At 69.1% G+C, this 41,542-nt stretch carries 35 protein-coding genes, 1 tRNA gene, 1 other RNA gene and 3 pseudogenes; 29 read left to right on the top strand and 11 right to left on the bottom strand.

Annotated elements, in window-relative coordinates; genetic code table 11:
- From EAO75_RS41715 to EAO75_RS41700, 4 genes are all read left to right on the top strand, one after another.
- Positions 1–1,147: penicillin acylase family protein (locus tag EAO75_RS41715; protein WP_148000594.1), on the top strand; the 1,147-nt coding region annotated here is incomplete at its 5' end.
- Positions 1,140–1,724 (top strand): GNAT family N-acetyltransferase, encoded by a 585-nt coding sequence (locus tag EAO75_RS41710; protein ID WP_148000222.1) that lies wholly within the window; start codon positions 1,140–1,142, stop codon positions 1,722–1,724. The genes EAO75_RS41715 and EAO75_RS41710, both read left to right, overlap by 8 nt.
- A gap of 10 nt (positions 1,725–1,734) precedes the next feature.
- Positions 1,735–2,208, top strand: coding sequence for a cupin domain-containing protein (locus EAO75_RS41705; RefSeq protein WP_148000221.1), 474 nt, complete (start codon positions 1,735–1,737; stop codon positions 2,206–2,208).
- Positions 2,205–2,981 carry an SDR family NAD(P)-dependent oxidoreductase gene (locus tag EAO75_RS41700; RefSeq protein ID WP_148000220.1) on the top strand — a complete coding sequence of 259 codons (777 nt, stop codon included), beginning with the start codon at positions 2,205–2,207 and terminating at the stop codon, positions 2,979–2,981. Before EAO75_RS41705 ends, EAO75_RS41700 begins: the two co-directional genes overlap by 4 nt.
- A gap of 48 nt (positions 2,982–3,029) precedes the next feature.
- Here EAO75_RS41700 and EAO75_RS41695 read toward each other — a convergent pair whose 3' ends face one another.
- From EAO75_RS41695 to EAO75_RS41660, 7 genes are all read right to left on the bottom strand, one after another.
- Complete coding sequence (locus EAO75_RS41695) at positions 3,030–3,512, bottom strand: hypothetical protein (RefSeq protein WP_148000219.1); 483 nt, start codon at positions 3,510–3,512, stop codon at positions 3,030–3,032.
- Positions 3,513–3,592: 80 nt separating this feature from the next.
- Complete coding sequence (locus EAO75_RS41690) at positions 3,593–3,817, bottom strand: DUF397 domain-containing protein (protein ID WP_148000218.1); 225 nt, start codon at positions 3,815–3,817, stop codon at positions 3,593–3,595.
- Between the two features lie 427 nt (positions 3,818–4,244).
- Positions 4,245–5,096 carry a helix-turn-helix domain-containing protein gene (locus EAO75_RS41680; RefSeq protein WP_148000216.1) on the bottom strand — a complete coding sequence of 284 codons (852 nt, stop codon included), beginning with the start codon at positions 5,094–5,096 and terminating at the stop codon, positions 4,245–4,247.
- A 6-nt stretch (positions 5,097–5,102) separates the two neighbouring features.
- A complete protein-coding gene (locus EAO75_RS41675; protein ID WP_148000592.1) occupies positions 5,103–5,618 on the bottom strand; it encodes a DUF6879 family protein in 516 nt (171 codons plus the stop codon).
- Positions 5,605–5,832, bottom strand: a complete 228-nt coding sequence (locus EAO75_RS41670) for a hypothetical protein (RefSeq protein ID WP_148000215.1) — start codon at positions 5,830–5,832, stop codon at positions 5,605–5,607. Before EAO75_RS41670 ends, EAO75_RS41675 begins: the two co-directional genes overlap by 14 nt.
- 88 nt (positions 5,833–5,920) lie before the next feature.
- Positions 5,921–6,103 (bottom strand): DUF397 domain-containing protein, encoded by a 183-nt coding sequence (locus EAO75_RS41665; RefSeq protein WP_148000214.1) that lies wholly within the window; start codon positions 6,101–6,103, stop codon positions 5,921–5,923.
- A gap of 7 nt (positions 6,104–6,110) precedes the next feature.
- Positions 6,111–6,962: a helix-turn-helix domain-containing protein gene (locus EAO75_RS41660; RefSeq protein WP_148000213.1), complete on the bottom strand. Its 852-nt coding sequence runs from the start codon at positions 6,960–6,962 to the stop codon at positions 6,111–6,113.
- 231 nt (positions 6,963–7,193) lie between these two features.
- Here EAO75_RS41660 and EAO75_RS41655 point away from each other — a divergent pair, with 231 nt between their 5' ends.
- The 21 genes and pseudogenes from EAO75_RS41655 (at position 7,194) to EAO75_RS41550 (ending at position 34,973) form a co-directional block, all read left to right on the top strand.
- Positions 7,194–7,637 carry an ATP-binding protein gene (locus EAO75_RS41655; protein WP_148000212.1) on the top strand — a complete coding sequence of 148 codons (444 nt, stop codon included), beginning with the start codon at positions 7,194–7,196 and terminating at the stop codon, positions 7,635–7,637.
- A gap of 104 nt (positions 7,638–7,741) precedes the next feature.
- Positions 7,742–8,392: pseudogene (locus EAO75_RS41650) on the top strand (class I SAM-dependent methyltransferase); the annotation flags it as partial.
- A 179-nt stretch (positions 8,393–8,571) separates the two neighbouring features.
- Positions 8,572–10,299 carry a copper resistance CopC/CopD family protein gene (locus EAO75_RS41645; RefSeq protein WP_148000210.1) on the top strand — a complete coding sequence of 576 codons (1,728 nt, stop codon included), beginning with the start codon at positions 8,572–8,574 and terminating at the stop codon, positions 10,297–10,299.
- Between the two features lie 281 nt (positions 10,300–10,580).
- Entirely contained in the window at positions 10,581–11,894 is a 1,314-nt protein-coding gene (locus tag EAO75_RS41640) for an ABC transporter substrate-binding protein (protein ID WP_148000209.1), read from the top strand.
- Between the two features lie 5 nt (positions 11,895–11,899).
- The gene (locus EAO75_RS41635; protein WP_148000208.1) at positions 11,900–12,877 is read left to right on the top strand and encodes a carbohydrate ABC transporter permease; all 978 of its coding nucleotides are present in this window, start codon (positions 11,900–11,902) and stop codon (positions 12,875–12,877) included.
- Positions 12,874–13,758 (top strand): carbohydrate ABC transporter permease, encoded by an 885-nt coding sequence (locus EAO75_RS41630; protein ID WP_148000207.1) that lies wholly within the window; start codon positions 12,874–12,876, stop codon positions 13,756–13,758. Before EAO75_RS41635 ends, EAO75_RS41630 begins: the two co-directional genes overlap by 4 nt.
- A 26-nt stretch (positions 13,759–13,784) precedes the next feature.
- The gene (locus tag EAO75_RS41625) at positions 13,785–15,104 is read left to right on the top strand and encodes a glycoside hydrolase family 36 protein (protein WP_148000206.1); all 1,320 of its coding nucleotides are present in this window, start codon (positions 13,785–13,787) and stop codon (positions 15,102–15,104) included.
- Entirely contained in the window at positions 15,101–17,101 is a 2,001-nt protein-coding gene (locus EAO75_RS41620) for a beta-galactosidase (RefSeq protein ID WP_148000205.1), read from the top strand. The genes EAO75_RS41625 and EAO75_RS41620 overlap by 4 nt, the downstream gene beginning before the upstream one ends.
- A gap of 64 nt (positions 17,102–17,165) precedes the next feature.
- Complete coding sequence (locus tag EAO75_RS41615; RefSeq protein ID WP_148000204.1) at positions 17,166–18,452, top strand: TerD family protein; 1,287 nt, start codon at positions 17,166–17,168, stop codon at positions 18,450–18,452.
- Between the two features lie 186 nt (positions 18,453–18,638).
- Positions 18,639–19,928 (top strand): phosphatase PAP2 family protein, encoded by a 1,290-nt coding sequence (locus EAO75_RS41610; RefSeq protein ID WP_410092860.1) that lies wholly within the window; start codon positions 18,639–18,641, stop codon positions 19,926–19,928.
- A 348-nt stretch (positions 19,929–20,276) separates the two neighbouring features.
- On the top strand, positions 20,277–21,239 hold the full coding sequence (locus EAO75_RS41605) for an alpha/beta hydrolase (protein ID WP_148000203.1): 963 nt from the start codon (positions 20,277–20,279) through the stop codon (positions 21,237–21,239).
- 456 nt (positions 21,240–21,695) lie between these two features.
- A complete protein-coding gene (locus tag EAO75_RS41595) occupies positions 21,696–23,177 on the top strand; it encodes a xanthine dehydrogenase small subunit (RefSeq protein WP_148000202.1) in 1,482 nt (493 codons plus the stop codon).
- A complete protein-coding gene (xdhB, locus tag EAO75_RS41590) occupies positions 23,174–25,615 on the top strand; it encodes a xanthine dehydrogenase molybdopterin binding subunit (protein ID WP_148000201.1) in 2,442 nt (813 codons plus the stop codon). The genes EAO75_RS41595 and xdhB overlap by 4 nt, the downstream gene beginning before the upstream one ends.
- Position 25,616: 1 nt before the next feature.
- Positions 25,617–26,426, top strand: coding sequence for a xanthine dehydrogenase accessory protein XdhC (gene xdhC, locus EAO75_RS41585; RefSeq protein ID WP_148000200.1), 810 nt, complete (start codon positions 25,617–25,619; stop codon positions 26,424–26,426).
- A gap of 232 nt (positions 26,427–26,658) precedes the next feature.
- Positions 26,659–27,162, top strand: coding sequence for a nucleoside deaminase (locus tag EAO75_RS41580; protein WP_148000199.1), 504 nt, complete (start codon positions 26,659–26,661; stop codon positions 27,160–27,162).
- A gap of 312 nt (positions 27,163–27,474) precedes the next feature.
- On the top strand, positions 27,475–28,434 hold the full coding sequence (locus tag EAO75_RS41575) for a hypothetical protein (RefSeq protein ID WP_148000198.1): 960 nt from the start codon (positions 27,475–27,477) through the stop codon (positions 28,432–28,434).
- A gap of 2 nt (positions 28,435–28,436) precedes the next feature.
- A complete protein-coding gene (locus EAO75_RS41570) occupies positions 28,437–29,498 on the top strand; it encodes an NAD(P)/FAD-dependent oxidoreductase (protein ID WP_261989628.1) in 1,062 nt (353 codons plus the stop codon).
- Between the two features lie 42 nt (positions 29,499–29,540).
- Positions 29,541–31,370, top strand: a complete 1,830-nt coding sequence (locus EAO75_RS41565; protein ID WP_315987681.1) for a carbamoyltransferase — start codon at positions 29,541–29,543, stop codon at positions 31,368–31,370.
- A 15-nt stretch (positions 31,371–31,385) separates the two neighbouring features.
- Positions 31,386–31,868 carry an SRPBCC family protein gene (locus tag EAO75_RS41560; RefSeq protein ID WP_148000197.1) on the top strand — a complete coding sequence of 161 codons (483 nt, stop codon included), beginning with the start codon at positions 31,386–31,388 and terminating at the stop codon, positions 31,866–31,868.
- A gap of 10 nt (positions 31,869–31,878) precedes the next feature.
- Positions 31,879–32,496, top strand: a complete 618-nt coding sequence (locus tag EAO75_RS41555; protein WP_315987680.1) for a histidine phosphatase family protein — start codon at positions 31,879–31,881, stop codon at positions 32,494–32,496.
- 260 nt (positions 32,497–32,756) lie between these two features.
- On the top strand, positions 32,757–34,973 hold the full coding sequence (locus EAO75_RS41550) for a right-handed parallel beta-helix repeat-containing protein (protein WP_148000195.1): 2,217 nt from the start codon (positions 32,757–32,759) through the stop codon (positions 34,971–34,973).
- 854 nt (positions 34,974–35,827) lie between these two features.
- On the opposite strand, the gene EAO75_RS41535 is transcribed toward EAO75_RS41550, so the two are convergent.
- The 3 genes from EAO75_RS41535 to EAO75_RS41530 all read right to left on the bottom strand — a co-directional run bounded on the left by EAO75_RS41535 (position 35,828) and on the right by EAO75_RS41530 (position 37,094).
- Positions 35,828–36,124, bottom strand: coding sequence for a hypothetical protein (locus tag EAO75_RS41535; RefSeq protein ID WP_148000193.1), 297 nt, complete (start codon positions 36,122–36,124; stop codon positions 35,828–35,830).
- 410 nt (positions 36,125–36,534) lie between these two features.
- The gene (locus EAO75_RS47935; RefSeq protein WP_261989627.1) at positions 36,535–36,660 is read right to left on the bottom strand and encodes a hypothetical protein; all 126 of its coding nucleotides are present in this window, start codon (positions 36,658–36,660) and stop codon (positions 36,535–36,537) included.
- 101 nt (positions 36,661–36,761) lie between these two features.
- Positions 36,762–37,094 (bottom strand): hypothetical protein, encoded by a 333-nt coding sequence (locus EAO75_RS41530; RefSeq protein WP_148000192.1) that lies wholly within the window; start codon positions 37,092–37,094, stop codon positions 36,762–36,764.
- A 427-nt stretch (positions 37,095–37,521) separates the two neighbouring features.
- Between EAO75_RS41530 and EAO75_RS41525 the strand changes: the two are divergent.
- Positions 37,522–38,138: pseudogene (locus EAO75_RS41525) on the top strand (site-specific integrase); the annotation flags it as partial.
- A gap of 79 nt (positions 38,139–38,217) precedes the next feature.
- On the opposite strand, the gene EAO75_RS41520 reads toward EAO75_RS41525, so the two are convergent.
- Positions 38,218–38,305: transfer RNA gene (locus EAO75_RS41520), tRNA-Ser, on the bottom strand.
- A 73-nt stretch (positions 38,306–38,378) separates the two neighbouring features.
- On the opposite strand from EAO75_RS41520, the gene ffs reads away from it, so the two are divergent.
- From ffs to purD, 3 genes and pseudogenes are all read left to right on the top strand, one after another.
- Positions 38,379–38,475: signal recognition particle sRNA small type (gene ffs / locus EAO75_RS41515), an RNA gene on the top strand.
- A 19-nt stretch (positions 38,476–38,494) separates the two neighbouring features.
- Positions 38,495–40,102: pseudogene (locus EAO75_RS41510) on the top strand (DNA polymerase III subunit gamma and tau); the annotation flags it as partial.
- Between the two features lie 150 nt (positions 40,103–40,252).
- Positions 40,253–41,503: a phosphoribosylamine--glycine ligase gene (gene purD / locus EAO75_RS41505; protein ID WP_148000589.1), complete on the top strand. Its 1,251-nt coding sequence runs from the start codon at positions 40,253–40,255 to the stop codon at positions 41,501–41,503.
- Positions 41,504–41,542 lie beyond the last annotated feature (39 nt).

Raw genomic sequence — 41,542 nt, 5'->3', positions numbered from 1 at the left:
CGACCGGCTCCTCCCCCGCGACCTCCACGAACTCGGTGTGCCGGGCGGCCCGTCGCCACACCCCGTCCGGGTCCAGCGCCTCCACGCCCGCCGCGTCGCCGACGTCGACCGTGCCGTGGACCTGTGGGCCGAGCCCGTCAATGTCGTCCAGGCCGCCGACACCGAGGGGGGTCTGCTGCACCGTGTCGCCGGGAAGGTGCCGGTGCGGTCCGAGGCCAACGGCATTCGGCTGGTGCCCGCCTGGGAACCCGGCCACGACTGGAACGGCTGGCACGAGACGCCGCGCGGCGGGCTCACCGACGGCGTCGCCGCCATGGCCAACCAGCGCGGTGTCGCCGCCCCGCTCGGCATCGAGTTCGCCCCGCCGCACCGCGCCGACCGCATCACGGCCCTGCTGGGCGAGAAGGCCCGCTGGTCGGCCGCCGACATGCCGGCGATCCACATGGACACCCAACTGGCTTCCGCAGAACCCCTGTTGGAGCTGCTGGGCACCATCGACGTACGTACTCCCGAGGCCGCCCGCATCCGGCGGACCCTCCTGGACTGGGACCGCCGGATGGACGCCGACAGCGAGGCCGCGGCCGTGTACGCCGCGGTGCGCAGTGCCGTCGTACGCCGACTCGCCGCGCACCCGGCCTTCGCCGCGCTGACCGCGCCGCCCGCCTACCCGGAAGTCCTCCTCCCCTGGCTGGCCCTGCTCCCGCGCGTCGGCTTCGCCCTCGAACACCTCTTGCGTGCGGAGGAGTTGTACGGCATCGACCGCGCGGAGGCGGTGCGCGCGGCGGTGGAGGACGTGGCCGCGGAGCCGCCCTCCGGCAGTTGGGGCGACACCCACCGCCTCGCCCCCTGGCGGGCTCTGACCGACACGTCGTACGACGAACCCCGTCTCTCCGGCGACCACGACTGCGTGCTGTGCACCTCCGCCGTCCCCGGCTTCACCGACCTGAGCGCGCGCGGCCCCGCCGCCCGTTACGTCTGGGACCTGGCCGACCGCGAGGCCAGCCGCTGGGTGGTCCCGCTCGGGGCCTGGGGCATCCCCGGCTCGCCCCACCACCGCGACCAACTCCCCCTGTGGGTCAGGGGAGATCTGGTCCCGGTCGTCACCGATTTCACCAAGTTCGAGAGGGAATCCGCATCCGATGTCTGAGCTGTCCGCAACGGTCCACGAGCAGGCCGTCGACGCATTCGGCACCGTCCGCATCCGCCCCCTCGACCCGGAGGCCGACGCCGGGGTCGTCCATGGCTGGGTCAGCTCGGAGCGGGCCTCCTTCTGGGGCATGAACGGCCTGACCAGGGAGCAGGTGTCCGAGATCTACGCCCACATGGCCACCCTCGACACCCACCACGCCTTCCTGGTCGTACGGGACGCCGACCCGGTAGCCGTCCTCCAGACCTACGAGCCGGAGGCGGACCGCGTCGGCGAGGTCTACGACGTCCTTCCCGGCGACATCGGCGTCCACCTGCTGCTCGCTCCCGCCGGCGCCGAGGGCGCGCGGCCCGGCTGGACCTCGGCGTTGCTGACGGTCGTCGCGACGTACGTCTTCGGCACCCTGGACCGCCGGCGGGTGGTCGTCGACCCGGACGTAAGGAACGAGAAGGCCGTCTCCCGCTTCCTCAAGCAGGGATTCACGGCGGGGCCCGTGGTCGTGCTGCCGGAGGTGGACCTGCCGGACGTGTACATCCCGGAGAAGAAGGCCCAACTCGCGTTCCTGAGCCGGGGGTAGCCTTCCGGGCGTGACCCCGGAAGAGCTCGTCGCGCACTACTCCCTGGAACCGATCCCGCTGGAGGGCGGGCTGTTCCGGCAGACCTGGGCGGGGCCCGAGCGGTCCGACGGGCGGCCGCAGGGCACCGCGATAGTCGTCCTGCTCACCGCGGACGACTACTCGGCCCTGCACCGCCTGCCGTCCGACGAGGTCTGGCACTTCTACCTGGGCGACCCCCTGGAGATGCTGCTCCTCGCTCCCGACGGCACGTCCAGCACCGTCGTGCTCGGCCCCGACATACGGCGCGGCCAGCACATCCAGTTCACCGTCCCGGCCGGGACCTGGATGGGCGCGGCTGTGGCGGCGGGCGGGTCCTGGGCCTTCTTCGGCTGCACGATGGCGCCCGGTTTCACCTACGAGAGCTATGAGCACGGCGACCTGGCGCACCTGACGGCGCGCTATCCCGCCCAGGCGGCGCGGATCGCGGCACTGTGCCGCCCATGAGCGGACTCAGCGGACTCCTCGAAGGACAGGTCGCCCTGGTCACGGGCGCGGGCGGCGGCATCGGACGCGGGATCGCGACGCGCTTCGGGCAGGAGGGGGCCGCGGTCGCGCTGCATTGCCGTACGGCGGTGGAGGCGGCGGGGGAAGTGGCATCCCGCATCCGGGAGTCGGGCGGCCGGGCCGTCGTCCTGCGGGCCGACCTGACGGACGAGGACGCGTGCCGGCGGGTGGTCGGGGAGGCCGCCGAGTGGGCCGGCGGGCGGCTGACGGCGCTGGTCAACAACGCGGGCGTGCAGCCGACGCGGGAGCTGGCCGGGATGTCGGCGGGGGAATGGCGGACGGTCGTGGACGCCAACCTGACGAGCGTCTTCGCGTGTACGCAGGCGGCGGCGGAGGTCATGCGGGGTCAGGGCGGGGGCGGTTCGGTGACCCACATCGCGTCCATCGAGGCGACCCGCCCGGCGCCGGAGCACGCCCACTACGCCGCGTCGAAGGCGGCGGTCCGAATGCACGCCCGCTCGGCGGCGCTGGAGTACGGCCCCTTCGGCATCCGCGTCAACTCCGTCTCGCCCGGTCTGATCCACCGAGAGGGGCTGGAGGAGGCGTGGCCCGAGGGAGTGCGGAGGTGGGAGCGGGCGGTGCCGACGGGGAGGCTGGGGCGCGCGGAGGACGTGGGTGACGCGTGCGTGTTCCTGGCGTCGGGGCTCGCGTCATGGGTCACGGGCCACGATCTGGTGGTGGATGGCGGGGTGTCGGCGCGGCCGGGGTGGTGACCGGGGCCCGAATTTCAGGAGACCGCCGAGAGTAGATCTTCCCCGTGATCACTGGAGGGGACAGGACTGGTCGGGCATCGAGCGGTTCCGGGAGCATGTCACCACGGCCAGCGACAGGTACGCGGGGCGTTCGAGATAGAAGCCGTACGACACGTCGGCTCCCGTGGCGAGTCGTTCGGCGGCGGAATCGGCCAGTCGGCGCAGGCTGCTGGTGTCACGGTCATGCTCGTACGCGAATCGATGCGCGTGCTCGGCGAGCCGTTCCCCGAGCCAGGCCGCCGCTTCCTTCGCGTGGTCCCACGTGCCGCGAACGAGCGAGCGCGGCTTGAGGAGCCAGTACGCCGTCTCCAGCGGCGGCAGATCGGATGCCGGGAACTCTGCTGCCACTTCCCGGTAGCGCTGGAGCAGACGTTCTCCTGCGGAGTCGTTGGGGGCCGGTGGCCGTGGGGGCTCAGGGTGCGGAGGTCGCCGTAGGGCCTCGTTGTCGAAGCGCTCTTTGGGGCCGGTCCATAGGTAGCCGTGGTGGTGCACCAGTCGTTCCCGTTCGAGAGACGCCAGCCGGGCCGGACCCGAGGACGGGGGATGGATCCGGCCCGGCTGGTGGAGGGGGGTCAGACGTTCAGACCGAAGCGCGCCGGGTCGATGCCGGCCGCGTCCAGTTCCTCCGTGGTGAAGCGGAGCGGCTGTGCGTCGGGCTGCTTGCTGTCACCGAGGGCCCAGGCGTCGTAGCCGATTCGGGCCAGGGTCACGCATCCTTCGGTGCAGGGGCCTCCGCATGCCTTCACGAATGAGGCCCCGTCGATGTCGAGCGCGTACAGGTCGGTTCCGTTCAGCATTACTGCACCTTCCTGTTCAACTGATCTGATCGCGGCCATGGCTGACCGCCGCCGCCCCAAGGCGGGCGGGAGTTCATGGGAATGAGGCACGCCTGAGTGGTTGGAGCGCGTGCCGGCAAAGGGCTTGAGCCCGAATCCCCGGTTACGTTGTGTGGGCCGCAGCGTGGTGCCTGCGCAGCTCCACGTTCACGTCGGACACGGCGCTGTAGTCACCGCTGGAGCGGGCGTTCTGTCTGGCAACCACCAGTGGCAGACACGCGGCACAGCCAGGTGCGGCGGAGGGCTCGGCGGGTAGCTCGGTCAGGCCGTGATCCTGTGGCTCCAGTGTCTCCATGCGCTGCCTCCACGGCCGATCGGCTTCGGATACAGCGAAGGTAGGGAGACAGCGAGTTGTCTCTCCACGAACTTGCACTGGCTTGCGCAGCGATCACCCGAGGGCGTCGATGGCGGTGGTGATGAGTGACCTGGCCTGCGTGCCGTATACGGCGATCGCGGACAGCTCGGTGAACGCCCTGGCATACTCCGCGATCTCGCCGGGCTGGGTGACGGTCAGGTGCGCGGAGACAAGTTCCACGTTCACCTGTGCGTCGTCGTACATGGTGAACGACTCGACGGGCCATCCAGCACCGCGTGGTGTCCCGAGTGGGATGACGCCCAGGCTGACGGAGGGGAGTGAGGCGGCGGAGATCAGGTGACCGAGAGCTCCGGCCATGGTGTTGCGGTCGCCTATGACGGTGCGCAGTACCCATTCCTCGACGAGCATGGCGAACCGGTGGTCGCCGGTGTGCAGGATGCGCTGCCGCTCCATGCGGACGGCCACGGCGGCGTCGATGTCGTCGGGGACGTCCCGGAGGTGGGCCACGGTGCCCAGTACGGCGCGGGTGTAGGCGGGGGTCTGAAGCAGACCTGGGAGCACCCAGGACTGGTAGACGCGGAATCGGCGCGTGCGCTCGAAGAGCGGCGCCACGGATTGTTGGACGCGCCGAAGGCCCGCCCGCTCCATGCGCCGCCACTGGATGTAGGCGCCCTCTATTCCACGCGCCGTGGCGATCAGATCGGCGGTCTGGTCCTGGGCCCCGCAGAGCGTCGTATACGTCCGGAGGTCCGCGTCGGAGGGTGACGTATGTCCGTTCTCAAGTCGCGAACACTTCGACTCGTGCCAGTCGGCGCGCCTGGCCAGCTCTCGCGCCGTAAGGCCGGCGTCCACGCGGATCTCGCGTAGACGCCGGCCGAGGCCCTGCCGCGCCTGCTGAACACTGGATGAAGTCACACTGGGGATTGTGGATCAGGCGATCCCGTAGTCCTCGTGTGGCACTGCCAGGGCCCAGACGGCCTCGAAGGCATCGGCACACAGCTTCAGGACGCCCGGATCGTCAGTGAACTCCTCGTCGTCCGGAGCAAGTTCGCCATCACCGGCGAAGTGGTTGAAGACGACCGAGCTGTCGTCGAAGAGCCAGAAGTCGTTGCCGGGCAAGGCCAGTGCGGATGCGTGACGGCGCGGCAGCCAACGCACTTGCTCGCCTGCCTCCACGTTGGGGCCGGTCAGGTGGTGCTCGAACCGGATGTAGTCCGATACGGGTTCCGACACGATCCGGGCCCTGCGTACCTCGACCCCCTGGGCCACGAGGTCGGCGACGAGCCGCAGCCACGGCCGACGCGCTGGGTCGCTCTCTGCTGGATCATTACGGACGCCGCTCTGCCAGGCGGCGAATCGAGGGTCCGAGCGCATGTACCCGTCGCGCATCTCCAGATGGACGGCGGAGTGGGTACAGCGCCGCAGCCGGTCCTCAAGAGTCGGCACGGCCACCGTCTTTCACCTCCGGGAAGAACTGCACCATGCGCTTCGGGATCTCGATCACGTCCTCGTGGCCTGGAAGATCCAGCTGCGAACGCCGGGCCTCGTCGTCCACCTTCCAGCCCTGCACCAGGTAGGTGCCCCTCTCGTCGTCGAGGTAGATGGTGGGCGACTTGCCTTCCGGGCTGTCAGGATCCTGGCCGAGTTTGATCAGAGCCATCGCTGCCTCCGTCGTATTTGGGGGTCCGTGCCCGATCTTGTGCCCAACTACAAACAGGCGACAGGAACTTGCGAGAACTTGCGGCGGATTACCGCCTCGCGGCAATCGCGTGTGCGTGGAAGCTTGCCCACGTGGTGGACCGGAGGGTGAGGTAGGGGCCGTTCGGGTTCTTGGAGTCGCGGATGTGGATGGTGGTGGGGGTGGTGGCTATCTCGACGCAGTTGGAGGCGTCGGGGCTGTAACTGGACTTCGTCCAGCGAAGTTCGGACATGGTTCCTTCAGAGGGTCTGGGCGATGCGGTGGATCAGGTCACGGGACTCTGCGGGTTTCAGGGCGTTCGTCTCCATGCGGTCGAGTACGAGGCGGTACTTGTCCAACTGGGCCTCGGCATCCAGGAACTCGCACCCGTGATGGGTGTCCAGCTGAACAGTGTCCAGCTGGGGAACCGGCCCAACCAGATAGTCGACGGACTGTCCTGTGCCGGGAAACGAGCCCTTGCCGAACGGGATGACCCTCACTGTGACGTGGTCCAGCTCGCTCATGTCCAGAAGGTGCTGCAGCTGAGCGCGCACGGTCGCCGGGCCGCCGTACCCCATGTGCAGAGCGCACTCGTGGATCACTGCCGTGTATGGGGGAGGGTCCTCGCGGTGGAGGATTCCCTGCCGCTTGATCCGGTGACTCACACGGTGCTCGATCTCGTACTGCCTCAGTGCAGGCACCGCCTCCTTGAAGAGAGCGCGGGCATGGTCGGTCGTCTGGAGCAGGGCGGGGATGTGGATGACCAGGGCGACGCGCAGGGCTGCCGCGTGCTGTTCCAACTCGGCGAGGTCGATGAGGCCGACCGGCAGGTGTTCGCGGTAGCTGTCCCACCAGCCGCGCGTCTGGCGTTGCGCCATAGCGGCCAGGGCATCGACGAGGTGGGGGTCGCCGCAGTCGTAGGCGCGTGCGAGTGAGCGGACGCGGTCGGTGCTGAGGGGGCTGCGCCCTGTCTCGATCATGCTGACCCGGCCTTGGTTGACGCCGAGCCTCGTGGCCGCGCCGGTGGCCGTTAGTCCCGCTCGCTCGCGAAGCTTGCGCAGTTCAGCCCCCAGACGCCGTTGTCGCAGGGTGAGTGTGCTGGCGGGTGGCAAGGGGCCTCCTTTCCGGCCGCGGCGCGGCGCTCAGGTACCTCACACGAGGTAATTGCTGATTCACTTCTCAGGATCCACTGAGAAGTATCTCAACGCTGCGCTAGCGTAGCGCCACACCACTCAACTCCCCCCGCCCGTAAGCCGGAAGCGCACCATCCCAGGCACTGCCACCGGCCGGCGTAGTTGAGCGAGCTCAACCCCCACTTCTCTGCGGGACCTCTGGAGGTTTCCATGCGCACCGTATCCCCGCCCGACATCTGGGTGTACGCCCTCCGCCTGCCCCACGACCCCCGCGCAGCACGGGTCGCACATATGACCGTGCGGTCGGTGCTGGCCAGCCACGGCAGGTCCGAAGTCCTCGATACGGTGGAGCTGTTGACCTCGGAGATGGTGACGAACAGCTACCTGCACACCAACGGGCCGGCATCGCTCCGCCTGACCGCGCTCGCCGACGGACGTCTGCGCGTCGGGGTCTGGGACAACAACCCCCGCATCCCCGCACCCTTCGGCCGGCCACCCCGTGACCACGTCCCGCCCGCCCCGGCGCACGTCGACGGGGGACGCGGGCTCAGGCTCGTAGAGGAATACGCCGACTGCTGGGGCGGCGTGTCCCTCGGTTACGGCACCTTCGACCGTCGTGCCGGGAAGCTGCTCTGGTTCGAGACGCGCGGATGAGCAGCAGAATCCCCGATAGCCACTGAACGTCCTGCGCCGGGCCTGCCATCGATCCACCTCGGGCTGGGCCGCCCGTCCCGCGAACGCGAAGAGGAACACGCACCGTGCCCGTACCGCACGACATCCCCGCCGAGACCGACCTCTGGGACACCTTCGCCGAGTCCGCCTTCAAGGCCGACGCCCAGCCGGCGTTCTGCTGGACGCAGTACGCCGGCCACGGCCCTGGCCCCGAATTGCTCGGCGCTCCCCGCAGCGTGCTGGAGATCGGCTGTGGCACGGGCCGTGCACTCGCCTTCCTCGCCCGGCACGGCGTCACCGCGCACGGCGTCGACCTCTCCCCGGTCATGGTGAGGAAGAGCACCGAGCGGTGGGGCGACACCGGCGCCGTCATCGCTTGCGGCGAGGTGCTGGAGTGGCTGGCGGCCCCCGGCGAGACATACGACGCCGTCTACTCGATCTTCGGAGCCGCCTGGTTCGCCGACCCCGGCCGCCTCTTCCCGCTCGTGCGGGCACGGCTCACCCCGGGCGGCATGTTCGTGTTCTCCCAGCCGCCCGCCATCCCCGGCGCGTATGGCCCGCAGGGTATGTACAAGGGCGGGTTCGCGGGCAAGGCCGTGTTCACCTACCGCTACAGCTACCGCCCGGCCGTCTGGGAGCGCCTGCTCACCCGGGCCGGTTTCGCCTCGGTCGAAGCGCGTGTGCTGGACGCCCCGGAGCCTGGCCACATCGGCACATTGATCGTCCGCGCGGTCGCCCCCGGCCGCCCAGCCGGCATGCCGTCCCTGTCGAGCCACGCGTTGAGTCCGAAGGGCTCCGCGTCCGTACCTATCCCCGAGGCCTCAAGTCCGACGACGGAGATGTGACACACGTGGGGTGCGATGAGCGACGACGACCGCGCCGCCGATTTACCGAGCGACGGCGACTTCAACGGTTGGTGCTGCTGGGCACCCTGCTGGTCCTGTTCCTCCTCGGCGGTACGGGACCGGCGTCCGCGCACGCCGCCCTCCGTGCCACCGACCCCGAGGACGGAACCGTCCTCAAGTCGGCCCCCCGTGACATCACCCTGACCTTCACGGAGTCCGTCGGACTGCTGGAGGACTCCTTCCGCATCCTGGACCCCGACGGCCGCCGCCTGCGCACCGGCGAGCCGCAGCACGCCTCGGACGGCGCCGACACCGCCCGGGTCACGTTGCCCGCGAAGCTGGCCCAGGGGACGTACACCGTCGCCTGGCGGGTGGTGTCGGCCGACAGCCACCCGGTCTCCGGCGCGTTCACCTTCTCCGTCGGCAAACAGTCCCTCACCACGGCCAGTATCGACACCGGCCCCACCGAGGACCCGGCGACCAAGAGCCTCTACAACATCGCCCGCTACCTCGCGTACCTCGCCGTCGCCCTGCTCATCGGCACGGCGACGTTCATGGCGGTCTGCCGCCCACCGGACGCCCCCGTCCTGCGCAGGCTGCTCCGGGCCGGCTGGTGGACCCTCCTGACCGCCACCCTCGCCCTGCTGGTGCTGCGCGCCCCGTACGAGACCGGCGAGGGCCCCCTGGGCTCCCTGAGCGCCGACTCCTTCACCCGCACCCTGACCAGCCGCCCTGGTGAGGTCCTGCYGGCCCGGCTGGCCCTGCTGCTGGTGGCCGCCCTCTACCTCGTACGGCTGTCGCGGCGCGGTAAGCCCTACGGCTGGACCGGCGCCGCCCTCGCCGTGGGACTCGCCATGACCTGGGCCGCCGGCGAGCACGCCTCCGCGGGCATCCAGGTCCCGGTGGCGATGACCTCCTCGGCGCTGCATCTGCTCGCCACGGCGGTCTGGCTGGGCGGCCTCGCGGCCCTCCTCCTCACCCTGTACCGAGCCCACCTCACCCCCGCGGCCGTCACCCGCTTCTCGCGCCTCGCGTTCGCATCCGTGACGGTCCTCGTCGCCACCGGCGTCTACCAGTCCTGGCGCGGCCTCGGCTCCTGGGACGCCCTCACCGGCACGACGTACGGCAGGCTCCTGACCCTGAAGCTGGTCGCCGTGGTGCTGCTCCTCGGCGCGGCGGCCGCCTCCCGCCGCTGGACGGCACGCCTGGCCACGGTCGACGCGGCCGCGGAGACGGTCGTACGGGAGAAGGTGCCCGAGCCCGTCGGCGGCCCGCCGCTGCCCGAGCCGCCGCAGGCCGACGTGCCGCCGCCCACGGATCCGCACCGCCGCGCCCTGCGCCGCTCCGTCCTCGCCGAAGTCGCCGTCGGTGCGGTGGTCCTCGCGGTCACCACGCTCCTCACCAGCACCCTGCCCGGCCGGGCGGAGGCCGAGGCGGCGGCCGGTACGCCCGCGGTCGTCGGCGCCTCCGTCACCAACGTCCCCTTCGACGTCGGCACCCCCGGCGGCCACGGCAAGGTGCAGATCACGCTCGACCCGGGCCGGGTCGGCGACAACTCGATCGAGGCCCTCGTCTTCGGGCCCGACGGCGGCGTGTCCGTCGTCCCCGAACTGCGCGTCTCCTTCACGCTCCCGGCCAAGGACATCGGCCCCATCGACGCCGAACTCGCCGACAAGGGCGGTTACTGGGCCAACAGCTTCCTCAATCTCCCCATCGCCGGGAAGTGGGAGATGAAGGTGACCGTCCGGACGTCGGACGTCGACCAGGTGAGCGAGACCAGGACCGTGCTGGTCCGATAGCGGACCAGGCGACCGGCCAGGCGACCGGCCAGGCGACTGTGCGCGTCGTGCATCCGGGGCGGCAGCGCCGTGAACGTTCCCGGATTCGATCACCGCGACGGTGAGCGCTCGGTTCGAGATATCAGTCACGTTTCCGAAACGACGATCGTCATCTCTTGACGCATGACCAGACATACGGCTGTTATTGCGCCACCGTGTTCGGTCAAGTTGATTTCTGATCGATTACGACGGACTTCAACGCGTCCACCCTCATGATCGAACCCTGCCATCAGGAGCCGTAGATGCAGCACTTCTCCCCCTCCGGTCTCTCACTGCCCTCCCCGAGCCGCCGCACCCTGCTGCGCGGCATAGGCGGCGCCGCCGTACTCGGCGCGGGCATCCCCCTGCTCAGCGCCTGCGGCGGCAGCGGCACGGCCAGTGACCCGAAGACCGTCACGCTCGGCTCCAAGGCGTCCGACGCCGTGCCGAAGAAGGCGTTCGCCGACATCTACGCGGCCTACAAGAAGAAGTCCGGCATCACGGTCGACGTGAACACCAAGGACTCCAACACCTTCCAGGAGCAGATCAACTCCTACCTCCAGGGCACGCCGGACGACGTGTTCACCTGGTTCGCCGGCTACCGGATGCAGTTCTTCGCGGCCAAGGGGCTCGCGACGCCGATCGACGACGTGTGGAAGACCATCGGGGACAACTTCCCCGAGGCGATGCACAAGCTCAGCAAGGGCGAGGACGGCAAGTACTACTTCGTGCCGCTGTACACGTACCCGTGGGCGATCTTCTACCGGAAGAGCGTCTTCAAGGAGAACGGCTACGAAGTCCCCACCACCTGGGACGACTTCGTCGCGCTGTGCAAGCAGATGCAGAAGGACAAGCTGGTCCCGATCGCCTTCGGCGACAAGGACGCCTGGCCCGCGCTCGGCACCTTCGACCAGATCAACTTCCGCCAGAACGGCTACGACTTCCACGTCGACCTGATGGGCGGCAAGGCCTCCTGGACCGACGCCAAGGTGCGCAAGGTCTTCGACCTGTGGACCGAGATCCTCCCCTACCACCAGGAGGGCGCGGTAGGCCGCACCTGGCAGGACGCGGCCCAGACGCTCGCCTCGAAGAAGGCCGGCATGTACCTCCTCGGCACCTTCGTGGCCCAGCAGTTCACCGACAAGGCCGCCCTGGACGACCTCGACTTCTTCGCCTTCCCGGAGATCGACCCGCAGTTCGGGCAGGACACCGTCGAGGCGCCGACCGACGGCTTCATGATGAGCAAGAGCCCGAAGAACAAGGCCGAGGCCGTCAAGCTGCTGGAGTACCTGGGCACTCCGGAGGCCGAGACCGTCTATCTCAAGTCCGACCCGAGCTCGGTCCACGCCTCCACCAAGGCCGACACCTCCTCGTACACCGCTCTGCAGAAGAAGGCGTACGACATGATCGCCGGCGCCAAGTCCCTGACCCAGTTCATGGACCGTGACTCCCGCCCCGACTTCACCTCCACGGTGATGCAGCCGGCGCTCCAGAAGTTCGTCCGTGACCCCAAGGGCGTCGACAGTCTGCTGTCCTCGATCGAGCGCCAGAAGAAGACGATCTTCGCGTCCGGCTGATCGACATGACAACAGAAACCACCAAGGAGATCCCGGAGGCGGCCGCCGTGCCGCCTCCGGGCGCTGCCCCCGCGAAGAAGGTGTCCCAGGGACACCGCCGCCTGCTGACCCGCCGTGACCGGATCACCCTCGGTCTGATGGCGGGTCTGCCGACCATCCTGCACATCGCCCTCGTGTGGGTGACGGCCCTCGCCTCCGTGGCGCTGGCCTTCACCACCTGGGACGGCATCGGCTTCGACTCGATCAAGTGGGTGGGCCTGGAGAACTTCAAGGAACTGTTCTCCAACAACCCGCAGTTCTGGCCGGCCGTCCAGCACAACGTCATCTGGTTCGTCGTCCTGATCGTGATCCCGACCCCGCTCGGCCTGTTCCTGGCCGTGCAGCTGGACAAGAAGATCCGGTTCAGCAGGGTGTACCAGACCGCGTTCTTCCTGCCCGTCGTGATGTCGATGGCCGTCATCGGCTTCGTCTGGCAGCTGATCTACAACCCCGACACCGGCCTGATCAACAGCGTCATCGGCGCCAACGAGCCCGGCAAGTACATCGACTGGATCGGCGACCCGGACCTCAACCTGTGGGCGATCCTCGTCGCCGCGTCCTGGCGCCACACCGGCTACATGATGATCCTGTACCTGGCCGGCCTGAAGGGCGTCGACCCCTCGCTGCGGGAGGCCTCCTCGCTCGACGGGGCCAATGAGTGGCAGACGTTCAAGAACGTCATCTTCCCGACGCTGCGGCCCACCAACACCGTCGTCCTGGTCGTCACCATCATCGAGGCCCTGCGCGCCTTCGACCTGGTCTTCGTCTTCAACAAGGGCGCCGAGGGCACCGAGCTGCTCTCGATCCTGGTCACCAACAACATCATCGGCGAGTCCAGCCGCATCGGTTACGGCTCCGCGATCGCGGTCGTCCTGCTGCTGATCTCCCTCGTCGTGATCATTCCCTACCTGGTGGCCACCTTCCGGAAGGAGCGGCGCGCATGACCATCACCGCGATGACCAAGACCCGTACGCCGATCCGCCCCGCCCGGATCCTGCTGCACGTCTTCCTCGCCGGCGCGGCGCTGGCCTGGCTCGCGCCGCTGCTCTGGGCGATCTACGCGGCGCTGCGGCCGTACTCGGAGACGAGCGAGAAGGGATACGTGTCCTGGCCGGACACGCTGAACTTCGACAACTTCACCAATGCGTATCAGCAGTCGGACATGAGTCACTACTTCGTCAACACGATGATCATCGCTGTGCCGGCGGTGCTGGTGACGTTGTTCCTGTCGTCGATGGTCGCGTTCTACGTCAGCCGCTTCGACTTCCGCATCAACCTGGCGCTGCTGCTGGTCTTCACGGCGGGCAACCTGCTCCCGCAGCAGGTCATCATCACCCCGCTGTACCGGCTGTACCTGCTGATCGACCTGCCCGGCATCACGATGTCCGGCAAGCTCTACGACTCGGCGCTCGGCCTGGTGTTGATTCATGTTGCCTTCCAGTCGGGCTTCTGCGCCTTCGTGCTCAGCAACTACATGCGCACGCTGCCGCACGAGCTGACCGAGGCCGCGCTGGTGGACGGCGCCTCGGTGTGGCGGCAGTACTGGCAGATCGTGCTGCCGCTGTGCCGCCCGGCGATGGCGGCCCTGGCGACGCTGCTGTCCATCTGGATCTACAACGACTTCTTCTGGGCCCTGGTCCTGATCTCGACCGGCGAGAACATGCCGATCACCTCGGCGCTGAACAACCTCTCCGGCGCGTACTTCACCGACCCCAACCTGGTCGCGGCCGGTGCCCTGCTCACCGCGATCCCCACGCTGATCGTGTACTTCGTGCTCCAGCGGCAGTTCGTCAGTGGCCTGACGCTGGGCGCCAACAAGGGCTGACCGCCCCTTTCTTGAGAGAGACGCCCGTGCACCACCCATTCACCCCCGTCGCCGCCGTGCCCGTGGACCTGCGCACCGCCCTCGTCCACGAGGAGGGCTGGCAGTCCTGGAGCCCGAGCGGTGCCTATGCCCTCGGCGACAGCCCCTACCGTCCGACCAACGACAACTGGGCGACGGTCTGTTACCGCCCGGGTGCCACCGTGCCCGACGCCGCCTTCCAGGGCGAGGGCCTGCTGGCGCTCGACGCCGGTGACGGCTCACCGGTCCGCCTGTGGGCGGCGGTCGACCCGACGCGTGAGGTGCCGTCGATCCGGCTGGTCGTGACGGACGGCGCCGTCGCGGAGGTCGCCGCCGACGGCCCGGTGAAGGAATGGACGGGGACCGACATCCAGTCGGCGCTGGGCGAGTGGGCCGACAGCCTCCAGCTCTCGGCCCCCCGCCCGGCCCCCACCGTCTGGTGCTCCTGGTACGAGTACTTCACCGCCGTCACCGAGGACGACATCCACGAGAACCTCCGCGCGATGGACGCCCTCGACCTGCCCATCGACGTCGTCCAGATCGACGACGGCTACCAGCAGGCCCTCGGCGACTGGCTCACCCTCTCCGGCCGCTTCCGCTCCCGCGCGGGCATCGCCGACGCGATCAGGGCGAGGGGCCGCCGCGCCGGCATCTGGACGGCGCCCTTCCTGGTCGACCCGGCGAGCGACCTGGCCGCCGAACACCCCGACTGGCTGGTGCGCACCGCCGACGGCGACTTCGCGCACGCCGGCCGCAACTGGGGCCACGACCTGCGCGTCCTGGACACCACCCACCCCGAGGCGGCGGCGTACCTGACGGACGTCTTCCGGACCCTGCGCGCCGAGGGCTACGACTACTTCAAGGTCGACTTCCTCTACGCGGGCGCCCTGGACGGCGTACGGCACGACCCGGACATCGACGCGCTGACGGCGTACCGCTCCGGGATCGAGCTGATCCGTGCGGCGATCGGCGAGGACGCCTACCTGCTGGGCTGCGGAGCCCCCCTGCTGGCGTCCATCGGCCTGTTCGACGCGATGCGGGTCAGCCCCGACACGGCCCCGCACCGCCGCCCCGAGGCCGACGACTACAGCCAGCCCGGCCAGGACCCGGCCGAGTTCACCGGCGTCGGCCGCCAGTGGCAGCACGGCCGGCTGTGGATCAACGACCCCGACTGCCTGATGGCCCGCCCGGCCGTGGAGACGCGGGAGCAGTGGGCCGCGCACGTCGAGGCGACCGGCGGCCTCATGGCCTCCAGCGACCGTCTGCTGTCGCTGGACGAGTGGGGCGTGGCGACGACGCGCCGGCTGCTGTCGGGGGGCGCCCGATGAAGCGCGAACTGTCCGTCCCCGGGATCGCCTACGGCGGTGACTACAACCCCGAGCAGTGGCCCGAGGAGGTCTGGGCCGAGGACATGCGCCTGATGCGCGAGGCCGGGGTGACCATGGTCAGCGTCGGCATCTTCTCCTGGGCGCTGCTGGAGCCGAAGGAGGGCGAGTACGACTTCACCCTCCTCGACCGCGTCCTCGACCTGCTGCACGCCCACGGCATCGCGGCCGACCTCGCGACCCCGACGGCGGCGCCCCCGGCGTGGTTCTTCCGCGCCCACCCCGAGGCGCTGCCCGTCGACAAGGACGGCCGCGGACTGTCGTACGGCAGCCGCCAGACGTTCTGCCCTTCGAGCCCCGCCTACCGGGAGGCCGCGCTGCGGATGGCGCGGGCGCTCGCCGGGCGGTACGCGCAGCACCCGGCGCTGGCGATGTGGCACGTCCACAACGAGTACGGCTGCCACAACGCCGAGTGCTACTGCGACGAGAGCGCGGCCGGCTTCCGGCGCTGGCTGCGGGCGCGGTACGCGGACGACCTGACCGCCCTGAACGACGCGTGGGGCACCCGCTTCTGGAGCCAGTGGTACTACGACTGGGACGAGATCCTGCCGCCCCGCCCCACCGGCGCCGTCCCGAACCCCACCCACCAGCTGGACTGGCGCCGCTTCTGCAGCGACGAACTGCTGTCGCTGTACGAGGCGGAGCGCGCGGTGCTGCTGGAGGCGGCCCCGGAGATCCCGGCCACCACCAACTTCATGGTGATGTACAACTTCGACGCGCTGGACTACTGGCGCTGGGCCCCGAAGCTGGACGTCGTCTCCAACGACCACTACCTCCGGTCCACCGACCCCGAGTCCGAGATCGACATCGCGCTCAGCGGCGACCTGGTCCGCTCCCTCGCGGGCGGCCCGTGGCTGCTGATGGAGCACTCGACGGGCGCGGTGAACTGGCAGCCGGTGAACCGGGCCAAGGGCCCGGGCGAGCTGCGGCGCAACGCCCTCGCCCACGTGGCCCGGGGCGCCGACGGCATCGCCTACTTCCAGTGGCGCGCGGCCAAGGCGGGCGCCGAGCAGTGGCACTCGGCGATGCTGCCGCACGCCGGCACGGACAGCCAGATCTGGCGTGACGTCGTCCGGCTCGGCGCGGATCTGCGGGCGCTGGCGGAGGTGCGCGGCAGCGTCGGCACGGCCGAGGTGGCGATCGTCTGGGACTTCAACGCGCGCTGGGCGCTGGAACTCCCCTCCCAGCCGAGCGCCGAACTGCGCTTCCTGGACCTGGTCCGTGCCTGGTACGAGCCGCTGTGGCGGTCGGGCGTGGCGGTGGACTTCGTACGCCCGGACGCCGACCTGTCGGCCTACCGGGTGGTGCTGGCCCCCTCGCTGTACCTGGTGGACGACGAGGGCGCGAGGAACCTGACGGCCTTCGCGTCGGACGGCGGCACGCTGGCCGTCGGCTTCCACAGCGGTGCGGTGGACGAGAACTGCCATGTCCGGCTGGGCGGTTACCCGGGCGCGTTCCGGGAGGCGCTCGGCGTGCGGACGGACGAGCTGTTCCCGCTGCTGGAGGGTGAGTCGGTCGGCCTGAGCGGCGGCGGCACGGGGATGCTGTGGTCGGAGCGGGTGCGGCTGTCCGGCGCCGAGCCGGTCGAGTCGTATACGTCCGGCCCGCTGGCCGGGGGACCGGCGGTGACGCGTAACAGCCTCGGTGCCGGGGTGAGTTGGTATGTGGCAACGCTGCCCGACCCGGAGACTCTGGCGGGGCTGCTGGACCGCATCCGCAAGGAGGCGGGGGTGGAGCCGGTGCGTGGCACTCCGCAGGGCGTCGAGGCGGTGCTGCGGCGCGGGCCGGATGCCGACTACCTGTTCCTGATCAACCACACCGACCGGCCGGCCCATGTCGCCGTCGCGCCGGACGCCACGGAACTGCTGTCGGGCAAGCCGGTGCCGGGGTCGGTCAGCGTCGCGGCGGGGGAGACGGCGGTGGTGCGAGAGCCGCGCTGAGCCCCGCCCGCCGATGTGACAGGGTGACGAGGAAGCGTCGGGGGATTCTCAAGGGGTGGGCGGCATGCCGGAGCTGACCAAGGGCGGGAACATCGCGGTGGGCTCCGGGCCCCTCGTCGTGGAACTGGACACCGTGGGCGGCACCGTCGACCTCAGCGCCCTGCTGGTGGCGGCGGACGGCAAGGTCAGGTCCGACGACGACCTGGTCTTCTACAACCAGCCGTCCGCCGAGTCCGGCGCGGTACGGCACGTCGCCGCCGATGCCGAGGGCCCGGAGCGCGTCGAGATGAACCCGGCCGCGCTTCCGGCGGAMGTGGACCGGGTGGTCCTGGTCGGCTCCTGCGATCCCGACGACGCGAGCCGCACCTTCCACGAGGTCAAGGACGTACTGGTCCGCGCCTCCCAACAGGGCGCCGACCCGGTCCACTTCCGCCCGCCGGCCCTCACCGACGGCGAACGCGCCGTCCTGCTGACGGAGCTCTACCGCAGGGGCGAGGGCTGGAAGCTACGCGCGATCGGCCAGGGATACGCGAACGGCCTGGCCGGCCTGGCGACGGACTTCGGCATAGACGTGGCGGAGTCCCAGGAGGCCGTCGAGGAACCCGAGCAGCCCGAAGAGGCGCAACCGGTCGCTCCCCCGCCCCCGATGAGCCTGCGCAAGCCCCCGCTGGGCACGATCAGTCTCGACAAGGGCAGCCAGGTCTCGATGAGCCTGGACAAGGCGGACCGCGAGCTGGTGGTCACGGCGACCCTGGAGTGGGACGGCGGCAGCGATCAGCGCCGCAGGCGGGGCGCCGACCTCGACCTCTACGCCCTGTTCGTGCCGGCCTCGAAGGCGGTACGCGGCGAGCAGGCACCCGGCACCCTGATCACCGGGAAGAAGCGCTCGGCCCCCGCGCCGGACACGGGCACGGCGAAGAAGGGCAAGGGCGCCGACGTCGTGTACTACAAGCGCCTCGGCTCCCGGAAGAACCGCCCCTTCATCCACCTCGACGGCGACGCCCGGGTCCCCGGCCGCGAGACACTCCGCATGGTCCGCCCCGACCAGCAGGGCTATGTCCTGCTCTGCGCGTACTCCGCGGTCAGCAACGGCTTCGGCTCCTTCCGCAGCTTCGGCGCGAAGGTGGTGGTCACCGACGACCGCGGCTCGACGGTGACGGTCCCCCTCTTCGAGAACACCAAGACGCGTTACTGGGTGGCCATCGCCCTCGTCGACTTCACGGCCCCCGACGGCGCGGCGATCCACCACATCGAGTCCTACAGCGCCCGCATGACCGAACGCCGTCCGGTCCTCCACCCCGACGGCACCATCGAGATGAACGCGGGGCCGGTGGAGTTCAAGCGACGCTGAGGGAATTTCCATTCCCGTAACCGGCAGAACTCGCTTATGACACTCAGATAGCATGATCGAACCTATTGGCGAATCAATATCCTCATCTATCTGACAAATCGGCCAAAACAATTGATATCTATAGCGTCGCGGGTGTTCTCGCGAATAAGACGCAGAACTGCGTTCGCCACGTGGCTCACGCCACGGGTGGTGCTGTGGCTCACGGCGGGTGTGGTGGGTCTCGGGTTCCTCATCGCGCTGGAGATCGCCGCGCGGCGCTACGGCGTAGCGGGGCCGATCACCAATCAGGCAAGAGAGGTGATATTCCCGCCTAAATCAGGCTTTCTGCTCTATGCCGGCATGGGTTTGATGATGGTGGTCCTCACCTGGCGCCAACGCCTCATCGCAGCCGGCACCGCCATAGGCATCGACATCGTCATCCTCCTGGTGCGCTGGGCGGCCGGTATCAAGGTGACCGAGGGCCACCCCTTCGGAAACGGCGCGCTGCTGGTGGTCCTGGGCTGCGCCGTCCTCGCCGTCACCCGCCGAACCGGCAACGAACGCACCCTGCTGCTGAAGGGCGTCGGCCTTTCCCTGCTGCTGGTGGCCGGCCGCAAGACCGGCGACGCCTGGCTGCTCATCACGTCGAAAACCCGCCCCACCGTGCTCGACCAGTACGTGGCGACCGCCGATCACGCACTCGGCAACCCGTCCTGGCTGGTCGGCAGAATCGTCAGGGCCACCGGCCCCGTCGGCCCCCACGTCCTGGACTGGGTCTACGTACAACTCGCGGTCGCCGCGGTCGCCGTAGCCCTGTACCAGCTGCGCAACGTGGCCGCCGACCGCCGCTTCCCGGGCCACCATCTGGTGCGCACCTTCCTGGTGATCGGCCTCCTCGGCCCGGCGATCTACATGATCTTCCCGGTCGTCGGACCGATCTTCGCCTACGGCGCCGACGGCGGCTCCTGGGCGGCCGCCAACCTGTGGCCGGAGACGGCGCCCCCGCTCAGCGCCCCGCACTCGATGCCGTTCGACGGGATCACCCCCCGCAACTGCATGCCCAGCCTGCACACGGCCTGGGCTACCGCGATCTTCATCCACTCCCGCAAGGGCCCGAGGGTCCTGCGCTTCGCGGGCACGTTCTGGCTGATCGCCACCCTCGGCGCGACGCTCGGCTTCGGCTACCACTACGGCGTCGACCTCGTCGCCGGTGTGGTGTTCACCCTCACGATCGAGACCGCTCTGCGCGCACAGCAACGCGGTTGGGACCGCGCGGGAGTCCAACTGGTCGCCTACGGCACGACGATCTTCGCCGCACTGCTGACGTCGTACCGCTATCTCCCGATGCAGATGGCCGAGTACCCGTGGCTGTCCGGCCCGCTCGTCGTCCTGGCGATGACCTCGGTGATCGTCGCCTACATCCGCACGACCAACCTCTGGGAACCGAAGGCCTCACCCGCCACCCATCACCCGGAACCACAACCCGAACTGGTGTGAGAGCGCCCCACCCGCACCCCACACACTCCGCGCACGAGGGCCGCATCCAGCCGGATGCGGCCCTCGCCATGCCGCACAACCCCGCGGGGGCCGGCGCGGCATGCCCGTTCGGGCTCGGCCCGATCATGAGCCGCTTCAGATTCCGGTCCAGGATCACCCGGAGCCGGCCGACGTCCGAAGTCGAGGGTTGTAGGGCGCGCGTCTAGGATGGGCGTATTGCCCTATTTTGAGGGCTCGGCCGGGGCTCGGCCCGGAGCCCGGGTCCGCGGCGGCGTCGACGCCCCAGGCCGTCACCATGCGCCCACCGCTCTTTACTTTGGGCTTCTCCGCACTGCCAGGAGCATTGTCATGACTGCTCAATCTGACCCGATCGTCCTGGAGCGCCCGGCGCAGGAGTTGGCCGACGCGACCTCGCACCATCCGTTCCTGTACGAGCTGAAGCCGGTCGAAGCACGCAAGGTCCTCGACGACCTGCAGGCCGCGCCGGTCGACAAGCTGCCGGTCGACGAGGAGTGGATCACCGTACAGGCCGCCGTGGGCGATGTGCGGGTGCGCATCGTCAAACCGCAGGGCGCCACCGGAACACTGCCCGTCGTGCTGTACATGCACGGCGGCGGCTGGGTCCTGGGCAACGCCGCCACCCATGACCGCCTGGTCCGGGAGTTGGCGGTCGGTGCCGGCACGGCGGTGGTCTTCGTGGAGTACACGGCCTCACCGGAGGCCCGCTACCCCGTGGCCATCGAGCAGGGCTACGCCACCGCACAGTGGATCAAGCGCGAGGGAGCGTCCAAGGGCCTGGACGCCGGGCGCATGGCCGTGGCCGGCGACTCGGTCGGCGGGAACATGACGGCCGCGCTCGCCCTGATGGCCAAGGAACGCGGTGACATCACGTTCGTGCAGCAGTCGATGTACTACCCGGTCACCGACGCGGCCATGGACACCAAGTCCTACGAGGAGTTCGACACCGGCTACTACCTGAGCCGCAAGGCCATGGAGTGGTTCTGGGACTCCTACACCACCGACCCGGCGCAGCGCGCGCAGATCACCGCCTCCCCCAACCGCGCCACCACCGAGCAGCTCGACGGCCTGCCGCCGGCCCTGCTGATCGTGGACGAGGCCGACGTACTGCGCGACGAGGGCGAGGCCTACGCCGCCAAGCTGCGCGCAGCGGGCGTCCCGGTCACGACGGTGCGCTACGACGGGGCCGTGCACGACTTCATGATGATCAACTCCCTCAGCCAGACCAGGGCCACCCGAGCAGCCGTGGACCAGGCGGTCGCGCTCCTGCGCGATGCCCTGGGCACCGCCTAGCGAACCGGGATCCCCACTTCAGGAGAGCGGCAGGGCCGGCCGCTCTCCTGACCTGCTGCTTCGAAACCTCTGCTCACGCTCTGTGCCGGGCGCTGAGCAGTTCCTCGGAGGTCGACCCCTTGACCTCGGTGGCGTCGGCCACTAATTTGCGGTAAACGTCGACCCATGACTCCCGAAAGGAGGCGACCAGCGGATGAACACCAGCTCTGATCTTGGTCGCCTCGCCCAGCGCACGGTCTGGGTTCCGGGTCGGATCGCGCACGGCTGCTGATCACGCCGTTCTGATGTGCCCGTCGTGGCACATTCCGGGTTTCCCGTCACCACCTTTGCGGCACGTCGCCGTTGCGTGCCGTTTTGCGCCCGCTCCTCTCATGTGGCGCGCCTGAACACAGAAAGCTGCCTGAAATTGGCGAACATGATGAAGCGACCGATCACGCACGGAAACGAAGGCCTGTCATGACAGAGGCGCGGATCACGGTCAACGGGAAAGAAACACCGATCTCACCGGCTGCGCCCCACACCACAGCGCTGGATCTTCTGCGCGAGCGTGGCCTCACCGGCACCAAGGAGGGCTGCGCCGAGGGTGAGTGCGGCGCCTGTTCGGTCCTGGTGGCCCGTCCCGGGGTGAACAAGCCCACCGACTGGGTGGCGGTCAACGCCTGCCTGGTCCCGGCCGCGGCGCTCGACGGTCAGGAGATCATCACCTCCGAAGGCCTCGCCACCCCCGGTGAGCCCGGCACGCCGGCCACCCTGCACCCGGTGCAGTCGGAGATGGCGACCCGTGGCGGCTCCCAGTGCGGCTACTGCACGCCGGGATTCATCTGCAGCATGGCCTCCGAGTACTACCGCCCCGACCGATGCGCGCACGGGGACTCGGCGGACGGCGCGGACGCGGCCGAAGGCCACGACGCGGAGCACGGCCCCAACGGCTTCGACCTGCACGCCCTGAGCGGAAACCTGTGCCGCTGCACCGGCTACCGCCCGATTCGCGATGCCGCGTTCGCCGTCGGTGAGCCCACCGACGAGGACCCCCTCGCGCAGCGCCGCGAACAGGACCCGCCCGCGCCGGTCGCCACCGAGTACACCCAGGACGACAGCACCTTCCTGCGGAAGAACACCCTGGCCGAAACGCTGCAGCTGCTGAGCGAGCGGCCCGACGCGGTGGTGGTCGCCGGCTCGACCGACTACGGCGTAGAGGTCAACATCCGTTCCCGCAGGGCGGATTGCGTCGTCGCCATCGACCGACTGGCCGAACTGCGCGAGCTGCGCGTCGAGTCCGACCACATCGAGCTCGGGGCGGCGCTGACGCTCACCGAGATCGAGCGCCGCCTCGACGGCGACGTCCCGCTTCTCGCGGCGCTGTTCCCGCAGTTCGCGTCCCGGCTCATCCGTAACGGTGCGACCCTCGGCGGCAACCTGGGTACCGGCTCGCCGATCGGCGACAGCCCGCCGGTGCTCCTCGCCCTGGAGGCCTCGCTGGTGCTCGCCGGCGTCGACGGTGAGCGTGTCGTCCCGCTGGCGGACTACTTCACCGGCTACCGGCAGAGCGTGCGCCGCCCCGGCGAGCTGATCCGCGCGGTGCGCATCCCGACGCCGCTGTCGCCGGTCACGGCCTTCCACAAGATCGCGAAGCGGCGCTTCGACGACATCTCCAGCGTGGCCGTCGGTTTCGCGTTCGACATCCAGGACGGGATCGTCCGCAAGGCCCGGATCGGCCTGGGCGGCGTGGCCGCCACCCCGATCCGCGCGCTCGCCACCGAGGCGGCCCTGGAGGGCAGGCCCTGGTCCACGCAGACCGTCGAGGCCGCGGCCCGGGTGCTGCGAGGCGAGGGCACGCCGATGAGTGATCATCGCGCCAGCTCCCTCTACCGTTCCGCGATGCTCGGCCAGAGCCTGCTGAAGCTGCACGCACAGACCCCTGAGGCGGTGTCGTCATGAGCCATTTGTCCGAGCGTCCCGAAAAGCCCGTAGTCGGCGTCTCGATGCCGCATGAGAGTGCCTACCAGCACGTCACCGGCACCGCGCTCTACACCGACGACCTGGTCCAGCGCACCAAGGACGTGCTGCACGCGTACCCGGTCCAGGTCATGAAGGCCCGTGGCAGGATCACCGCGCTGCGCACCGAGCCCGCGCTCGCCGTGCCCGGCGTGGTCCGCGTGCTGACCGGGGCCGACGTGCCCGGCGTCAACGACGCCGGCATGAAGCACGACGAGCCGCTCTTCCCCGACGAGGTCATGTTCCACGGCCACGCGGTGGCCTGGGTGCTCGGCGAGACCCTGGAGGCGGCCCGGATCGGTGCGGCGGCCGTCGAGGTGGACCTCGAGGAACTGCCCTCCCTGGTCACGGTGCGGGAGGCCATGGAGGCGGGCAGCTATCACGGCGCCCGGCCGCTGATGGTGCACGGCGACGCCGAGGCCGGCTTCGCCGAGTCCGCGCACGTGTTCTCCGGCGAGTTCGAGTTCGCAGGTCAGGAGCACTTCTACCTGGAGACACACGCGGCGCTGGCCCTGGTCGACGAGAACGAGCAGGTGTTCATCCAGAGCAGCACCCAGCACCCCTCCGAGACGCAGGAAATCGTCTCGCACGTGCTGGGCGTGCCCAGCCACGAGATCACGGTGCAGTGCCTGCGGATGGGCGGCGGCTTCGGCGGCAAGGAGATGCAGCCGCACGGGTTCGCGGCCGTCGCCGCGCTCGGCGCCAAGCTGACCGGCCGCCCGGTCCGGTTCCGGCTCAACCGGACGCAGGACCTGACGATGTCCGGCAAGCGGCACGGATTCCACGCCTCGTGGAAGATCGGCTTCGACGCCGACGGCCGTATCCAGGCCCTCGACGCCACGCTGACCGCGGACGGCGGCTGGAGCCTGGACCTGTCCGAGCCGGTCCTCGCCCGGGCGCTGTGCCACATCGACAACACGTACTGGATCCCCAACGCGCGTGTCGCCGGTCGCATCGCCAAGACCAACACGGTCTCCAACACCGCCTTCCGCGGCTTCGGCGGACCCCAGGGCATGCTGGTGATCGAGGACATCCTGGGCCGCGTCGCTCCGCAGCTCGGCCTCGACCCCATGGAGCTGCGCGAGCGCAACTTCTACCAGCCGGGCCAGGGCCAGACGACGCCGTACGGACAGCCCGTCACCCAGGCCGACCGGATCTCCGCCGTCTGGCGGCAGGTCCAGGAGAACGGCGCCATCGCCGACCGCAAGCGTGAGATCGCCGCCTTCAACGCGGCGCACCCGCACACCAAGCGGGCCGTCGCGATCACCGGCATCAAGTTCGGCATCTCGTTCAACCTCACCGCCTTCAACCAGGGCGGCGCGCTCGTGCTGATCTACAAGGACGGCTCCGTCCTGATCAACCACGGCGGCACCGAGATGGGCCAGGGCCTGCACACCAAGATGATGCAGGTGGCCGCGACCACCCTGGGCATCCCGCTGCACAAGGTGCGCCTCGCCCCGACGCGTACCGACAAGGTGCCCAACACCTCGGCGACCGCAGCCAGTTCCGGCGCGGACCTCAACGGTGGGGCCATCAAGAACGCCTGCGAGCAGCTGCGCGAGCGACTGCTCCAGGTGGCCGGCTCCCAGCTGGGCTCCAACGCCTCGGACGTACGCATCGTCGAGGGCGTCGCGCGCGCCCTTGGCAGCGACAAGGAGCTGGCCTGGGACGACCTGGTCCGCACCGCGTACTTCCAGCGGGTCCAGCTCTCGGCGTCCGGCTACTACCGGACCGAGGGGCTGCACTGGGACGCGAAGTCGTTCCGGGGCTCGCCGTTCAAGTACTTCGCCAACGGCGCCGCGGCGACCGAGGTGGAGGTGGACGGCTTCACCGGTGCGTACCGCATCCGGCGCGTGGACATCGTGCACGACGTCGGCGACAGCCTCTCCCCGATGATCGACATCGGTCAGGTCGAGGGCGGCTTCGTGCAGGGCGCGGGCTGGCTGACGCTGGAGGACCTGCGCTGGGACACCGGTGACGGCCCGAACCGCGGCCGGCTCCTCACCCAGGCGGCCAGCACCTACAAGCTGCCGAGCTTCTCGGAGATGCCCGAGGAGTTCAACGTCACGCTCATGGAGAACGCCACCGAAGAAGGGGCGGTCTACGGCTCCAAGGCGGTGGGTGAGCCTCCGCTGATGCTGGCGTTCTCGGTGCGTGAGGCGCTGCGGCAGGCCGCCGCCGAGTTCGGGCCGAGCGGGGTCAGCGTCGATCTGGCCTCGCCCGCGACGCCGGAAGCCGTGTTCTGGGCGATCGAGGCGGCTCGTCAGGCCGACGGGGCCGAGGTCTCCCCGAACGGTCACGCCCTCAACGGGTCCGCCGCGAACGGCCACGCCGTCAACGGCAAGGTCGGTACCGGCGCACAAGCGCTGAGCGGTGCCTGACATGACATGGATCGCCGCGGTCGCACGGTTGCGGGCACGCCGGGAGTCCGGCGTCCTCGTGACCGTCGCGACCGTGCGCGGTCATGCCCCGCGCGACGCCGGCGCGAAGCTCGTCGTGGGGCAGAGCGAGACATGGGGCTCGATCGGTGGCGGCAATGTCGAAGCCGTCTCCATCGACCGGGCCCGGGAGATGATCGCCGCCGGCAAGGCGGAGCCGGAACTGATGGATTTCGCCCTGAACGACAAGGTGACCAACCAGCACGGCGTGCAGTGCTGCGGCGGCACGGTCGCGGTGCTGCTCGAACCGCTGCCGGTGGTACGGGCGGTGGCGGTCTTCGGCGTCGGGCACGTCGGCCTGGAACTGGCGCGCATCCTGGCCCGTCAGGACCTCGACCTCCATCTGATCGACAGCCGCGCCGACATGCTCGCCGAGGAGCGGCTCGAGGTCCTGGCCGACTCCGTGGCACAGGTGCACACGCATCACACGCCGCTGCTGCCCGAGGAGGTCCTCCAGGACCTGCCCCGCGGCACCCACGTCCTGATCATGACCCATGACCACGCGGAGGACGCCGCCCTGTGCGACGCCGCCCTGCGCACGACCCATCTCGGCTCCATCGGGCTGATCGGCTCGGCGGCCAAATGGGTGCGGTTCCGTAAGCGCCTGTCCACCGAGGGCGGTCACGACGACGCCACCATTGATCGGATCAAGACCCCGATCGGGCTGGCCGACATCACCGGCAAGGAACCCGCGACGATTGCCGTGAGCGTCGCCGCCGACTTGCTGCGCACCTTCGAAACCGAGGAGAACTGACCCTCCGATCGGATGGAACAGTTCATACGAATCTACAAGAGGGGCCAGTCGGCCGGCCAACTCCTTCATGGTTTCGGTGACTGACCCCTGGACGGGCCCGGCGGATGTAATTGCGCTGTTCCGTATTGAACAGTCCGCACACCGTTTCCGACCCACACCTCGGTCTCACCGGAGCACATTGTCGGCGTACAGACGCGCTGATGTCCCCACCGTCTGCCAAAAAGGAGTGACCGTGACCGCGCACACCCAAGAATCGAGCATCCAGGAGATCGAGCGCGTCTGGATGGACGAGGCCATCGGCCTTGCCACCGACAGCGTGAGGAACGGCGGCGGTCCGTTCGGCGCACTGATCGCCAAGGATGGCGAGATTGTCGCGATCGGGAACAACCAGGTCACCTCGAATCTGGACCCGACGGCGCACGGTGAGGTGACCGCGATCCGTGCCGCCTGCGAGCAGCTGGGCACCTTCTCGCTCGAGGGCTGCGTCCTGGTCACCTCGTGTGAGCCGTGTCCGATGTGTCTTTCCTCCGCGCTGTGGGCGCGTGTCGACCGGATCATCTTCGCCGCTGATCGAGATGACGCTGCGGTGGCCGGTTTCGACGACCTCAAGTTCTACGGCCTGTTCGAAAAGAAGCCCGCGGAGCAGTGGCCGCTGGCGATCGAGCAAGTGGACATGCCGAACCGCACGGCGCCGTTCGACGCGTGGCTGGCCAAGTCCGACCGCATCGACTACTGAAACCCGGTTCACCGCGGGTTCGCCAGGGAGGCCCCYGGGCTGCTGATCGAGACGTCTGACGTCTCAACAGGGCAGCCCRGGGGCCTCGTTGGCTTACTCCCGCTTCGCCCGAACTCCCCCGAGCAGCATGCCCAGTTCCTCGGCGAGCACGTCCAGTCGCCGCGCACCAACCCACCTGAGCTGCGGTTTCGTAGAAACGCACAAACCGAGGATCTCAGGTCGATCAAGGTTTCATGTCTTCAACGCCTGGCTGGAACAAGGCTGTTGGCGATGAACTCCTTGGACAAGCCGAAGCGACGAACTGGAAAAGCCTTGTCTGAGAAGCTGCCTGGCCGTCAGATCGAAATCTCCTGGCCCGACCTCGGCATCACGGTCACCGCCGACCTTGACGACCGCAACCCGGCGCTCGCCGACGCCCTGTGGGAGTCCCTGCCCTACCAGAGCCTCCAGGGACACGCCCTCATCGCGGGAGAGCACCTCTACCACGTGGCGCCGATACCCACTCTGCTGCACACCCCCCACACCACCCGTATCCCCGACCGGCGCGAGGCCCCCGACGGCACCGTGTTCTGCTCCGGCCTGCAGCACCTGGGCATCAAGTACGGCACCCTGACCGAGCCGATGCCCGCCACCCCCGTCGGCCAGATCCGTGAGGCGGACATGCCCGCCCTGCTGGAGGCCGGGGCCGCGATCTGGGACGCCGTCTACTCCACGAAAAAGCAGATCCTGGCCGAGGTCCGCCGCGCAGGCGAGCCGGGCGGCCACCGCATCCCGATGCTCGACGCCACCAACACGGCCGCCAGCCACCTGATCGCCGACATCTACGCCGAGACCGAGAAGATCTGGCTCGCGCCCCCGGCCGAGCTGGACGGCCTCCASCAGGGCGTCATCCCCTCCCGGGCAGGCAATTTCGGCACCGTCCTTCCCACCCTGCTGTTCGTCAACGGCGAGACCCGGCCGCTGGGTTACGCCGCCTACGGCGGACTTGTCCGCGCCGCGGTCCAGGACCTGCCCATGGCCTCCCTCGTCCACATGACCCGACTCCTGGTCGCAGTCCCCGCCGAGTTCCTGGGCTACTGCGGTCTGGAGAAGCTCTGGGCGTTCACCCAGCGGTTCCTCGACGTCCTCGACCGCCTCGACCGTGCCGACTTCTACGCCGTCACCAGCCAGATGGCCCTCTACATCAACTGCCTCGGCGGCTGGAACCTCCAGCTGTACCCGTGGGAGACCGGAGACCACCTGCGCCAGCAGGGCGCCCAGGAAGCCGCGTAGCCGTGCCCGGAGCGACCTTGAGCGCCCTGCCCGCCCGCGCTGACGCCGTCGTCATCGGCGGGGGAGTGATCGGAACCTCTGCCGCCTACCACCTCGCCGAAGCCGGCGTGAACACCGTGCTGCTGGAACGCGGAAGCCTCGGCGGCGGGGCGTCCGCGCACACGGCGGGCATGGTCCGCACCTACTTCCCCGGCAACCCGGGCACCGGGCAGATGGCCGTGCGCAGCCTGAACGCCTATCACGCATTCGCCCGCCACACCCGGGCCCCCCTCGGTCTGAAGCGTCTCGGGTTCATGGCGCTGTTCACCGACGAACAGCAGATCGCCGAATTCGAGGCCGGCCATCAGGCCCAGCAGGCCGCCGGCGTCCAGGTCGACCTGATCAGTGCCCGCGAGGCGTCCGCACTCAACCCACTGATCAACGAGCGTGCCGTCCTGGCCGCCGCCTGGTCTCCCGAGGCGTACCACGTGGACGGCCTCGACATCGTCCGCGGCTACGCCGCCGCCGCACGCAATCACGGCGCCCGCCTGTTCACCCACACACCCGTCACACGCATCGACGACGACAACACCGTCCACACCCCGCAGGGCAGCATCAAGGCGGACAGCGTTGTGTGCACGGCCGGGCCCTGGTCCGGTGAGGTGGCTGCCATGGCATCGGTCGAACTGCCGCTGGCGCCGCGCGCGATGGAGATGCTGCTCACCGACGTCCCGCCCTCGCCGCATCCCGAGTTGCCCATGACGATGCATGCCGCATCCGGCCTGCGGATCCGCTCGTGGAAGGACCGCATCCTCCTCGCCATGGGCGCACCCATGGACGGGGAGACACGCGAGGCCTGGCTCGGCCGCATCGCCGGCCATCTCGGCACCCTGTTCCCCGCCTTGGACGGCATCGGCCTGCATCGCGCGTGGAGCGGCGACTTCGACGCCGGCCCCGACAACACCGCCTTGATCGGCGAACACCCCACCCGCCGCTTCCTGTACGCGGCCGGTTTCACGGGCGCGGGCCTGTGCCAGGCACCCGCGGCCGGGGAGAAGCTCCGCGACCTGCTGATCGCCAAGTAGCCCTAGTAACAGAACTAGTAACAGGACTAGCAACAGGAAAGAATGCCCGTGATTGTTCTCGGATGTAATGGTTTCAGCCGGGTGTCGGAGTTCTTCTCCGAACGCCTCGGTGCGACCGGCATCAACAAGCACTACCTCTTGGGCCACGACGCCGCCGCCGCACTCCTGATCGACGGCCGCCTGGTCGCCGCGGTGGAGGAAGAACGCCTCAACCGGGAGAAGAAGACCACCGATTTCCCCACGAACGCGATCGACTGGTGCCTCGAGGAAGCCGGCATCACCTTCGATGACGTCGACCTGTTCGCCTTCCCCTGGAACTGGTCCACCCAGGTTCTGAACGAGATTCTGGACGGCATCCGCACCTCGCCGATGCCGCCGGCCGCGAAGACCCGCCTCATGGGCGACATGGCCGACCTGTTCGACCAGGTCGTCAGCCACGAAGCGATCCTCGCGGACTTCGAAGCCCGCACCGGACACCGCCCCGACCCGGCCAAGGTCCGCTTCGTTCCGCACCACCTGGCCCACGCCACGACCGGCTACTACCTCGCAGGCATGGAGGACGCGGCCTTCCTGGTGAGCGACGGCCGAGCCGAACGCTTCTCGACTCTGACGGGCGAGATCCGCGAGGGCCGGATCACCGTCTTCGACGACACGGTCACCGGCGCCCAGTACTCCATCGGCACCCTGTTCTCCGTCATCACCCGCTTCCTCGGCTTCGTCCCCAACAACGACGAGTACAAGGTGATGGGCCTGGCCGGATACACCACCCCGCCGACGCCGAACCCGTTCATCGACAAGCTCCTGACGCTGCACGACGACGGCCGCTACAGCTTCACCAAGCCCCTTCAGACCGACAACCTCCACAGCCACGACGCCCTGTTCGAGGAGTACTTCGGCCCTTTCGAGGACACCCTCGAATACAAGGCCCGCGTCGCCGCCGCCGCGCAGCAGATGCTGAACGTCGCCACCGCCCACCAGGTCCGCCACCTGGCGGGGAGAACGGATCTCGACCGGCTGCTGTTCGAAGGCGGCGTCGCCCTGAACTGCCTGAACAACACCCCGATGTTCGAGGGCTCCCCCTTCGAGGACATGCAGGTCAGCTTCGGCGCCTCCGACACCGGCATCACCATCGGAGCAGCAGCCCACGCCTGGCTGGACCACCCCGACACGACCCCCGCGGACATCCGTGCCGCCGCCTCCGCACCCATCACCCCCTACCTGGGCCCGGCCTACGACGAGGCCGCGATCGAGGAGGCTCTCGAGGGCTTCACCGGCCGCGTCGTCGTCTCACGCCTGGACGATGACGAGGTGATCGATCATGTGGCGAAGCTGCTGACGAAGAAGGTCGTCATCGGCTGGTTCGAAGGCCGCATGGAGCACGGGCCACGCGCGCTGGGGCATCGCAGCATCCTCGCCAACCCCGGCTTCAGCGACATCAAGGACATCATCAACACCCGGGTCAAGCACCGCGAGCCCTTCCGCCCGTTCGCTCCCCTTGTCCTCGAAGAGCAGGCGCCGAAGATCTTCGACATGGGGCGCAAGACGAGTTCCCCCTACATGACGTTCGTCTTCCCCGTCCGCGACGAGTACAAGGACCGCATCCCCGGCGCCGTACACGTGGACGGCACCTCCCGTATCCAGACCGTGACGGACGAGGAAACCCCACGCCTCACGGCGCTGCTCCGCAAGTTCACCGAACTCACCGGCACCCCCTGCCTGATCAACACCTCGTTCAACGTCGCCGGCGAACCCATCGTCTGCACGCCCACCGACGCCCTGAACTGCTTCCTGGGCACCGAGATCGACTATCTGCTCCTCGGCAACCACCTAATCGCCAAGCCCACCCACGTCAACGACCAGAAGAACCACTAGAAGAAGGAGCACTACGTGCCGACGATCCAGCGCAAGCACACCATGTACCACTCCACGATCCTCGAGGCCGACCCGGACACCGTGTGGGCGACCGTCCGCGACGCCATGCAGATCCTGGACATGGTCTCCCCGGGCGACCTGGACATCCACCGGGACGTCAGCTGGGTGGAGGGCGGCTCGGTCGAGACGGTGCCGGCCCGCTACGACTTCAAGCTCACGCTCAGCGGCCGCGTCGTCCAGCAGGAGATCGCCGCCCGGGACGAGATCAACAGGACCCAGTCCTACCGGGCCGTAGCCCCCACCAGCGGAGTCGCCAGCTACGAGGCCACCATCCGCGTGTTCCCCATCACCAACGACCCGGCCCGCAGCTTCTTCGACTGGTCCCGGGTCCTGGAGATCGCCGAGGACGCCGACCTGAAGATCGTCGAGGGCATCATCGACGTCATGGAGAAGCAGACCGACGCTGTACGGGACCACTTCGCGCAGACCTCGAAGTGAGCTGAGCGACGTGACGACGCTCGTACTGCTGCGGCACGGCGAGACCCTGCTCACCCCAGGGGGGCGGCTCTCCGGCAGCGGAGGTTCCAACCCGGGACTCTCACCGGTCGGACGCCGCCAAGCCCGGGCGGCAGCGGACGCCCTCGCCCACCGCGGCGGCATCGAGGCGGTCGTCACGTCACCGATGAGGCGCTGCCAGGAGACGGCCCGTCCCGTGGCCGAGCGCCTCGGCCTGAACCTCCAGGTCGACCGGGACCTGCGGGAAGCGGACTTCGGCGCCTGGGAGGGCCTGACCTTCAGCGAAGTCCGCGAACGCTACCCGGACGACCTGAGCGCATGGTTCGCCTCGCCCGAGAGTCCCCCCTCGGGCGCAGAAGAGACCATGCAACAGGTAACCCGCCGGGTCGCCGCCGTACGAGACGGCCTCCTGGCCCAGTACGCGGGCGCCACGGTCGTGGTCGTCTCCCACGTCGTACCCCTCAGAACCCTGATCCGCCTCGCCCTCCAGGCCCCACCACACAGCCTGTTCCGCATGGAAGTCGCAGCAGCCTCCCTGTCGACGGTGACATACGAAGAGGACGGCACCGCCACGGTGCAGGCCCTCAACGACACCCACCACTTGAACTGAACTGCGGGCCAAATTCGGAAACGGAGACGGACGAACGCCAGAGGGCCGAACCGCTTCCGCGGTCCGGCCCTCTGAGCTGGCGGAGGGGTTGCCCCCAGCACGCTTTCCAACTGTGCGCGTGGTCGTACGGGGGCGTTCATAAGGGTTCGCGCGGCAGGTCAGACAGGGGCGGCAGGATGCTGGCCGGAGGATGGCCACACGGGGGCAAGCGCAGGCATCTGCTTTGTAGTCGCGGTGGGTTGCTGTAACTCGCTGCACAAGTGCCGTATCTGCGGCTGCTGTTGTCGGCTTCGCCGCGGACGGGCTGGCCCGGTGTGCCAGAATTCACAGGTTGTGGCGGGGAGGGGGATGCCATGTCCGGTAAGCCTGCGGCGTTCATGAGCTATGTCCGTTTCAATGACGAGCACGATGACGGTTTGCTCACCCAGCTCCGGGAACGGCTGGGCACCGAGGTCCGGGCGCAGACCGGCGAGGAATTCTCTATCTTCCAGGATCGCAACGACGTTGCCTGGGGGCAGAACTGGCAGCAGCGCATCGACGAGGCGCTGGACGAGGTCACACTGTTACTTGTCATCATCACGCCGAGCTTGTTCCGCAGCCCGGCCTGCCGGGCGGAGGTGGCACGGTTCCTGGAGCGGGAGAAGGAGCTGGTCCGCTCGGACCTGATCCTTCCTGTGTATTACATCAGTGCCCGAGAGCTGGACGATCCTGTGCTGCGAGAGGCGGACGAGCTGGCCCGGGTGCTGGCCTCCCGGCAGCATGCGGACTGGCGGGAACTGCGGTTCGAGCCGTTCACCTCACCGCTGGTGCGCAAGGCTCTTGCGCGTTTGGCGTCGCGTATGCGGGATACGTTCTGGCATCCGCCCGCCACCACCCGGGTTCGCCTCGCCAGGACTGAACAAGCCACCGGAGCAGCGGCCGGCTCCACGGAACAGACGGACGACACGGCCAAGGCCGCGGTCATGGCCAAGGCCGAGCCGCCGACCCATGTGGTGGACCCCTATCACCGGGGAGACTTCACCACGGTCGGCGCGGCGATCAACGCCGCGAAACCCGGTGACCGGATCCTGGTCCGACCGGGCCTGTACGAAGAAGGCCTGGTGGTCGACAAGCCCCTGGAAATCCTCGGCGACGGCCCCGTCGCGGACATCCAGATCCGCGCCCACGACGCCGACGCGCTGATGTTCCGGACCAGCATCGGCCGGGTCACAAACCTGACCCTGCGCCAGACCGGCGGTGAGTGGTACGGCGTGGACATCACCCAGGGGCGGCTGGAGCTCGAAGGCTGCGACATCAGCAGCCAGGGCCTCGCCGGCGTCGCCATCCGCAACGGCGCCGACCCCCGCCTGCGCCGCAACCGGATCCACGACGGCAAGCAGGGCGGCGTCTTCGTCTATGACAACGGTATGGGCACGCTGGAGGACAACGACATCGCCGGCTACACCTTGGCGGGTGTGGCGATCCGGACGGGCGGCAACCCCACCCTGCGCCGCAACCAGATCCACGACAACGAGCTGGTCGGCGTCTATGTCCATGACAACGGTATGGGCACGCTGGAGGACAACGACATCGCCGGCAACGCCTTGTCGGGTGTGGAGATCAAGACGGGCGGCAGCCCCACCCTGCGCCGCAACCAGATCCACGACAACAAGCAGGGCGGCGTCAACGTCCATGACAACGGTATGGGCACGCTGGAGGACAACGACATCACCGGCAACACCTTGTCGGGTGTGGAGATCAAGACGGGCGGCAGCCCCACCCTGCGCCGCAACCAGATCCACGACAACAAGCAGGTCGGCGTCAACGTCCATGACAACGGTGTGGGCACGCTGGAGGACAACGACATCGCCGGCAACGCCTTGTCGGGTGTGGAGATCAAGACGGGCGGCAGCCCCACCCTGCGCCGCAACCAGATCCACGACAACAAGCAGGGCGGCGTCAACGTCCAGGACAGCGGCGCGGGCACGCTGGAGGACAACGACATCGCCGGCAACACCTTTGCGGGTGTGATGATCAGGACGGGCGGCAACCCCACCCTGCGCCGCAACCAGATCCACGACAACAAGCAGGGCGGCGTCTACGTCCTAGACGACGGTGTGGGCACGCTGGAGGACAACGACATCGCCGGCAACACCTTTKCGGGTGTGGAGATCAAGACGGGCGGCAACCCCACCCTGCGCCGCAACCAGATCCACGACAACAAGCAGGGCGGCGTCTTCGTCCGTGAAGACGGTGTGGGCACGCTGGAGGACAACGACATCGCCGGCAACGCCTTGTCGGGTGTGGAGATCAGGACGGGCGGCAACCCCACCCTGCGCGCCAACCGGATCAACCGCAACGCACATGAGGCGGTATTGATCTACAAGGGCGGCGGCGGCGTGATCGAGGACAACGACCTGACGGCCAACACCAGAGGCGCGTGGAACATAGCGAAGGAGTGCGGGGGGAACGTTACCCGGGCCCGCAACACGGAATGAATGGCCTGCAAACGCCGACAGGACGCGTGCGCTCGAGGACGATCGTGATCAATATCCCTAAGGCCTGAGGCCGATCGCGTCAGCTTGGGCGCTGCTCACACAGTCAGGAGGCGACTGGTGAAGCCTTCGGCCCGCAGCTGGGCACCTCCGCAAGCATGCGGGCGAGGTATCTGCTTGTGCCGGACGCCATGCTCAAGGACGTGGCCCGGAAGATCGCCGATGCCATCTGGGGAACCCCGGGAACACCCGCTGTGGACAAAAGCCAGGACAACGAGGTCGGAGGACAACGTCGAAGGGCCCCACCTTGCGGTGGGGCCCTTCGACATCGTGCCCGGTGAGGCACTGGCGGAGGATACGAGATTCGAACTCGTGAGGGGGTGCCCCCAACACGCTTTCCAACTGTGGTGGTGGTCCCGGGGGCTTCGGACGGGGCCGTTCACCTGCGTTCACGGGCGGCCGGTCAGCTGAGCGGCTACCGCTTCTGGTCTCGTCTGAACGGCCGTGAACGGCGCTGAATGAGACGGAAACTGAGACGGACGGCGGGGCCGGGCTCGCCAGCATCTTCGCTGTTGAAGGGGCGTCATGACATTGGTCCGCAAGGGATCACGACGGATCGTTGTCGACGGCACGGCCTACCGCTGGCGGATGCGAGGCAGGCCGGCGTACGTCCAGGGCCTGGCCTGGTCGCCGTGCACATTCGCGGTCGAGCATGCGGATACCCCGGGGACGCCCGGGTTCGGCATGGTCAACTCCCCCGGGGGCGCTCCGGTCTGTTGAACAGGGAGTTCTGTGGCGCGCCACGCTGGTCCAAAACGGCCCGGCCAGCAGGGTTTGTGCGACAGCCTCGTTGAGAATCAGGTGCCAGAGTTGTCGACGAACCCCACGATATCGAGGTATTCGATTTTGGGCGGGACGCCATAGATCCCCGTCACCTTGTCGACGATCTCTTCCGTGAAGAAGGAACGGGCCTTCTCATCGTCATCCCACACGTAGAAGTTCCTTGCCTGAACGCCGTTTTCATCGAGCGTGAAGCTCTTGAAGCGAAGGCCGGCCATGCCTTCGAACGGTCCTCGGAGCTCGTCGGCAATCCTTGCGATAGTTGAACGATCGAACTTTTCGGTCTGCGTGAAAGTCACGAGCACGCCAATCATCGGGCCTCCTATCGATTGGGTGAGCGACGGTCGATCGAGTGATGCTAGCGGCGGATCCTAGTACACATAGCCGGAGATTCCGGTCGTTAGGTGCCGAATGTCGGCGAACTCGGATGGATCGCCCAGGGTGGCTGCAGATAGCTCGGCGATGCCGCGGCCGGCGAGCCGCTGGGCGACATCGACCCGTGGTGGACGGTCTTGTAGATCCGCCCGGAACTGAGCCTCGACCGCATGGGGGCACCGCGCCGAGCGGAGTGTCTCGCTGGGACCATGACCACCCCGGACGCAAAGCTGTGGTCACGCGGTCGGTGGAGGCTCAATGGCCGGGTCAAGGCAACGGGCCCCAGTCGCGGGTGTGGCCAGCGCCTGTATAGACCAAGGCTTTGAGGTCTGGCCTCAGAAGCCGTATCTCAACCGAACGGGATCCCATGATGCTCGGCCAGGAACGCGAACACATTCCCGGCCGGGATCAGATCCCGGCAGGTCTCCCACACGTCCGGCCCGACCATCTCGCCGACCCAGTCGCACATCGCCACATGACGAGTCTGGCCCTGCCGCTCACGCGGCAGGGCCAGAACCCAAGATCTTCATCGACCTTCTAGGGGCTTTTCTGGTGGATCTGGGCGTCCCGGGACGCTCAGCCGCCGTACTCGATCGCCACGCCGCCGACGCCGGTGCTCAACGAGCCGCAGCGGACACCGATGGCGGCGCTCGTGCCCGGCTTCACATATACCCAATTCGAGTAAGCGTCGGGGGCCCAGCCGCAGATGGCGCGTACGGAGAACGCGTGCAGCTGCGTCCCGGGGTTGTAGCAGTCGCCGATGGCGACATCGTCCGAGATCCAGGCGTTGCACTGCAGCACGTTACGCTCTGCGGCCGCCGCGGGTGAGGCGGTCGCGAGACCGACTCCGCCGGCGAGAGCGATCCCCGCTGTTCCGGTGACGAGTGCGCGCTTCCAGAGGCTCTTCATGTCCTGCCCTTCTGTTCCGGCCTGTGCCGGGCGTCCTGCGCGAAACGGTAGGAGGCAGGCAGGCAGGAGGGATCCTGACAGATGTCAGGGCTCCCGAGCATGGGCAACGGCGAGGCCCGGTGCGCTGCGCACGATGGTCACGGCAGTCGACAGTGCCCTGGGAGCCTTGGTCGACCATCCGCTGCAATCCGCCCTCGGCCGCCGCCGTTCATGCCTGTTGGTGTCAGTCGCTGGTGTCAGCGTGCTCTGCCCACTGGACGACTCACTCGCTTGGTGCCTCTGGCCTGCTGCGCCGTCGCCTCAGCACCTTGTGCAATTGGTCTATCGGGTCAAGCGCGTGCCCCCGGCGCCGGCGGATGCAGCGGCGGCGCGTCTCGCGCACCTCATCGACGTCTATGGATGAGTCCGGCCTCAGCTCGGCGCCCTTCGCGGGCACGTCCCCACCAACGCGGCCGAGATCGCCAAGGCTCCCCGCCTCGAAGAGGAGGACATCGAGCCGTACACGATCGACGAGGTGCAGAGCCTCCTCGCCGAGGCGGCCAAGCTCCGCAACAGCGCGCGCTGGGTCGTCGCCCTGGCGCTGGGCCTCCGCCAGGGGGAGGCGCTGGGCCTGCACTGGGAAGACGTCGACCTCGACGCCGGATACGCCCGCATTCGCAAGAACCGGCTCCGGCCCAAGTACGCCCACGGCTGCGACGGCGGACCCTGCGGGCGTAAGGCGGGCTACTGCCCGAAGCGACAGCAGACCTGCCGCGAGCACAAGTCCACCAAGTCCCGCGCGGGCCGCCGAACCATCGGCCTGCCCGATCCGCTGATCAAGATTCTCCGCCAGCACCAGGAGACGCAGGAACGGGAACGGATCGCAGCCGGTGCCGACTGGGAGGGCAAGGGGGTTGGGAGCCTGGGGGAGCGGCCCGGATGCGCTCCCGGTACATGCATGTGACCGGGACCATGCTTCGGAAGGTCGCCCAGCAAGTCGGAGACGCCCTCTGGGTGCCGCCCGGAACCGGCGGAGCTCCCGAAGCCGACGGAAAATCCAACTGAGACGGAAACTGAGACGGACAACGACGAAGGGCCCCACCGCGAACGGTGGGGCCCTTCGACATCGTGCCCGGTGAGGCACTGGCGGAGGATACGAGATTCGAACTCGTGAGGGGTTGCCCCCAACACGCTTTCCAAGCGTGCGCCCTAGGCCACTAGGCGAATCCTCCGCGGCAAACAATACAAGACGTTGGAGGGTGCTAGCGAACTCGTTCGGCCGTCCCGCGATCAGGTAGGCTGGGGCTCAGCCCCTCACGCGGCGCTATCTGACTGAACTCCCCCAGGGCCGGAAGGCAGCAAGGGTAGGTTGGCTCTGGCGGGTGCGTGGGGGGTCTTGTCGTACCCGGCGCCTCCGGTGCGTGTGCGCGCCGCCCGGGACGGATCCCGCCGATGCGCGGGGGAACAGAAGACGAGCCCCATCGGGGCGGTCCGCGTTGTCAGTGGGCGCCTATAACCTCGTAGGCGTGTCGTCTCTCGCGCTGTACCGCCGCTATCGCCCGGAGTCGTTCGCCGAGGTCATCGGGCAGGAGCATGTCACCGACCCGTTGCAGCAGGCGCTGCGGAACAACCGGGTCAATCACGCGTACCTGTTCAGCGGCCCGCGCGGATGCGGCAAGACGACCAGCGCGCGGATCCTGGCGCGCTGTCTGAACTGTGAGCAAGGTCCCACGCCGACCCCGTGCGGGGAGTGCCAGTCCTGCCAGGACCTCGCTCGGAACGGTCCGGGGTCCATCGACGTCATCGAGATCGACGCCGCGTCGCACGGTGGTGTGGACGACGCCCGTGAGCTGCGCGAAAAGGCCTTCTTCGGACCCGCGAGCAGTCGCTACAAGATCTACATCATCGACGAGGCCCACATGGTCACGTCGGCGGGCTTCAACGCGCTGCTGAAGGTCGTCGAGGAGCCGCCGGAGCATCTCAAGTTCATCTTCGCCACCACCGAGCCCGAGAAGGTCATCGGGACCATCCGGTCGCGAACCCATCACTACCCTTTCCGGCTCGTCCCGCCGGGCACCCTGCGCGACTACCTCGGCGAGGTGTGCGGCCGCGAGAACATGGCCGTCGCGGAAGGCGTGCTGCCGCTTGTCGTGCGCGCAGGCGCGGGCTCCGTGCGTGACTCCATGTCCGTCATGGACCAGCTGCTTGCCGGAGCGGGAGAGGAGGGTGTGACGTATGCCATGGCCACCTCGCTGCTCGGCTACACCGATGGCTCCCTCCTCGACTCCGTCGTGGAGGCCTTCGCGACCGGTGACGGGGCCGCGGCCTTCGAGGTCGTGGACCGGATCATCGAGGGCGGCAACGACCCTCGGCGCTTCGTCGCCGACCTGCTGGAGCGGCTGCGCGACCTGGTGATCCTGGCCGCCGTGCCGGACGCCACCGAGAAGGGGCTCTTCGACGCCCCCGCCGACGTCCTGGAGCGCATGCGGGCCCAGGCCGGCACCTTCGGTGCCGCCGAGCTCAGCCGCGCCGCCGACCTGGTCAACGAGGGGCTGACCGAGATGCGGGGTGCCACTTCGCCCCGTCTCCAGCTGGAGCTGATCTGCGCGCGCGTGCTCCTGCCGGCCGCGTACGGGGACGCGCGCTCGGTCATGGCCCGGCTCGATCGACTGGAGCGGGGCGTCAACTTCTCCGGGGGCGGTGGGACGCCCGCGATGGGGTACGTGCCGGGTCCTGACGCGCATGGGGGAGCGGCCACCGCGCCCGCCCCACTGGCTCCCTCTGCTCCCTCGGCCCCCCCGGCTCAGCCGGTTCCACCGGGTGGCGGTCCCGCCGCGGCCCGGGCGGCCGTACGGGCGCCGGGCGCGCCTCCGGCCGGGCAGCAGGGTGCCCCCACGGAGCAGGCCCCGACCACCCACCCGCTGGGGCTTGCCCGGCACGAGSGCCCTCTCCSCACGCCGGTCGGYATCRCTCAGCCCGTCCGGCGCTTGAGGACAAGGCCCGTTCAGGGCCGAAGCGGGGGTCTGGGGGCGGCAGCCCCCAGGGCGACAGTCACGACCACGGCCACGACGACGGCCACGACCACGCCGCCCACGCCCCCCACGCTTTGGAGGAACGTCCATGCCGCCCAGAACGGCCCCTTCAGATGCCCGCACAACAACCCCGTTAGGCTGACCCCCGTGAAGGTCCTCGTCATCGGTACCGGCGCCCGCGAACACGCCCTGTGCCGCTCCCTGTCCCTCGACCCCGACGTCACCGCGCTGCACTGCGCCCCCGGCAACGCCGGCATCGCCGAGGTCGCCGAGCTGCACCAGGTCGACGCCCTGGACGGCGCGGCCGTAACCGCGCTGGCCGAACAGCTCGGCGCCGACCTCGTGGTCGTAGGCCCGGAGGCACCCCTCGTCGCCGGGGTCGCCGACGCCGTGCGCGAGGCGGGCATCCCGGTCTTCGGCCCCTCCGGGGAGGCCGCGCAGATCGAGGGCTCCAAGGCGTTCGCGAAGGACGTGATGGCGGGAGCCGGCGTCCCGACGGCCCGCTCCTACGTCTGCACGACGCCCGACGAGGTCGAGGAGGCCCTCGACGCCTTCGGCGCCCCGTACGTGGTCAAGGACGACGGCCTCGCCGCCGGCAAGGGCGTCGTCGTGACCGGCGACCTCGACGCGGCCAGGACGCACGCGAACTCCTGCGAGCGCGTCGTCATCGAGGAGTACCTCGACGGCCCCGAGGTCTCCCTCTTCGCCATCACCGACGGCGAGACGGTGCTCCCGCTCCAGCCCGCCCAGGACTTCAAGCGGGCGCTCGACGGCGACGAGGGGCCGAACACCGGCGGCATGGGCGCGTACTCCCCGCTCCCGTGGGCCGACCCGAAGCTCGTCGGGGAGGTCATGGAGTCGGTGCTGCAGCCGACCGTCGACGAGATGCGCCGCCGCGGCACCCCGTTCTCCGGCCTGCTCTACGCCGGTCTCGCGATCACCTCGCGGGGCGTACGGGTCATCGAGTTCAACGCCCGCTTCGGCGACCCCGAGACGCAGGTCGTCCTGGCCCGCCTGAAGACCCCGCTGGCGGGTGTCCTGCTGGCCGCCGCCAAGGGCGACCTCGCCGACCTGGAGCCCCTGCGCTGGAGCGACGACGCCGCGGTCACCGTGGTCGTCGCCTCGCACAACTACCCCGGCACCCCGCGCACCGGCGACCCGATCACGGGCCTCGACGAGGTGACCGCCGAGGACGCCCCGCACGCCTACGTCCTGCACGCCGGCACCAAGCGCGCCGGCGACGCGATCGTCAGCGCCGGCGGCCGCGTCCTGTCGGTGACGGCGACGGGCAAGGACCTCACCAAGGCCCGCGACCGCGCATACCGGGCGGTGGCCCGCATCGGGCTCGACGGCTCCCAGCACCGCACGGACATCGCGGCGAAGGCGGCGGACGAGTAACCACCCCCCGGCTCCACCGCCCCGCCCCACGGCAGGCAC

The organism is Streptomyces sp. UW30, assembly GCF_008042075.1.
Taxonomy (GTDB): domain Bacteria; phylum Actinomycetota; class Actinomycetes; order Streptomycetales; family Streptomycetaceae; genus Streptomyces.
The sequence above is the reverse complement of the archived record's forward strand: the minus strand, read 5'-3'. Positions and strand labels throughout refer to the sequence as shown.

What these genes read in the sequence shown, in the direction of transcription:
- EAO75_RS41710 (WP_148000222.1), top strand. Translation starts at nt 1,140, where the DNA reads ATGTCTGAGCTGTCCGCAACGGTCCACGAGCAGGCCGTCGACGCATTC.
- EAO75_RS41700 (WP_148000220.1), top strand. Translation starts at nt 2,205, where the DNA reads ATGAGCGGACTCAGCGGACTCCTCGAAGGACAGGTCGCCCTGGTCACG.
- EAO75_RS41690 (WP_148000218.1), bottom strand. Translation starts at nt 3,817, where the DNA reads ATGCTGAACGGAACCGACCTGTACGCGCTCGACATCGACGGGGCCTCA.
- EAO75_RS41670 (WP_148000215.1), bottom strand. Translation starts at nt 5,832, where the DNA reads ATGGCTCTGATCAAACTCGGCCAGGATCCTGACAGCCCGGAAGGCAAG.
- EAO75_RS41665 (WP_148000214.1), bottom strand. Translation starts at nt 6,103, where the DNA reads ATGTCCGAACTTCGCTGGACGAAGTCCAGTTACAGCCCCGACGCCTCC.
- EAO75_RS41655 (WP_148000212.1), top strand. Translation starts at nt 7,194, where the DNA reads ATGCGCACCGTATCCCCGCCCGACATCTGGGTGTACGCCCTCCGCCTG.
- EAO75_RS41640 (WP_148000209.1), top strand. Translation starts at nt 10,581, where the DNA reads ATGCAGCACTTCTCCCCCTCCGGTCTCTCACTGCCCTCCCCGAGCCGC.
- EAO75_RS41635 (WP_148000208.1), top strand. Translation starts at nt 11,900, where the DNA reads ATGACAACAGAAACCACCAAGGAGATCCCGGAGGCGGCCGCCGTGCCG.
- EAO75_RS41630 (WP_148000207.1), top strand. Translation starts at nt 12,874, where the DNA reads ATGACCATCACCGCGATGACCAAGACCCGTACGCCGATCCGCCCCGCC.
- EAO75_RS41620 (WP_148000205.1), top strand. Translation starts at nt 15,101, where the DNA reads ATGAAGCGCGAACTGTCCGTCCCCGGGATCGCCTACGGCGGTGACTAC.
- EAO75_RS41605 (WP_148000203.1), top strand. Translation starts at nt 20,277, where the DNA reads ATGACTGCTCAATCTGACCCGATCGTCCTGGAGCGCCCGGCGCAGGAG.
- EAO75_RS41595 (WP_148000202.1), top strand. Translation starts at nt 21,696, where the DNA reads ATGACAGAGGCGCGGATCACGGTCAACGGGAAAGAAACACCGATCTCA.
- xdhB (WP_148000201.1), top strand. Translation starts at nt 23,174, where the DNA reads ATGAGCCATTTGTCCGAGCGTCCCGAAAAGCCCGTAGTCGGCGTCTCG.
- xdhC (WP_148000200.1), top strand. Translation starts at nt 25,617, where the DNA reads ATGACATGGATCGCCGCGGTCGCACGGTTGCGGGCACGCCGGGAGTCC.
- EAO75_RS41565 (WP_315987681.1), top strand. Translation starts at nt 29,541, where the DNA reads ATGCCCGTGATTGTTCTCGGATGTAATGGTTTCAGCCGGGTGTCGGAG.
- EAO75_RS41535 (WP_148000193.1), bottom strand. Translation starts at nt 36,124, where the DNA reads ATGATTGGCGTGCTCGTGACTTTCACGCAGACCGAAAAGTTCGATCGT.
- EAO75_RS41530 (WP_148000192.1), bottom strand. Translation starts at nt 37,094, where the DNA reads ATGAAGAGCCTCTGGAAGCGCGCACTCGTCACCGGAACAGCGGGGATC.